Origin of the sequence: Kribbella sp. NBC_00889 (assembly GCF_045207705.1) — a bacterium.
In the GTDB taxonomy this organism is placed as follows: domain Bacteria; phylum Actinomycetota; class Actinomycetes; order Propionibacteriales; family Kribbellaceae; genus Kribbella.
Genome location: NZ_CP108783.1, coordinates 3745042 through 3801200, shown reverse-complemented (window position 1 = coordinate 3801200; position 56159 = coordinate 3745042). Strand labels below are relative to the sequence as shown.

The following is a 56159-nucleotide window of genomic DNA, read 5'->3' as shown; positions in this document are numbered from 1 at the left end:
GATCATCTCGGTCGCCAGCCACCCGAGTGGCACCTGCTCACCCAGCTTCGTCCAGGTCGCCGGCGCCTCGTCCTCGTCCGGGTCCACCCCGAACCGCCCGCCGGCCGCGGACGCGAAGTCGTTGTGCACGGTCACCGGCTGGTCGAGCGCCAGTTCACCCGCCTCGACCTTGCGCATCATCGCCATCGCCACCGGGAGCTTCATCGTGCTCGCGGAGTAGTGCGTCCGCTCCGCCAGATGCTCGAACACCGGTACGCCGACCAGCCGCCCCAGCCAAACCCCGAAGGCGCCGCTCCCGTCGACGTCCCGGAGCAGTTCCGCGATTCCCATGCCGATCACCCAACCACACACCTCCACCTGGCAGACTGCCAAGGGTGTCCAGGGCGATCGGTCTCCTCGTCGGCTTCGCGGCCGACCGTGTTCTCGGTGATCCCCGCCGCTTCCACCCGGTGGCCGGCTTCGGGCAGGCGGCGTCGCGCGTGGAGTCCCGCTCGTACGCCGATTCCCGCGCGGCCGGTACGGCGTACACGGTCGCCCTGGTCGGTACGACGGCAGCCGCCGGAGCCGTGCTCGAGCGGCTCAGCCGGAATCGTCCGATCGTCCACACGCTCGTCACCGCGGCCGCGACGTGGACGGTGCTCGGCGCCCGCAGTCTGGAGCGCGAGGCCGAGGTGATGGCCGGGCTGCTCGAGGAGAAGGACATCCCGGCGGCCCGCGACCGGCTCAGCCACCTGTGTGCGCGAGACGCGACCAGTCTGGAAGCCGACGAGCTCGCCCGCGCGACCGTGGAGTCGATCGCCGAGAACACCTCCGACGCGTGCGTCGCTCCGCTGCTCTGGGGCGGGGTGCTCGGCGTACCCGGGCTGCTCGGCTACCGCGCCGCCAACACTCTGGACGCGATGGTCGGCTACAAGTCCGCGAAGTACCTCAACTTCGGCTGGGCGTCCGCGCGGCTGGACGACGTACTCAACCTGCTGCCTGCTCGCGTGTGCGCCTTGCTCACCGGACTCGCCGCCGGCCGGCCCGGACAGACCATCCAGGTCTGGCGGCGGGATGCGCGGAAGCACCCGAGCCCGAACGCCGGGCCGGTCGAGGCCGCGTTCGCCGGTGCACTCGATCTGACCCTCGGCGGCACGAACAGTTACGGGTCGTACCGGGAGGACCGAGGCACACTGGGCGACGGACCCACACCGGCGGTTGCGGACGTACGCCGTACCGCGGCGCTGGCCAGGCGTGTCGGTGTGGCTGCCGCTGGGGTCGCCGCGATCCTGGCCGTCGCCGGCCGGAAGGGAACACGATGGGGTTGAGTCACCGCCCGATGCGGATCGCACTGATCCGGCACGGCGAGTCCGAGGCGAACCTGGACAAGTCGATCTTCGAGCGAGTACCCGACCACGCGATCCCGCTCACGCCGCACGGGCACGAGCAGTCGGCCAAGGCGGGCAAGTACCTGCGGGAGCTGTTCGAGAACGAGCCGGCCCGCGTGTACGTCTCGCCGTACGTGCGGGCCTTGCAGACGCTGGACTCACTCGGGCTGGACGACCTGATCGGTGAGCCCCGGGAGGAGCCGCGGCTGCGGGAGCAGGACTGGGCCAACTACCAGGACACCGCGGACATCGAGCGGCAGGAGGTGCTCCGGGACCGGTTCGGGCACTTCTTCTACCGGTTCACCCACGGTGAGTCGGGGTCGGACGTGTACGACCGGGTGTCGACGTTCCTGGAGACGATGCACCGCGACTTCGAGTCCCCGGACGCGCCGCGGAATGTGTTGCTGGTGTCGCACGGGCTGACCATGCGGCTGTTCTGCATGCGCTGGTTCCACTGGTCGGTCAAGTTCTTCGAGACGCTGCGGAACCCGGACAATGCCGAAACACGGGTCCTGCTGCGGCAGCCGGATTTCCAGTACAAGCTGGACCGGCCGTTCGAACAGTGGACGACGTACGAACCGACGGAACGGGAGCGATCGGCCTGGCTGTGAGGCGGCAGCCGACAGGTTCACCCCCGCACGGCGGCGAGGATGAACAACGCCGCGAGCAGCATCGCCGCCACCCCGGGCACCATCAGCAGGACCGCGAGGCCGATGCTGAACGCCCGACTCGCCGGCCCGGGATGCTCCGGATCGTCCCCTCGCCGACGAAGGATCCACCGCGGGTGGATGCGCTTGGTCCACGCCCACCGCACAACTGCGAAGCCCGGCGGGCCGATGACGGCTGCGAACGGAAGCGTGATCGCCTTGTAAGGGTCCGCAGTGACCAGGTACAGAACGAACAGGAAGACCAGGTAAACGGCCAGCATCACGCCAGGCCTGCTCAGGGACCCCACCACGACAGAGACCACGCCGCGAGCCCCTGACTGTTCAGACACCAGCGCAGCGTACGACGGCGTCGGGTTCTCACGTGTCGCGACCGGGGCGAGGTGGTGGTCGTAGGCTGGGCGAGGCATTCTGGTCGACGGAACGGGAGCATCGGCATGGTTGTGGAGCAGACCCGGGAAGCGGTTCTCGAACTCTTGGCGAGCCTGTCGCCGGCGCAGCTGGACAAGATCAAGGCGGCGTTCGACACCCCGGACCATAAGCAGTGGACCTACCTGCCGGGTGCGGTACCGGGCCTTCCGCTGACGGAGCTGACTCCGGCCCAGCAGCAGTTGGTGGAGCGGCTCGTCGCGATCGGGTGCAGTGAGCGCGGTGTGGCCGACGTCTGGGCGGTGTGGGACGCGGAGATCATCGTGCGCGGGATCCCGGCCCTGCCGCCGAGCGGCGAGTGGGAGGGATCCGTCGTCGGCGACCGGTACTTCCTGCGGGTGCTGGGCGATCCGGCTGGGACGGAGCCGTGGGCCTGGCGGCTGAACGGGCATCACCTCGCGTTGCACGTGACACTCGTGGACGGGGCGATCTCGTTCACCCCGCAGTTCCTCGGGTCGAATCCGGCCGAGGTCCGGTCCGGGCCGCAGGCCGGCCGGCGTTTCCTCGCCGCCGAGCAGGACCTGGGCTTCCAGCTCCTGCACGCGCTCGAGCCGGCCCAGCGTGAGGTGGCCGTCGTCTCGCCGGACGCACCCGACGACATCCTGACCCGGCACGACCCGGTCGCCGACGCCAAGCTTCTCCACCAGGGCCTCGCGTACGGCGACATGACCGCGGAACAACGGCAGTTGTTCAGCCTCCTCATCGGCCAGTACGTCGGGAGGGCCGCCGGACCGATCGGGTTGCAGACCTGGCAGGACATCACCGACCAGGGCATCGAGCGCCTCAGCTTCGCCTGGGCCGGCGCGACCGAACCCGGCATCGGCCACCGCCACTACTACTCGATCGCCGGCCCGACGTTCCTGGCCGAGTACGACAACACCCAGGACGACGCCAACCACATCCACTCGGTCTGGCGAGACCTCCGCAACGACTGGGGCACCGACCTCCTCGCCGCCCACTACGCCATGCACCGCTGAGCGATTCAGCGGAACTGGTGGGTCGCGACCCAGTTCGCGACTTGGCGGCCGAGCCGGTTCCCGCCGCGGCCTGCGTCGATGCGTGGGCCTAGGCTCGTGGCTGCTTCAGGGTCGTCCGTTCGGCGATCGCGTTCCAGGTCGTGACCACCGCCGGATCCGTGTCATCGGTGCCGTCGCCTTGGCGAATGCCGGTCGCCAGGCTGGTCGGGACCAGGACGGCCGAGGCGACGAGACCGGCAGCCAGAGCGATGACGAGTCCAGGGTGTTCGCGGCGCACCGGATTCTCCTTCAGCCGCCTTCTGGTCACCTCCAGCATAAGTGGGCGCGTCCGATAGAGTCTCGGCGTCAAGCGATGGCAACTGCAGGAACCCGGTGTGAGTCCGGGACGGTCCCGCCACTGTGACCCAGCGCCGTAGTCAGGCGTAGGGGAGTCAGGAACTGCCGCTGTCGCACCTCCGGACGGGGCGTGGACACCCCGAGGAAGGACCGGTCGCGCATGCCCGCGAACCTCCTGCTGCTCTCCACCGCCGACACCGATCTGCTCGCCGCCGCCGAGGCGGACGCCGGCTGGAAGGTCGCTAACCCCGCCCGGCTCGACCTCGCCGACCTGGCCCCGTTGCTGGACGCGGCCGAGATCGTCGTGGTCCGGTTGCTCGGCGGTCGCCGGGCCTGGGAGGAGGGCCTCGACGCGGTGCTCGCCTCCGGCAAGCCGGCGGTCGTGGTCAGTGGCGAGGCCGCGCCCGACGCCGAACTGATGTCGTTGTCGACCGTGCCGGCGGGCGCGGTGACCGAGGCGCTGGCCTACCTGCGTGAAGGCGGCTCCGAGAATCTGCGTAACCTGGCCGGCTTCCTGAGCGACACGCTGCTGCTGACGGGCGACGCGTTCGACCCGCCCCGCGCACTCCCGGCGTACGGCGTCCGCGGGACGTTCGTCGAGGATGAGCGGCCGGTGGTCGGCATCGTCTACTACCGAGCGCACGAGATCTCCGGGAACACGGCCTTCGTCGATGCGCTGGCGAGTGCGGTCGAGGCCGCCGGCGCGCAGTCGCTGCCCGTGTACTGCGGGACGCTCCGCGGACTCGACCCGACCAGCGATGAGAACGCCGGACTGTTCGACCTGCTGCGGAAGTGCGACGTCCTCGTCACGACCCTCCTGGCCGCCGGCGGATCCGTCGCGGCCAACGCGAGCGCGGGCGGCTCGGACGATGCCTGGGACGCCGGCGCGCTCGCGTCCCTCGACATCCCGCTGATCCAGGGCCTCGCGCTGACCTCGACCCGCGAGCAGTGGCTGGCCAGCGACGCCGCGATCAGTCCGATGGACGCCGCGACCCAGGTGGCGATCCCCGAGTTCGACGGACGACTGATCACGATCCCGTTCTCCTTCAAGGCGTACGACGCCGACGATCTGGCCCGGTACGCGCCGGACCCGGAGCGGTGTACCCGGCTGGCTGGGATCGCGGTGGCGCATGCACGGCTCCGCCACGTGCCGAACGGCGACAAGCGACTCGCGCTGGTGCTGTCGTCGTACCCGACCAAGCACGCCCGGATCGGGAACGCGGTCGGCCTTGACACTCCAGCCTCGGCGGTCGTCCTGCTCGGGCAGCTCGAGGACGCCGGGTACGACCTCGGCGGCCTCGACCTCAGTGAACTGCAGGGCGCGGACGGCGCAGACGGGCTCATTCACCGACTGATCGCGGCGGGCGGTCACGACGTTGATTGGCTCACCGACGAGCAGTTGGCCAGCGCCGTCGCGACGATCCCGCGGTCGGTCTACCAGCAATGGTTCGGTCGCGTCCCGGAGTCGTTGCGCGAGGCAATGACCAAGGCGTGGGGCGAGCCGCCCGGTGAGCTGTACGTCGACACGTCCGGGGACGAGCCCGCGATCGCGTTGGCGGCGCTGCGCTTCGGGAACGTCGTACTGATGATCCAGCCGCCGCGCGGCTTCGGGGAGAACCCGGTCGCGATCTACCACGACCCGGACATGGCGCCGTCGCACCACTACCTGGCGGCGTACCGCTGGCTGGAGGCCGCGCCGTCGGATGGCGGCTTCGGTGCGCACGCGGTCGTCCACCTGGGCAAGCACGGCACGCTCGAATGGCTGCCGGGCAAGGGGATCGGGCTGGCGGCAGGCTGCGCGCCGGACGCGGTCCTCGGGAATCTGCCGATGGTCTACCCGTTCATCGTCAACGACCCCGGTGAGGGGACGCAGGCGAAGCGGCGCGCGCACGCGACCGTCGTCGACCACCTGGTCCCGCCGATGGCGCGGGCCGAGACGTACGGCGACATGGCGAAGCTGGAGTACCTGCTCGACGAGTACGCGACCGTGTCGGCTCTGGACCCGGACAAGGTGCCGACGCTGCGTGCGCAGATCTGGACCCTGATCCAGGCGGCTCAACTGCATCACGACCTGCACACGTCCGAGCGGCCCGAGGACGACGACTTCGACGAGTTCGTCCTGCACCTGGACGGGTACCTGTGCGAGATCAAGGACGTTCAGATCCGCGACGGTCTGCACATCCTCGGTGGTGCACCGGCCGGCGAGGCACGGGTCAACCTGGTGCTCGCCGTACTGCGGGCGCGGCAGCTCTGGGGCGGGTCGTACTCGATTCCCGGCCTGCGCACGGCGCTGGGTGAGACCTTCGGAGTCGACGAGGCGGCTATGCTCGCCGATCCCGGCCGGGCCGTGCCGGAGCTTGCCGAGCTGGCGACGCTCGCGGATCTGCCGGCGGTGAGCGGCGCCGACGGTGTCGACCTGCTGGAAGCCGTCGCGCGCAAGCTCGTCGTCGGGATGGAGACGCTGAGCTGGGAGGCCGCGAAGGTCCCGGTCGTCGTGATCGAGGTGCTCGGGCGGTCGTCGGAACAGGTCGAGGCGTCGCTCACCTTCGCCGCCGAGGAGGTCGTGCCGCGGCTCGCACGCACCGGTGACGAACTGACGAACGTTCTGCGCGCCCTGGACGGCCGCTTCGTCGAGGCCGGTCCGTCCGGCTCGCCGACCCGCGGTCTGGTCAACGTGCTGCCGACCGGGCGCAACTTCTACGCCGTCGACCCGAAGGCGATCCCGAGCCGCAACGCCTGGGATGTCGGGGTCGCGCTGGCCGACTCGCTGCTGGCCCGCCACAAGGCGGAAACAGGGGAGTGGCCGCGATCGGTCGGCCTGACGGTCTGGGGTACGTCGGCGATGCGGACCCAGGGCGACGATCTCGCCGAGGTGTTGTGGCTGCTCGGCTGCCGCCCGGTCTGGGACGAGGCCTCGCGTCGGGTTACCGGCTTCGAGGTGGTCGGCCTGGAGGAACTCGGCCGGCCACGCGTCGACGTGACGATCCGGATCTCCGGTTTCTTCCGGGACGCGTTCCCGCACGTGGTCACGCTGCTGGACGAGGCGGTCCGTACCGTCGCCGCCCTGGAGGAAGGGGCTTCGGACAACTACCTGCGGGCGCACGTCGACGCTGACGTTGCTGCGGGCAACGACGTACGGTCGTCGACCGCCCGGGTGTTCGGCTCCAAGCCGGGCTCGTACGGCGCCGGCCTGCTGCCGCTCGTGGACGCGCGGAACTGGCGGACCGACGCCGAGCTCGCCGAGGTGTACGCGGTCTGGGGCGGGTACGCGTACGGCAAGGGCCTCGACGGCGCTGAGGCCCGCGGCTCGATGGAACGCGCCTACGCCCGGATCCAGGTGGCGGCGAAGAACGCGGACACTCGCGAGCACGACATCATGGACTCCGACGACTACTTCCAGTACCACGGCGGCATGATCGCCATGGTCCGTCACCTGACGGGGTCCAACCCCAAGGCGTACGTCGGGGATTCCGCCGTACCGGCGCAGGTGAAGACACGGACCCTGGAGGAGGAGACCAAGCGCGTCTTCCGGGCCCGGGTGGTGAACCCGCGGTGGATGACGGCGATGCGGCGGCACGGGTACAAGGGTGCCTTCGAGATGGCCGCGACGGTGGACTACCTCTTCGGGTACGACGCGACTGCCGGTGTGGTGGACGACTGGATGTACGAGACCCTCACCACCGAGTACGTCGCCAACCCCGAGATGGCCGAGTTCTTCCGCAAGTCCAACCCTTGGGCCCGCCACGGCATCGCCGAACGCCTACTCGAAGCAGCCCAGCGAGGACTGTGGGCAGAACCGTCACCGGAGGCACTGGAGACGCTCCGCAGCGCAGTACTTGAGACGGAAGGCGATATCGAGGACCGCGGCTGACGTCCTGTGATTGGGTGGGGGTATGGCGCCTCAACAGTTGAGAGTCCTGATCACCAACGACGACGGTTACCAGGCTCCGGGGATCCGGGCGCTCGCACCAGCGATCGCGGCGCTCGGGCATGAGGTGCTCGTGCTGGCTCCGCTGTACGACGAGAGCGGTGTCGGCTCGGCGCGCGCCGGGATGGTCGGGCGGCCGATCCGGACGGCGACGTTCGAGGAGAACGGCGTCACCTACGTCGGCGTCGACGGTACGCCGGCTCTCGCGGTGACGCTGGCGTCCGTCGGGGCGTTCGGGCGGGCCCCGGACGTGGTGTTGTCGGGGATCAACCGCGGCCACAACATCGGCGTACCGATCTTCCACTCCGGCACCGTCGCCGCGGCGCTGACCGCGGCGGGGCAGGGGTTGTCGGCGGTCGCGATCAGCATCGACTCCGAGGACCCGGACCACTGGCCGACAGCGGCCGCGGTGGCGGCCGAGGCGCTCACCTGGATCGTGCCGGAGCCGGCCGGTACCGTCCTGACCATCAACGTTCCGGACCGCCCGCTCGATCAGCTCAGCGGTGTCCGGCACGCCTCGCTGGCGCCGATCAAGCGTTCGCGCGTCGTCGGAACCACCGCTCCGAGTGGCGAGCCGATGATCGAGCTCGAACCACCCTCGCCCAACCCGGTATCCGACTCCGACGAGGCGCTGCTGAAGGCCGGATACGTCACCGTCACCCCGATCGTCGGCATCCGCGAGGTCAAGGACGACGCGGCCGCCACGGCCCTCGCGAAGCGCCTCTCCTAAAGGTAGGCCAGTAGGTCCGCGTTAGAGCTGACGGGCTGTCCGTCCGGGCCCGTTGGCATGTCCTCCAGCCCGACCCGTACGTCGTACCCCTGCGCCGAGGCCCAGCGCAGTACCGGCCAGGCCCACTCGCCCTCGCCATGCACCAGCACGTCCCGCGTCGGCAGCGCGTCGAGCACCGCCTGAGCCGCCTCCACACCATCCGATCCCGGCGACACCCCCGGGATCGCCTCGACCAGCACGCGCACCACCGTCCCACCCCAGGTGAGGTACTTGTCAGCGGCCGCCGGCGTGAACAACCCAGCCTCGACCCCGATCCCACGCGCGATCAGCAACTCCGCAACCCGCTCCGCGCCGTCCTCATGAAAGTTCACACTCGCGAAGTCCGGCCCGGCTTCCCACGCGCCGATCAGCCGCAACCTCGCCGCCAACTCAGGCACGATCTCCTCCCGAGTCGACACCCCGACCGGCACTCCCGGACAGCTCACCCGCACCGCCTCCACCGCGGCCCGGATGTCGTCCCACCGCAGGCTCTCGCGCTCATCACCTCCGCGCGGATGCACATGCAACGCCTGCGCTCCCGCCCGCACCGCAGCCGCACCCTCCGCCGCCAACTCCTCCGGAGTCACCGGTACGCCGCGGTGATCCGCTCGCGACCGATCACCGTTCAGGCACGCCTTGATCAGCACGGCCCCAAGCTACCTAAGGGGGTACGCCGCGGATCTGAGGTGGACTGCCCGATGTGGCGACTCCGGGCCCGGCCGCAGGGTGAATGCAGACGGCGATCCGCGCCGTGAGGAGGAACCGTGAAGCACATCCGTACCCTCGTGGCCGTACCTGTGTTGACCGTCGGCATCACCCTGGCGATCGCATCCCAGGCCTCGGCGCGCGAGATCTATCCCGAAGACGACTACCGGCAGCCTGTCGTGGTCGTCCACGATCCGAGCCCGACGATCGAGGTCGACGACAACCTCGCCGAAGCTCGGCAGGCCGGCGCAAGCGCCATCGGTGGGGCCGGTATCGCCCTGGCCGCACTTTGGGCCTACCGACGTCGCCATCCGGTCCACCTTCACTGACCAGGCAGCCGCCGCTCAGCCAGAGCGGCGGCTGCCACCCGGCTCGTAGTCCCGGTCTTCCGCAGAATGTTCGAGACATGAACACTGACCGTCTTGTCACTGATGAACAGATCCTTGGCGATCTCGGAGTTCGACCGCCCGGCCACGAGAAACGTCAGGACCTCCCGCTCCCGCCCGGTGAGCGCTGCCAGCCGTGAGTCGTCGACGGACGGCACGTCCTCGACCGGGCTCAAGTCAACCTTTGCCCGCCGCGCGAGCGACTCGACCTCTCGACGCAAGGGCTCGGCGCCCAACTCGACCGCGCATTCATGAGCGTGCCGCAGGAGGCCGCGTGCCTGCGCCGAAGTCGGTCCGCTGGTGAGCTCAGCCTCGGCGCACCGCCACTGCGCGACCGCTTGATCCCAGCGACTTCCGGCAACACCACACGCGTCTGCCGCGCGGCGCCACAGGTCAGCTTGATCCAGGGTGTTCCGGCAGCGGCCGATCTCGGCCGCAAGGAGTGCCTCATTCATCGCTTGGACATCCACGCCACCCATGGCGTCGGCGAAGGGCGCCCGCGGCCATCCGTCGATGACGCTGTCGAGCGCGTCCGCGGCCGCAGCGACGGCGGCGACCTCACCGCGGTCGCGGGCGGCGCAGGCTGCGTCGGCCGCCGCCTGGGCGAAGCCCGGAAGTACCTCGTCATCCCACCCCTCAGGCGCCTGATCCAGCACGGTCAGACGTGGGCGTGCCCAGGCCACGGAGTCTGCGACCTTGCCTTCCGCCGTCATCAGCTCGATGCCGACGCGGGTGATGTACGGGCGGAGCGGATTGAAGTCGTCGGAGATCAGCTCCAACGCCCGATCGAAATGCTGCCGGGCCTCCTCGGTCCGGCCCGACCTGACGGCGAGCAGGCTTGCGGCCAGCCTGACGCCTGCTCCAGGGATATCGGCCGCGCGGGCCGCCAACGCTGACCGCAACAAGTCACGGCACTCGTCCCACCGGCCGAGTTCGATCAGCTCACCGGCGGCCTGGAAGGCGAGGAAATACGCCCAGACACCGGCGCCGGCGGAGACCGCCTCGACATACGACGCGCGAGTGACCTCGGCTGCGTCGGATCGCGGGCCGATCGTGTGGAGGGCATTGAAACGGAAGATGGCGGCATTGGTGGCGGTGTCGATATCTCCACAGGACCTGGCCAGCTGCTCCGCAACCTCCGCACCGGCGAGCGACTCGAGCGGCGCGCGACTGTCGGACACAGCCGCCAATGCACCCAAGGCTCGCCCGATGGCTTGCGCCGAGCCTGACCTATGCGCGATCCGGACCGCTTCCTCTGCGTGCAGTACGTCGTCCGGCAGGCCGTGCAGCGTCTCGCTCTCGGACAGCTCGGCGAACGCGACGGCGCGCTCCGCGCTCGCGGGGAAGTCGGTCGTCAACTCGATCGCTTCCCGAACGTCGGCCAGGTCCGGCATGCCGGGTGCGGTCGAGCTCCAGCGGGCGTCGGACCGCGCGACCAGGAGATCGCAGGCCAGCAACGGCTCGCGCGTTTTGTCCACCAGGCTCAATGCCTCGGTCAGGAGCGGGACGGCCGCGTCGGCCAGGCTTGCCCGGAGACAGATCGTGCTTGTCCGTCGCAACAAGCGGATCCTGTCGTCACGCCCGCCTCGGATCGCCGGTGATGCCGACTCCCAGACAGCGCACGCGCGGCGGAGTTGGATCGCCTCTTCGGACGGGGCCCGTAGCTGTGCTGCCTGGTCGGCCGCCACCAGCGACCAGCGGAAGGTCGCATCGATGTTGCCGGCTCGTTCGTTGTGGACCGCCAGGTCGGCGGCCGTCAACTCGGCGGGGCGCGACTCGAGTATTCGGACGTAGTCGGAATGCAGCTCGATCGCTTGGTCGGGGGACAGGCCGTCGTACAGGACCTCGGCCAGCAGCGGATGGCGGAACCACCAGCTGCCGCCGTCGTTGCGCACGACCCCGCGGTCCTGCGCCTCGGACAGGCTGGGGGTGATCTGATTCGCGTCGATCCCATGGCCGGATGCGACCTGGCTCAGTACCGCGGACGACGTCGGGCGACCGCCAACGGCGAGAACTCTGGTGAGCAGCCGGGCCTGTTCGCTGAGGCCGTGCCAGGTGGCGAGCAGAGCTTCCCCGAGTGCGGCCGGGACTGTTGGAGGCAGACTGCGCTCGGAGCCGGACAGACCGCGGACCATGAGTTCGACGAGATAGGGGTTGCCGTCCGACCTGGCCAGGACCTCGGTCGCGAGCTCGATGTCGGGCGTGTGGCCGAGCAGTCCTTCGATCTGGTTGCTGACGGCCCCCAGGTCGAGCGGTTGCAAGGAAATCTCGCCGAAGTACGGCATCCGGCGCATGTCGGCCAGCCAGGAGTGGAGTGGATGCCCCTCGCCGCGTTCCTCGGTCCTGCAGGTGGCGATCAGGACCAGCCGCTGGACCCGGAATCCGGCGATCAGGTAGGACAGCACGTCCAGCGAGGCCACGTCGGCCCACTGCAGGTCGTCGATGACGACCACCGTCGGGCGCTGGTCCGCGATCCGGTTCAGCACGAGATCGACCAGCATCGGCAGCCGCGTCGAGTCGATGCCGTCGGCCGCGCTGCCGCTGCCGTTCGTGCCGATCGAGGGAAGCAAGGCGGTCAGCCCATCGGTCGCGGCGAGGATCCGCTCCCGCTCGTCCGCGTCGGCCTGGCTGAGCCAGTCCTGCAGTGCGCCGCTGATCGGGGCGAACGGAACCGACGCGCCACCGAAGTGCACGCACGATCCCCACAGGACGGTCAGCCGCGGATCCCGGCACATCTCCCGCGCCAAGCGGCTCTTTCCGATGCCGGCTTCACCGTGGATCACGATCGCGCGCGGGATCCCGCCGACGGCGTCGCGCAGCACGTCGCCGAGCAGTTCCTGTTCGACGGCCCGTCCCGCAAACCGATGATCGGCCCGAAGACCCCCCATGCCACCTCAGTGAACACCCATCCGCGCCCAACCGACAGGCCCACCACCGCCGGGTGCGGGTGTGAACCTGGTCGCTGAGGGATGGGTGGCGTGTGTCATGATCGGGCGGACGGTTGTGGAGGAACACCGGTGACCGGCTTCGGCCGGGAGTCCGGGGCGGTCCCGCCACTGTGACCGGGGTGAATCCCGGAAGCCAGGACATCCACCTCCGTCCGTCGGACTGCGGTCTCCGTGGTACGGCGTACCAGCTGCCGGCGGGCGTGGATACCCGCTCGACGAAGGGATCCACCGCTCATGCGGCCTGCCTCACCGTCCAGTGGTTTCCCGTTCACCGCCGTGGTCGGGATGGACGATCTTCAGCTCGCCCTGATTCTGGCCGCGATCTCGCCGGCGATCGGTGGGGTGCTGATCCGGGGCGAGAAGGGTACGGCGAAGTCGACCGCGGTCCGCGCACTGACCGAGATCCTGCCGACGGTGGACGTCGTACCGGGCTGCCGCTTCTCCTGCGACCCCGACCACCCGGACCCGGCCTGTCCCGACGGGCCGCATTCGTCGGTCAGCGACTCCCGGCCGGCCGGGCTGGTCGAGCTTCCAGTGGGTGCGACCGAGGACCGTGTGCTCGGGTCGTTGCATCTCGAGAAGGCGCTGGCCGAGGGCATCACCGCATACGAGCCTGGACTGCTGGCCGCGGCGCACCGCGGGATCCTGTACGTCGACGAGGTCAATCTCCTGCACGACCATCTGGTCGACGTACTGCTCGATGCGGCGGCGATGGGACGTGCGACGGTCGAGCGGGACGGGGTGTCGGTCACGCACCCGGCGCGGTTCGTCCTGGTCGGCACGATGAACCCGGAGGAGGGTGAGCTGCGGCCGCAGCTGCTCGACCGGTTCGGGCTGACTGTTGATGTCGTCGCCAGCCGGGATCCTGCCGTCCGGGTCGAGGTGATGCGGGCTCGGCTCGGATACGAGGCTGATCCGGATGCCTTCATTGCTCGGTACGACGGTCCGCAGCGCGAGCTCGCCGAGCGCATTGTCAAGGCTCGTGCCCTGCTGACCGAGGTGATTCTCACCGACTCCGCTTTGCGTCAGATCGCGGAGATCTGCGCGTCGTTCGACGTCGACGGGATGCGGGCCGACCTGGTCACCGCGCGTACGGCGGTTGCCCACGCTGCCTGGTCCGGGCGCACTGTGGTCGAGGTGGATGATGTACGCGCGGCCGCCAAGCTGGCGTTGCCGCACCGGCGTCGTCGAAATCCGTTCGACGCTCCAGGTCTTGACGAGGACCAACTGGAAGAGGCGATCAACAACAGCACTCCGCCCCCGGAGGACCCGGACGACGATCCGGACGGTCCAGGCGGTCCGGGCGGGGGAGCGGATCCCGCGGACGACGGCAGTCCGGCCGACGCGGACGCGGACCCTGCCGACTCCACCGCAGACTCGGCGGGAGCCGACCGGGATGGGTCAGAAGGCGGCGAGGCGAGTGGCCGGCCTGGGCCGGCGCCGGCTGGTGAGGTAGTCGGCAGCTCGGAGCCCTACAAGGCGCGGTTACTCAGTGTGCAGGCCGCCGGGACAGGCGTCGCTGGTCGGCGGTCCCGGGCGATCACCGAGGTCGGGCGCGTAGTGGGCGACCGTTCACGGGCAGGACGTGAGGCAGGCCGCCCGCATCTCCTGGCAACGATCCGATCCGCGGCGCCGCATCAGCATGCGCGCGGGCGGACCGGGCCGGGGCTCGCGGTGCGGGCGGCGGATGTGCGGCTCGCCGTACGAGAAGGGCGCGAGGGCAACCTCGTGCTGTTCTGCGTGGACGCGTCCGGCTCGATGGGGACGAAGAAGCGGATGGGTGAGGTGAAGACCGCGATCGTCTCGCTCCTCCTGGACGCGTACCAGCGCCGTGACACCGTCGGCCTCGTCACGTTCGCCGGTGCCGCCGCGACGGTCGCCCTGCCGCCCACCGGCAGCGTCGAGACCGCCGTACGCCGGCTTGAATCGCTGCCGACGGGCGGACGTACGCCGCTCGCCGAGGGACTGCTGCAAGCCGCCGAGGTACTGCGGATCGCCGCGATCCGCGACCCACGTCGACGCCCACTGCTCGTGCTCGTCACCGACGGCCGAGCCACCCACGGAGACAACGCGTTCGCCCGCGCCCGCCAGGCGGCCGGCTGGCTTGCCCAGCACGGAATCGCCACGGTGGTCGTCGATTGCGAGCCGCGCCGCGGCGTCCGGCTCGGGCTGGCCGGGGAGCTCGCGGCCGACCTCGGCGCCGAGTACCTCGATCTCGGTGAAGTTGCCGCTGGCAACCTCATCCGCACGGTGACGGACCGGAGGGCGGCCTGATGCCGAAGGGGCAGCCCAGTGTGGTGCCGCAGGACGGCCTGACGACCCGCCAGCGCCGGAACCGGCCGCTGCTGATGGTGCACACCGGTGAGATGAAGGGAAAGTCGACGGCCGCCTTCGGGATGGCTCTGCGCGGCTGGAACCAGGGCTGGAACATCGGTGTGTTCCAGTTCGTCAAGAGCGCGAAGTGGAAGGTCGGCGAGGAGAGCGCGTTCAAGGCGCTCGGTGAGTTGCACACGGCGACCGGTCAGGGCGGGCCGGTCGAGTGGCACAAGATGGGCGAGGGGTGGAGCTGGTCGCGGAAGGCCGGCACCGAGGAGGACCACGCCGCCGACGCGCTGGAGGGCTGGCGCGAGATCCAGCGCCGGATCGCCGCGCAGACACACGACCTGTACGTCCTGGACGAGTTCACGTACCCGATGAAGTGGGGCTGGGTCGACGTCGACGAGGTGATCGAGACGCTGACGAACCGGCCCGGTCACCAGTACGTCGTGATCACCGGACGCAACGCGGACCAGCGCCTGCTGGACGCCGCCGACCTGGTCACCGAGATGACCAAGGTCAAGCACCCGATGGACACAGGCCAGAAGGGTCAGAAGGGCATCGAGTGGTAACGCCCGGCGGGGTCAGGGAACGCGCCGCAGTGGGGGAGACCCGGTGATCCCGCGGGTTGTGGTGGCGGCGCCGGCTTCGGGGGCTGGGAAGACCACGGTCGCCGTTGGGTTGATGGCGGCGCTGCGGCGGGCCGGGCGCACGGTCGCCGGGTTCAAAGTGGGGCCGGACTACATCGATCCTGGGTTCCACGCGGTCGCCACGGGTCGTCCCGGGCGGAACCTCGATCCGATGCTGTCCGGCGAGGAGCGCGTCGGCCCGCTGTTCGCTCACGGTGCCGCTGGCGCAGACCTCGCCGTTGTCGAAGGCGTGATGGGGCTGTACGACGGCGCCCTCGGGACCGAAGGGTTCTCGTCCACCGCCCACGTCGCGAAGTTGCTCAAGGCACCTGTGGTGCTGGTGGTCGAGGCGTCGGCTGCGGGTCGAAGCGTCGGCGCCGTCGTCCAGGGTTTCGTTGCCTTCGACACCGAGATCCGCATCGTCGGCGTCATCCTGAACAAGGTCGGTTCGGACCGTCACGAGGCCGAGGTCCGGGCCGGAGTGGCGCCGACCGGCGTACCGGTGCTCGGTGTGCTTCGGCGCGACACCCGCCTGACCGTGCCCAGCCGTCACCTCGGTCTGGTCCCGGCAGATGAGCAGCGGGAGCAAGCCTCGGCGGCGGTTGAGGCTGCCGCCGAACTGGTCCGCCAAGGCGTCGACCTGGAAGCGTTCGTCGCCGCTGCCCATGCCGCCACAGATCTCGACGTCGAGGCGTGGGACCCGACCGCGGAGGTGGCTCAGGCGGGTGAAGGTCGGCCGGTGGTGGCGGTTGCCGGTGGACCCGTGTTCTCGTTCCGCTACACCGAGACTGCCGAGCTGCTGGTTGCCGCGGGCGCCGATGTTGTTTCCTTCGACCCGCTGTCGGACCCATTGCCTGAAGCAACCTCGGCGCTGTATCTGGGTGGTGGCTTCCCGGAGCTGCACGCTGAAGCGCTGTCGGCCAATGACGTACTCCGTCGGCAGGTGGCGTCCGAGATCGCGGCCGGGCTGCCGGTCATCGCCGAGTGCGCCGGACTGCTCTATCTGTGTCGCGAGCTGGACGGCCATCCGATGACGGGTGTGCTCCCTGCGACCGCTCGGATGACCGACCGCCTGACCCTCGGCTACCGGACGGCGATCGCCGCCACCACGACTGCGTTCTTCGACGAGGGTCGTCGGGTCCGCGGTCACGAGTTCCACCGGACGGCGATCGAGCTGGACGCCCAGGTCGATCCCGCGTGGCACCTGCCCGCTGGTGTCGAGGGCATCGCTTTGCCTCGGGTGCACGCGTCGTACCTGCATCTGCATTGGACGGCGTGCCCGGACGTCCCGGCCCGCTTCGTCGCGGAAGCACGTGTGCATGCGGGGCTCGAGAAGTGAACCTCGTCGTCGGCATCGGCCTCCGCTCCGGTACGCCGTACCGCGAACTCCGTGACCTCGTGCACGACGCGCTACAGGAGGCCGGCGGAGGCACGGTCCGACTCGTCGTCACGGTCGCCGGCCGCGAAACCGAGCCAGGCGTCCAACGCCTGGCCGCCTCCCTGAGCGCCGACCTACAAACCGCGCCCGCCGAAGAGCTGGCCCGCCAGTCCGTCCCCACCCCAAGCGAGAAGGTCGACCAACTAACCGGCACGCCAGGCGTTGCAGAAGCTGCAGTGCTCCTCACCGGCGCCGAACTGCTGGTCACGAAGCGTCGTTCAACTCGTGCGACAACAGCCATCGGCCGCTTGCCTGCTGCTCCTGGCTATGCACCTGCAGAACGGCACATCGTCCATCGGGTGATTGCGGAGCGGCGGGATGTGCGGAGGGGGTTTCTGCAGCGAGAGATTCCTGATGATGTGTTGGGGCGGGTGTTGGAGGCTGCGCATCGGGCTCCGAGTGTGGGGTTGAGTCAGCCGTGGGACTTTCTGTTGATTCGGGACGTGGCCACGCGGCGGAAGGTGCATGACCTGGCGTCGGCTCAGCGGGACGCGTTCGCGGCGAGTCTGCCGTCCGACCGCCGGCAGTCATTCGACGGCCTGAAGATCGAAGCCATCCTGGACACCCCGCTGAACATCGCGGTCACCTGCGACGCGGGCCGCGGCGGGCGGCATGTGCTCGGTCGGCACGCGGACCCACGGACCACCTGGTTCTCCGTGGCGATCGCGATCCAGAACCTCTGGCTCGCCGCGCGAGCCGAAGGACTGGGCGTCGGCTGGGTTTCCTTCTTCGAGCCCGCCGAGGTCGCCGCGGTACTCGACCTCCCCACCCACATCGAGCTCGTCGGCTACCTCTGTGTCGGGTACGTCGAGGAGTTCGCCACCGCACCCGAGTTGGTACGCACCGGCTGGGCTGCACGCCGCCCACTCGCCTGGGCAGTCCACCAAGAGGAATGGGGCCGGCGCGGCCTTCCCGGCGTCGCACCCACGTCGATCGTCGACGACGCGGTGCAGGCACAGCAGAACGCCGTACGGACAAACAGCCGACAGCTCGTCCGACTCATCGTGGGCGGCGATCCGGCGCAGTACTTGGAGCAGCCCGAGGCGCTCGTCGTACAGCTGAGTCCACAGAAACCCACAGCCGACTTCGGTGTGCTGTGGCGGCCTGCTCGTACGCCGGTCGAGGCGGTGGAGCTCGGTGTCGAGCTCGCACGGGACCTTGCGTTGCAGGGCGTAGGCGAGTTCGTTGTCCAGATCGTCGAGCAATCCGAACTGGCCGATGCGATGGCGCGGGGACTGCGCGTCGGTGCATCGGCCTGCGGGGTGACGACTGCTGGATGAGCGGGAATGCTGTCACACTCCTCGCATGACCGTTCCTCCTGAGGGCCCAGCCGCCATGTACGTGCCCGCGTTCTCGATGAAGCAGCGGGTCACGATGATGGCGAACAAGTACGAGCTGATCACGACCAACCCGGACGGCTCGGACGGGCCGCTGCTGGCGTTCGCGCAGCAGAAGCGGATGGCGTTCAAGGAGCAGGTCACGTTCTACACCGACGACACCAAGACCCGGCCGGTGTTCTCGTTCAAGGCGCGCAAGTCGATCGACCTGGGTTCGGGCTACGACGTGATGGACGCCGACGGCCAGCCGATCGGCTGGTTCAAGAAAGAGTTCGGCAAGAGCCTGCTGCGGTCCAGCTGGCAGCTGAGCGCCGGCCATGTGCACTCGAGCGGGACGGAGCGTAACCCCACGATCGCGATCGTCCGCCGGATCTGGGAGTTCGTGCCGTTCGTCGGCGAGATCCCGCTGCCGTTCATCTTCCACTTCGACTTCACCGACGTGAACAGCGGTCAGCCGGTACTGTCGGTGGAGCGCAGGCTCACGGTCCGGGACCGGTACCGGGTCACCGTCCAGGACCAGCGCCTCGACTTCCGCGTGGCCGCCGCGATGACCGTGGCCCTGGACGCGCTGCAGAGCCGTTGAGCCGCCGTACCAGGCCCCGCGTACGACCCTGGTAGTACGCGCGGCTCACTCTTTTGGGTGAACCCACCCTGAGACCTCTTGGTTCCGCCGCGACGCGGTGCGAGTCTTGACTACATGGGCGTAACGCAGCGCAGTCGACGGTGGTTGGTTCCGGTTACGGCAATCGCGGTAGTGGCAGGTGTGGGGGCACTCGGGCCAGTGGTCGCGGACGCCTCCCCGAAGCTGCCCGGCATCACGGCGCAGGATCTGCTCGCCAGGGTGCAGACGGCCAAGGTCGACGGGCTGAGCGGCACGGTCCGCTCTTCCGCGGATCTCGGCCTGCCCGCGATCCCTGGTGTCGAGGGCGGCAACCCGGTCTCCGAGCTGCTCAGCGGTCAGCACACCGCCCGCGTCGCCTTCGCGACCCCGGACAAGGCCCGGGTGTCCGTCCTGGACAACCAGGCCGAGCGGGTCTGGACGACCGACGGCAAGTCCGCCTGGGCGTACGACTCGTCCCGGCGTGAGGCCGTCAAGCTGACGCTGCCGGCGCGCTCCGCGAAGCCGGACAAGCCCAAGGTCGCGCCGCAGAACTACGACCCGCAGGCGGTCGCGAAGCAGTTCCTGGACGCGATCGACCCGACCACCAAGGTCGAGGTGAGCGGTACGGAGAAGGTCGCCGGCCGGGACGCCTACAAGCTGCGCCTGGTGCCGAAGACGGACCGTACGACGGTCGGCTCGGTGACGCTGGCGATCGACTCGAAGACGTGGGTCCCGCTCGACGTGACCGTGATGCCGCGGACCGGCAACGACCCGGCCGTGGAACTCGGCTTCTCCTCGGTGTCGTTCGACGTACCGGCGGCGAGTACGTTCAGCTTCACCCCGCCGAAGGGTGTGAAAGTGACGGACAAGAAGGTGCCCGCGACGCGCGAGGCCCCGCACCCGGTGAAGCCGCCGAAGGCGGTCGGGCCGAAGGGTGAGAAGGCGCCGGCCCAGCGCGGCGACAAGCCGACCGTGATCGGCACGGGCTGGGAGAGCGTGGTGATGGTCCGCGGCGTGAAGACCACCGGCAACGGCCCGGTCGACCAGCTGCTCGCCAACGCTCGTACGGTCGAGGGTTCCTGGGGCAAGGGCAAGATCCTGACCAGCAAGATGGTCAGCGCCCTGATCACCGACGACGGCCGCGTCTTCGCCGGTCTGGTCACCCCCGACACCCTGCAGGCCGCCGCAGCCAAGGCTCCCCGCTGACGTGACGACCCCGCAGGAGCCGCCGCCACCCGCGGCATCGGCCGCCCCACCCATCGTCACGCGGGGACTGACGAAGCGTTTCCACGGTGGCCAGGTGGCGGTGGACACCGTGGACCTGGAGGTCCCCGCGGGGAGCGTGTTCGGGTTCCTCGGGCCGAACGGGTCCGGGAAGACGACGACCATCCGGATGCTGCTGGGGCTGATCGCGCCGACCTCGGGGTCGGTCGAGCTGCTCGGCGAATCGATGCCGAAGGCCCAGCTGAAGGTCTTGCCACGGGTCGGCGCGCTGGTCGAAGGGCCGGCGTTCTACCCGTTCTGGACCGGACAGGCGAACCTGCTGCGCTTCGACGCGGCCGACCGGACCGCTGACCCACGCACGCGCAAGGCCCGCGCGGCCGAAGCCCTCGAGCGGGTCGGTCTGTCCAATGCCGCAGGCAAGAAAGTCCGGGCCTACTCGCTCGGTATGCGGCAGCGGCTCGCCATCGCGGTCGCGTTGATGCAGCGTCGCGACCTGCTGGTGCTCGACGAGCCGACCAACGGCCTCGACCCGCAAGGCACCCGCGAGGTCCGGAACCTGATTCGCGAGCTGGCCAGCGACGGCACGACGGTGTTCACCTCGACCCACCTGCTGGCCGAGGTGGAGCAGGTCTGCACCCACGCGGCCGTGATGAGCCGCGGCAAACTCGTCCGCCAGTCGACCGTGGCCGACCTGCGCGCCGAGCTCCGCCCCCGTCTGGTCGTCCGTACGCCGGACCTCGCGCAGGCGGCCGAGACCCTCAAGAGCCTCGGCGCCACCGATCTGAAGACCACCGAGGAGACCGTCGAAGGCGACTCCGGCGACCTCCCGGTCGACAAGTTCGCGGCGGCCCTGGTCGCCGCCGATGTTCGCATCCATGGCTTCGGGCTGGAACGCCCCAGCCTGGAGGAGGCCTTCGTCGCGCTCACGGGGGAGGGTTTCGATGTCGCTGAGTAGCACTGTCGAGAGCGGCCGGCGGGTGACCGCGGGCCAGCACACGCTCGGCCTGTTCCGTTCGGAGCTGCGGCTCGTTTTCGGGCGCGCCCGCACCCAGGCCGGACTCGGCGTCCTCGCCGCCGTCCCGCTGCTGATCGGGATCGCGATCAAGCTCTCCGGCTCCGACGGCGACGCCCAGGGGTTCCTCGGTCAGGTCGCCGGCAACGGCCTGTTCCTGATCGTCGCGAGCCTCGGCCTCTCCCTGCCGTTCTTCCTTCCGACCGCGGTCACCGTCATCTCGGGCGAGTCTCTCGCCGGCGAGGCCAGCCTCGGCACCTTGCGCAACATGCTCACCGCACCGGCCGGGCGCAGTCGGCTGCTCGCGGCCAAGATGGTCGCGCTCGCGGTGTTCTGCCTGGCCGCGACGATGACGATCTGGATCTCCGGGCTGATCGTCGGCATCATTCTCTTCCCGGTCGGCGACGTACTCCTGCTGTCCGGGACGACGGTCTCGCTGGGGGAGGGCCTGTTCCGCGCTCTCCTGATCGCAGTGGTGATCTCGCTGTCGCTGCTTGGGCTGGCCGGGATCGGCCTCTTCGTCTCGTCGCTGACGTCGACCCCGCTGGCCGCGATGGCGGCGACCTTCGGCGCGTTCATCGTGCTCGGCATCATGACCGCGATCCCGCAGCTGCACGCGATCCATCCGTGGCTGCTGATGTACCGGTGGCAGTCGTTCGCCGACCTGCTCCGAGATCCGCCGTACTGGCATGAGATCGTCCGCAACCTGCTCGTGCAGGCCGCCTACCTGGTCGTCTTCTACACGGCCGCCTGGGCGCGCCTCACCAGCCGGGACATCACCTGACCCACCCGGGGGACTGAGACACTGGGTCGATGGATGCCGACCTGGTCGCCGTACTGCGCTGTCCCGTCTGCGCGGACGCACTCGCCCTGACCGACCGTACGGCGCGCTGCCCGCAAGGGCACACGTACGACCTGGCCAAGCAGGGCTACCTCAATCTGTTGCCCTCGGCATCCACCGGGATCGACGGCGACTCGGCCGCGATGGTCGGTGCCCGGACGGTCTTCCTCGGCGGCGGCCACTACACCCCGATCCGGGACGCGCTGATCCTCAACGCCGCCGCGAGCCTGCGGCCGGACGGCGAGGAACTGGTCGTCGAGATCGGCGCCGGCACCGGCTACTACCTCGCCGGTGTCGTGGGTGCCTCAGCCGCCCGTCGCGGCCTCGCCCTGGACGTCTCCAGGTACGCCGCCCGCCGCGCGGCCAAGGTGGATCGGCGGATCGGATCCGTGGTGTGCGACGCGTGGCAGCAGCTGCCACTGCTGGACAACTCCGCGCACCTCATGCTGAACGTGTTCGCGCCGCGCAACGCCGCCGAGATGGCCCGGGTCCTCGCGCCCGGCGGTTCGCTCCTGGTGGTGACACCGAATCAGGAGCACCTCGCCGAACTGGTCGGCGTACTGGGGCTCGTCACGGTCGACGAGGAGAAGGAGCGCCGGCTGCGGGAATCACTCGCCGGTGCATTCGTGAACACCGGCCGGGAAGTCGTCGAGGAGACGATGCGGCTCGACCGGGGTGCGGTGGAGCAGTTGGTGCTGATGACGCCGAGTGCGCGTCATCTGAACTATCGCGAGCTGGCGCAACGGATCGCCGTACTGCCCGAACCCTCGATCGTCACGCTGTCGGTCACGCTGTCGACCTGGCAGGTCGCCTGATCCGGTGCCGGCTAGCACGGCACCGCACCAGGCTCGCAGTCAGGCGAGCACGACGCGTGGAGGTCAGGCCGCGTTGCCGATGAGCTCGCGGGCTACCACGGTGCCGTGTTGCTCAGCGGTGACCCGGGCCTCCGACTCGGAGACCTTGGACGCGTCGACGAGCTCCTCCATGCCCGGGGTGACCGGGGCCAGGGTGAGTTCGGCGGCGGCGGTGCGGACGTTCATGCCGAAGATGTCCGCGAAGACCCGCTCCAGGTACGGCGTGGCGTGGTCCCAGCCGTGCTTCGGGGTACCGGGGCTGTAGCCGCCGCCGCGGGCGAGGGTGAAGATGACCGGCCGGCCCGCCGTCCCAGCGGTGCCGCGGACCAGCTCCGGGTCGATCAGCAGCAGGTCGATCCAGGTCTTCACGTTGTTGGCGATGCCGTAGTTGTACAGCGGGACGGCGAGCAGGATGGCGTCCGCGGTCTTGACCTCGTTCGCGAGCTGCTCGGCGAGGGCTTTCGCCTCGGCGAGCGGGGTGCGGTCGGCGCCGTCGGCGGGCTCGGCGCCCACCTGCGCGGCGGCCAGCGTCGGCCAGATGGTCGACGGCAGCGGGTGCAACCCGAGATCGCGGCGGACCACGATGCCGTCCGGGTGCTCCGCCTTCCAGGCCGCCTCGGCGCTGTCCGCCAGAGCGCGGCTCACCGATCCTTCGACCCGGATGCTGGCGTCGACGCGTAACAGGGTGGTCATTCGTTCATCTCCATCAGATTGGGGGCGGCTCATACGAGCTGTCCTGAAGATAATCTGTGAGGCAGAACATATTGAAGTCAGATCGTATTCCGAGTGGCGTACACCACGTACGATGGGGGCGTGACCAGTACTTCGCCCGACGTCGGGAGCCGGGCAGCCAGAGGAGCGCCCCACCGGACCGCCAGCGGTGCGCCGGTCGAGACGGACCTCGGCTGGGCGCTGGGCGTCGTCTTCCGGCGGTACGCCAAGACGGCCGCCGCGGTGCTCGACGACGTACCGGGCGGACCGCGCGGCTACCAGGTGCTGGCGGCCGCACATGGGGAGGGCCCGAAGCGGCAGCTCGACCTCGCGGCGCAGCTCGGCGTGGACCGGACCGTGATGACCTACCTGCTGGACGACCTGGAGAAGGCCGGCCTGGTCCAGCGACAGCCGGACCCGGCCGATCGCCGGGCGCGGCTGATCGTGGCGACCGAGCAGGGCCGGGAGACCTTGTGTGAGCTGGAGCAGCGACTTGCGACGGCCGAGGAGGAGGTCCTCGGCAGTCTGGAGGACTCCGAGCGCGCCAGCTTCCGGATGCTCCTGCAGCGTGTGGCGGTCAAGGCCGACACCGTCGACCCGCTGCACAACGCCTGTGTCCTCGCCGACGAGAACGTGGACCCGGCCGACACCTGACCGGTCAGGTCAGTGCAGCGGGACGAAGCCCGACTCGTAGGCCCGGATGACGGCCTGGGTGCGGTCCCGGGCGTTCAGCTTGGCGAGGACGTTCGCCACGTGGGTCTTGACCGTCTGCAGGCCGAGGATGAGTTCTGTGGCGATCTCCGCGTTCGACAGTCCGCGCGCCATCAGACGTAGTACCTCTTGCTCCCGTTCGGTCAGCTGGTATTCGTCCAAGCCGGTCGGCCGCGGCGACTGCCCTCCTGCGTGGGCCCGGGCCAGCGCGCGGATCGCCTCGGGGAACAGCAGTGACTCGCTCCCGGCGACTGTGCGGATCGCCGCGATGATGTCGTCCGGCGGCGTCCGCTTGAGCAGGAACCCGGAGGCTCCCGCGCGCAGGGCGTCGTACACGTAGTCGTCGTTCTCGAACGTCGTCACCACCAGCACACGCGGCGCGGGGTCGAGGTTCTCCAGGAGCAGCCGGGTCGCCTGGATCCCATCGACAGCGGGCATCCGGACATCCATCAGCACCACGTCGGCGCCGGTACGGCGGACGACCGGCAGCACCTCCGCGCCGTCGCCGGCCTCGCCCACCACCGTGAGGTCGGGCTCGGCGTTGATGATGGCGCGCAGCCCGCTGCGGATCAGCGGCTCGTCGTCGACCACGACCACCGACAGATTCATCTCATCCCTTCGTCGTCACGGCGACCGGCAAGGTCACGGCCAGCCGCCAGAGCGGTCCGTCCAGACCTGCTGCCACGGTGCCCTGCAGTACGGCGACCCTTTCACGGATACCGGCCAGACCACGGCCACCGCCCGCGTGGTCCGACGTACCGCTGACCGGGTTGGTCAGCTCGAGGCGAAGACCGGAACCGTCCAGCCGGATGGAGAGGTCGATCGTGAGCTCACCCGCACGGTGGCCGGCGTGGCGGATCGCATTGGTGAGGCCCTCCTGGACGATCCGGTAGGCCTCCCGGGAGACGGCCGCCGGCAGCCGTTCCAGGTCGCCGTCTCGCCGTACGTCGACCGTGATGCCGCCGGCCCGGGTGGCGTCGACCAGCCGGTCGAGGTCGCCGAGGGTCGACTGCGGCGTCGTCTGCGACCCGGGGCGGCGGTCGTCGCGCAGGAGTCCGAGCACGTGGTCGAGTTCGGCCAGCGCGGAGCGGGCGGACGTCTCCATCGCGGCCAGCGCCGTCTCGGCGAACTCCGGATCGGTCGCCAGCACCCGGCGCGCCGCGGCCGCCTGGATGGTGACCAGGCTGAGCGCGTGCCCGACGCTGTCGTGCAACTCCCGGGCCAGACGGTTGCGCTCGGCAAGTGTCGCCGTACGGCGCTCGAGCAGCTCGATGCGCTCCGCGGCGGTCGGCCCGAGGACGCGCGGGGCCAGGTGGGCGAGCAGTGCACCCACGGCGGCGGAGAGCAGGAACAGGCCGACGATCCCGCCCACGGCCGCGGCCGGCAGCCACAGATCGCCCCAGCCGCCAGTGATCTCGTACGTCCAGCCCGGCACGATGTCCCGGGTACCGGGGGAGCGGAACGGCACCGCGAGCCAGATCGCTCCGACGCCGAACACGATCGTGCTGAGAACGCCCACCGCGCCGCCCGCGATCAGGTGCAGGCAGAACCAGCTCGCCGTCCGACGGCGCTGCGGCCAGGTCCGCGCCGGACCGAGCGGTCGCTCCTCGAACCGGACGCCGAGCAGCGACTCGACCGCGATCCCCTCGACCTCACGGACCGCGGGCAGCACGCCGAGGGCGATCGGCGGACCGGCCGCGATCACGGCGATGACGATGCCGATGGCAACTTTCGGCAACTGGAGATCCTGGGCCACCGCGACCAGCGCGCTGTCCACCAGGATGAACGCGAGCACCAGGGCCGCGCCCAGCAGGAGGTAGACCCAGCGCAGGTACGTCGACGCCCGGCCGAGGCTGGTCACCGCACGCAGCAGGGCCGGCGCCCCACGCACGGGACGCGCCGATCCGCGCACCAGCCCGTTCGCCACCCCTCCATGGTGCCAAACGTCCGGCCCGGAGACCTCCCTCCGGGGAGCCGGAGACCTCCCTCCGGGGAGTGAGGACCGCGACGTGCCGCTCGACGCCGGGTCATGGCCGGGTCATGGCCGGGTCACGGTTCCGGTTACGTGCCGTGCGTCACTCGAAACTGACGGTTTACACAAATTTGACACCGAACGGACGGTTTCGGAGCCTGCGGCCGTCGCGATCTGCTGTCCGGGCAGGTACGGTCTGTGGTCGGGGCGGGATGCCGGTCCTAGACAGGACGGGTAGGGGAAACGGCTCCAGAACGGGTGGCCGAAGGGCTCTGCGGGGACCTGGCACGGGGACGTAAAGTCCCGGTGAAGTCCCCAAAGGCCGATTGACCACCTTTCTGAATTTGATGTTTGATCAAATATCGGACGAGAGAGGTCGATATGAGGTTGAGGCGTTCCGTCATCGCGTTGGTGGCGGTCCTGGGGCTCGCCCTGGTCAGCGCGTGCAACAACGACGATGAGGGAAAGCAGGCCGACACCGGCCTGACGAAGGTCAGCTATCTGACCTCCTTCAACACCTTCGGCCGGGAGGCTTACGCCTACGTGGCCCTGGAGAAGGGCTATTTCAAGGACGCCGGCTTCGACGTCACGATCAACCCGGGCTCCGGCACGGTCGACGTGATGAAGCTGGTGGCCGGCGGCCAGGCCGACTACGGCATCGGTGACTTCACCGGCGCCGTCATCACCCTGGGCAAGCAGAAGCTGCCGGTGACCACGGTCGGGATGATCCACCAGCGCTCGCTGGCCGCGATCGTCTCGCTGGAGGGCTACGGCATCACCAAGCCGCAGGACCTGGTCGGCAAGTCCGTCGGCGACCAGCCGGGCTCGACCAACACGGTGATGTTCCCGGTCTACGCCAAGGCGGCCAAGATTCCCGCCGACAAGACCGACTTCATCCCGTCCCCGCCGCCGGCGTTGCCGCAGCTGCTCGCGTCCGGGAAGGTGCCGGCGATCGGCCAGTTCGTGGTCGGCGTACCGCTGGTCGAGAAGGCGGACCCGAAGCACCGCAAGGCCGTCGTACTGCCCTACGGCGAGGTGCTGCCGGACCTGTACGGCAACGCGATCATCACCCGGACCGATCTGGCCAAGGACCACCCGGACCAGGTGAAGAAGTTCACCGCCGCGCTGCTCAAGGGCCTGCAGGACACCATCGACGACCCGGCCGCGGCCGCCGCGATCCTGAAGAAGTACGTGCCGCAGACCGACCTCGGCGTCGCCACCGAAGAGCTCAAGCTGATGAAGCCGTACGTCAAGCCGGACGGCTTCAACGACCCGCTCGGCTCGGTCGACCCGCAGCGGGTGCAGACCATCCTGAAGCTGCTGGACGAGGCCGGCGCGATCACGCCCGCGGGCTCGGTCAAGTCCGAGGACGTCGTCAGCATCGACCTCGCGCCGAAGAGCTGAATCTCGTCGATGATCCGGCTGGACGGTGTGGGGCAGGTCTTCGACGGACGCGAGGGCCAGGTCACGGCCCTCGAGGAGATCGACCTGCACGTCCAGCAGAACGAGTTCGTCACGCTGATCGGCCGGTCCGGATGTGGCAAGTCCACTCTGCTCCGGCTGATCGCGGGACTGATCTCACCGACGTCCGGCGCGGTCCGGGTGGCGGGTGACCCCGTCACCGGTCCGCGCCGGGACGTCTCGTTCATGTTCCAGCGGCCGGCGCTGCTGCCGTGGCGGTCGGTGCTGTCGAACGTCATGCTGCCGATCGAGATCGACGGCGGCGAGGGCGATCGGGGCCGGGCGGCGTACCGCGACCGGGCCCACGAGTTGCTGGAGCTGACCGGGCTGACCGGATTCGAGCGGCGGCTGCCGCACGAGCTGTCCGGCGGCATGCAGCAGCGCGTCTCACTGTGCCGGTCGCTGATCCGCGACCCGCAGGTGATGCTGATGGACGAGCCGTTCTCCGCGCTCGACGCGCTCACCCGGACCGAGCTGTCCGACGAACTGCAGCGGATCAAGATGGAGCTGGACACGACGATCGTCTTCGTCACCCACTCGATCGAGGAGGCCGTGCTGCTGGCCGACCGGGTGGTCGTGCTGACCCCGCGGCCGGGCCGGCTGCGCGAGGTCGTCGACATCGACATCCCGCGCCCGCGCACCCTGGGCCAGAACGCACACCTGACCGAGGTCGCCCGGATCAGCGGACTGCTGCACGGTCTGCTCGCGGAGAAGGTGGCGCCGATTGAAGAGCCGGCGCCGCGGCAGGTGGACGAGGTGCGGCCGCGATGACCAAACGGTCCTGGCTGAAGGACTCGCCGGTCGCGGCGGTGCTGCTGCCGATCATCGGCCTGGCCGGTGCGATCGCGCTGTGGTGGCTGGCCACGATCGTGTTCGGGATCGAGTCCTACCTGCTGCCGAGTCCGAAGGACGTCGTCATCAGCTTCATGGACCAGCCGTCGTACCTGCTGACCGAGACCGGGACGTCGATCCTGGAGACGGTCGAGGGCTTCCTGCTGGCGATCGTGGTCGGCGTACCGATCGCGCTGTTGATCGTCCGGTCGGTGCTGCTGGAGCGGCTGGTGTACCCGCTGCTGCTGATGGTGAACGCGATTCCGAAGGTCGCGATCGCTCCGCTGCTGGTGGTGTGGATGGGCTTCGGTCAGTGGCCGAAGGTGGTCATGGTGCTGCTGGTCTGTTTCTTCCCGATCGTCATCTCGACCGCACAGGGGATGAAATCGACGCCGATCGAGCTGGTCGAGTTGCTCCGGTCGCTGAATGCGAGCCGGGCGCAGGAGTTCTTCAAGCTGCGGCTGCGCTACGCGATGCCGCAGATGTTCACCGGCATGAAGGTGGCGATCTCGCTGGCGGTGATCGGTTCGGTGATCGCCGAGTTCGTTGGCACGACCCACGGCCTTGGCTACGTGATCTACCAGTCGGGCGCGAGTGCGGACACGCCGCTGGCGTTCGCCGCGATCACCCTGCTCAGCATCCTGAGCATCGTCTTGTTCTACATCCTGGTCCTGCTGGAGCACCTGTTCCTGCCCTGGGCGCAGGAATCGCGGTGAGCGCCCGGTGACCGCACAAGCCTCCGACGCCGACCGCCGGGTCCTGGTCCGGCCTGCCTGGCTGGAAGCCACCGTCTCGGCCGTCTTCACCGCGCTCGGCTTCGACCCGGCCGACTCCACCAAGATCGCCGCCGCCCTCGTCGAGGCGGACTTACGCGGGGTGAGTTCGCACGGCATCATGCTCGTCCCGATGTACGTCGAGCGCCTCAACGCCGGCGGCGTCACCCGGGAACGCGAGCTCGACATGCTGTACGACGCGGGTGCGGCGATGGTCGTGGACGCGCGCGGCGGGATGGGGCAACTGTCGAGCCCACAGGCGATGGGCCATGCGATCGAGCGAGCCGGCCGCTACGGCCTCGGCCTGGTGTCGGTCCGCAACGCGCACCACTTCGGTGCGGCCAGCCGCTGGGCCATGCAGGCCGGGCAGGCGGGATGCATCGGCGTGGCGATGTCCAACACCACGCCGCTGATGCCCGCGCCCGGTGGCGCCGAGCGGATCGTCGGCAACAATCCGCTGGCGATCGCGGTGCCCACCTCGGCCGGGGTGGAGATCGTGCTCGACATGGCCCTGTCGGCCGTTGCCCTGGGCAAGATCCGGCTGGCCGCGTCGGCCGGGCGGCCGATCCCGGAAAGCTGGGCCACCGACCCGTCGGGCACGCCGACCACGGATGCGGAAGAGGCCGTCCTGGGCATGCTGCTGCCGGCCGCCGGGCACAAGGGTTTCGGTCTGGCGCTGATGATCGACGTCCTGACCGGCGTACTGAGCGGTGGCGGCTGGGGTGACCAGGTCCGCCCGCTGTACCGGGAGCCGGACCGGCCGAACGACTGCGCGCATCTGTTCCTGGCCATCGACCCGGAGTTGATGGGCGGGGTGGAGAGTTTCCGTCGGCGCTCGTCCGGGCTGGCCGCGCGGGTGCGCGGCAGTGCGACCGCGCCAGGGGTGAACCGGCTGTACCTGCCGGGGGAGATCGAGGCGGAACGGGCAGCACACCAGCGGCGGCACGGCGTACTGATCGAGAGGTCGGGGCTGGACGCGCTGCTGGCGGCCGCACGGGCGGTCGGTGCTGTCGTTCCGGCGGGAGGGGTACTGAGCTGATGCCGAAGAAGCAGATCTCGACGGACACGCTGCACAGCCCGAACGGCGTGTTCTCACAGGCCACCACGATCGAGGCGACGGGCCGGCTGGTGTTCGTCTCGGGGATGACCGCCCGCCGTCCGGATGGCAGCATCGCCGGCGCCGGCGACATCCGGGAGCAGACGCGGCAGGTGCTGGAGAACGTGCAGGCGGCGGTCCAGGCGGCCGGCGGCACGCTCGCCGACGTGTGCCGGGTGGATGTGTACGTGCGCAACATGGAGGACTTCGCGAAGATCCACGAGATCCGGGCGCAGTACTTCGCCGAACCGCTGCCGGCCTCGACGATGGTCGAGGTCAGCAAGCTCGCGCACCCTGACTACCTGATCGAGATCAACGCGATCGCGGTGATCTCATGACCTGGGGGGAAATGATGCGCGGCGTCGAGTGGACCTGAGATGCGGTACGTGATGGTGGAGCACGCCGGCCAGGAGCGGCCGGGCGACCTTCTGCTGACCGGCACACCGGCAGGCATCGGCAACGCGCGGGAGCCGCAGGTGTTCCTGCAGGAAGGCGACGTCGTGGTGACGCGGGCAGACAAGATCGGCGAGTTGCGCAACACCGTCGTCCGGCAGGTGCTGTGATGACCGGCCCACTCGAGCTGTTGCCCGGCGGCGGACGCGGCGGCCGTCGTACCCTCGCAGAACATGCCGCCGCCGAACTGCACCAGCTGATCCTGTCCGGAGAGCTCCCCAGCGGTACGCCGTTGCGCCTGGTGGAGCTGGCGAACCGGCTCGAGATGAGTCAGATGCCGGTCCGGGAAGGACTCCGGCGGCTGGAGGCGCTCGGACTGGTCGAGATCATCCCGCACCGCGGTGCGTGGGTCCGCGACCTGTCGCTGGAGGATCTGCGGGACACACACGAGACCCGGCTGGCGCTGGAGAGCCTGGCGGTGCGGGCGGCGGCGGAACGGTTCGCCGACGGAGACTTCCAGCGGGCCGCGGCCGCGTTGGCCGAGCACCTGCGGTTGTCGCGGGCAGAGGACTCGATCGGCGCTCGGCAGGCGCACGCGGACTTCCACTTCACGCTCTACCGGGCCAGCGGCTCGCAGTGGCTGGCCAGGGCGATCGAGCCGGTCTGGCAGAACAGCGAGCGATACCGGTTCGGCAGCCGGCCGACCGATTTCCTGATCGAGCGCAACCGGCAGGAGCACCAGGCCATCCTGGACGCGTGTGTCGCCCGCGACTCGGATGCGGCGGAGCGGGCCCTGCGCAACCATCTGGCCGGTGCGTTCCAGCGGATCACCGAGACCATGACAAGGCGGGCCGAGGGGAATCAGCACGGCCCGTCGAAGCAGAAGGAGTCGTCATGAAGGTGCGCTTCGACGCGACCGGCGAGGTCGTGGTGATCACCGGCGGCGCGCAGGGCATCGGTGCGGCGCTGGCCGCGGCTGTCAACGCCTGTGGTGGGACGGCGGTCGTCTTCGATGTCGTGAAGCCGGCCGACGCCGCCGTCGAGTACGTCGAGGTGGACGTGGCCGACCGGTCGGCGGTGGAGTCGGCCGTCGCGTCGGTGCTGACCCGGCACGGGCGGATCGACGGTCTGGTCGCCGGAGCGGCAGTGCAGCCGCGGTCGCAGGTGCTGGACATGGATCCGGCCGAGTGGGCCCGCGCCCTTCAGGTCAACCTCGACGGCGTGGTCTGGGTGTGTCAGGCCGTGGTACCGCATCTGGTGGCGCGGCGGTCCGGATCGGTGGTCGTGTTCACGTCCGGCATGGCCGCCGGCGGTTATCCAGGTGCGTCGGCGTACGCCTCGAGCAAGGCGGCGCTGGTCGCCTTCGCCAAGTCGCTGGCCGCGGAGGTGGCCGAGCACTGGGTCCGGGTGAACGTGGTCTCGCCGGGGGTGATCGACACCGAGCAGTTCCGCGGTGCGAACGCCGGTGCGGACCGCGACCACTGGCGCGACACCATAGGTATCGGCGACCCCGAGGACGTGGTCGGCCCGTTGCTGTTCCTGCTGTCCGACGCTGCGGCGATGACCGGGTCGATGCTGACCCGGGAACGCGCCTTTGCCAAGCTCACGAGCTTTGTGGAGTGATGTGTGACTGATCAGTTGCCTGTTGCGGTGGTGGGGGCCGGGCCGATCGGCCTGACGACGGCCCTCGGGCTGGCCCACTACGGTGTCCCGTTCGTGCTGCTCGAGGAGGACGCCGTACTGTCCTCCGACACCAAGGCCGGGACGACGCTCAGCCGGACTCTCGAGATCTGGAACCGCTACGGCGCCGTCGACGGCATCCTGGCGGCCGCGCTGCGGATCGACGAGATCGGCGACATCGACCGGGCCACCAACACGGCGCGGGCCTCGGTGCAGCTGGCCGAGCTGGTCAACGACACCCAGTTCCCGTTCGTGATCAACCTGCCGCAGCAGAAGATGGAGCCGATCCTCGCGGCCGCGCTGCCGCAGCCGGTCCTGACCCGGCACCGGATGACGTCGTTCGAGGTGCGCGACGACCGCGTCGTACTGCAACTGGAGACGCCGGACGGGCCGCGTGAGCTGGAGGCGTCGCACCTGCTCGCGTGTGACGGTGGCCGCAGCAAGATCCGGGATGCGCTCGGTGTGAAGGTGGTGGGGGAGACCCTGCCCGAGCGGTACATGCTGATCGACGTCATCGTCGACTTGGATGTGGACAACGCTCGCGACTACCCGTACCTGGCGTACTTCGCGGACAAGTCCGAGTGGATGGTGCTGATCCGGCAGCCGGACAACTGGCGGTTCCTGTTCCCGCTCGGCCCGGGGACGGAGCCGCCGGGCGACGAGGACATGCTGGTCAAGGTCAAGCAGTTCATCGGCGAGGTGGACCGGATCGAGCTGATGGGCTCGGTCGTCTACAACGTGCACCACCGGGTCGCTGAGCAGTGGACTGCGGACCGCAGGGTGTTCCTGATGGGCGATGCGGCACACCTGATCACGCCGATGTGGGCGCTGGGCCTGAACACGGGTGCTCTGGACGCGTCCAACCTGCCGTGGCGGCTTGCCTGGGTACTGCGCGGCTGGGCCGATCCGTCGTTGCTGGACGGCTACGAGCAGGAGCAGCGCCCGGTGGCGATCAACGGCTCGGGTGAGATGGCCGAGGCGGCCCGCATGTACATGTCGCATCAGCGTGGTGCCGTCACCGAGACCGCGGGCGACTGGGCGACGGCGTACAACCGCACGCTGCTCAGCGTCCGGCTGGACGTGGAGGGCACAGGGGACTGGTCGATGGTGGCCACCGCTGCAGCTCCTCCAGCCGTACGAGCCGGTGACCGAGCGCCTGACCTCGTGCTGCAGAGCCCGACTGGTCGCGTGACGATCCACGACCTGTGCCGCGACTCGTTCGTCGCGCTGTACTTGACCGACGTACGGCGTCGTCCGGACATCCCGGTCAACGACTCGCCGGCGTTGAAGCACTACGCCGTCTCCCGCTGGGACGCGCCCCACGACTCCGGTCTCCGGGACCGGTCCCTGTTCGACCCGGGCAGCATTGCCACGAACAGGTACGGCGTACCCGCGGAGAGCGTCGTACTGGTCCGGCCGGATGGTCACATCGCCGCGGTGGCTCCGATGGCCGCCGGTGTGGCCGAGGAGCTGTACACACATGTGACCGGCCGGGAGGTCCCGTGAGCTTCGACGAGTCGCTGCGGGAGGTGTTGCTGCAGACGGACGACCTGGAGTGGGTGGAGAAGTCGCTCGCCGGGCTGTCGCACAAGATGCTGTGGCGCGACCCGGAGACCGAGGCGTCGATCGCGCTGGTGCGGTTCGAGAAGGGGTCCGGGATCCCGTCGGAGCACAAGCACGCGTCGAACCAGTTCATGTTCTGCCTGTCCGGGCGGTACGTGTACCTGCCGACCGGGACCACGCTGACCAAGGGCAGCTTCTACTGGAATCCCAAGGGTGTGGTGCACGGTCCGACCCGGGCCGAGGAGACCTCGATCCTGCTGGAGGTGTACGACGGGCCGCACTATCCGGAGCGCCCGTCGTTCTACGACAACGACGAGGACGCCCGCTGACATGGGTGGCTGGGACATCCACACCCACCTGATACCGCCGACCGTCCTGTCGGCGGCGTACAAGGGTGAGTTCGAGCTGGCCGTCGACAGCGGCTCGCTGGTGGTCGACGGGGAGCGGTTGCCGCTCAAGCGTTTGGCAGACCCGGCCGCACTGCTGCACTGGATCGACGAGCAGGACCTGGACGGCGCGGTCGTGTCCGTGCCGCCCGCCCTGTTCCGGTACGACGCCGGCGTCGAGTGGGCCGAGTTGGTCAACCAGGGCCTTCGGGAGCTCGCCACACCGCAGTTGCGCGTGCTGGGCCACCTGCCGCTGCTGGATGCCGAGGCTCCGTCTGTTGCCGCGTCGCTGGCCGGTGAGGGCGTCTTCAGCGGCTTCGCCCTGGGTACGCCGAGCTACGCCGGACTGGACCCGGTGTGGCGGGTGCTGCACGAAATCGAGGCTTTCACTCTTGTTCACCCGGGCCACAGTGACGACGAGCGCCTCCAGTCGTTCTACTTGACGAACCTGTTGGGGAATCCGTACGAGACCGGCCTGGCCGCGGCGTCGCTGGTCTTCGCGGATGTGGTGGGCCGGTTTCCGGGGATCCGGTTCTGTTTGTGCCATGGGGGTGGGGTGACGGCAGCGGTGGCGGGGCGGTGGCAGCGAGGGATCGACCAGGCGCGGCCGGGCATCGTCGCGCCCTCCTTGCCGGTGGCCGACGCGTTGCGCCGGTTCTACGTGGACGACCTGGTGCACGACGAGGGGGTGCTGGAGCTGCTCGGGAAGACCTTCGGGGCGGAGCGGGTGCTGGCCGGGAGCGACTGGCCGTTCCCGATGGGCAGTGACTCGATCGTGGCCGCGCGGGCGACCGCGGCCGACGAGCTGACCCGGCCGCTGGCTCAGGAGGTTGTCGCTCAGTGAGACGCGCTCTTCGTCAGAGCGTGGGTGTGATCAGATATCAAATCGTGAACGGGGTAGAGGCATGAACGTACGGGGGCCGGTCCTGCGAAGTCATGGGCCGGGACTGCAGTTCAAGACCGAGGACATCGAACTGGCCGCGGGGCCGGGGGAGACGCTGGTCGAGATGCGGCTTGCCGCCGTGACCCAACAGGACCGGTCGGTGGTGGCCGGCAAGCAGCCGACCCAGCCGTTCGTTCCGGGCTCAGAGGGTGCCGGTGTCGTGGTTGGCTCTGCCCTCCACGAGGCAGGGACTCCGGTGGTGATCCGCGGCGAGGGCGTCGGCGTCACCAGGCAGGGCCTCTGGGGCCGGTACGCCGTCGTACCGGACGCCGCCGTACATCGTCTGCCTGCTGGGCTGGAGCCTGCGGCCGCAGTGACCCTGCTGACTCCCGCGCTGACCGCCCACACCGCAGTACGGCGGGTAGCGGGCGTACTCGAGGGTGAGTCGGTAGTGATCACCGGGATCGGCGGACTGGTCGGGCGACTCTGTGCTGCGGTGGCGCGGTCGGCTGGTGCGTCGCGGGTGATCGGACTGGCCTGGGCCGGGGAGCCTGTCGATGCGGTGTCCGGGCTGGTCGACCAGATCGTCCGGGTGGACGAGCTGGGGCAGGTCGGCCGCGAGCTGCAGTGGTGCGACGCCGCGATCGACACCGTCGGCGGTCCGGTGACCAGTGGAGTGCTCGGACACATCACTCCGGGTGGACGGATCGCCGTACTCGGTTACAAGGCCGGCGAGTTCACCACCATCGACCTGCACCAGCTGATCGGCCGGGACCTGCGGGTGCTGCCGGTGAACGTCCAGCGGACCACCCTCGAGCCCGGTGCGGTCGGCCAGGCGCTGGCGGACATCGCGCTCGCGCGCCCCAGAGCGGACGCCGTACTGGTGGCGGCGGACCGCGTGGGCGAGGTTCTGGACGGGTCGACGATCGGCGGACGCGTTCTGCTGGACTTGACGACGCTGAACTGACTGCCTGATCTAGGCTGCCTGGCCTGGATCGGTGATGCCCCGGGCTGGGCAATCTGTTGTCGGAATGCCCGAGATCACCCGGTGGCGGATACGGTTACCTCCCAGAGCTTGTCTGCGATGAAGGAGAGAGGCAGCCCGTACCCGATGACCCGACGACTCGAGCTCACACCTGGGGGACCGACCGGCCGTCGTACTCTCGCCGAAGAAGCCGCCGCCGAGTTGCACGAACTGATCCTTTCCGGTGAGCTCCCGAGTGGTACGGCGCTCCGCCTGGAGGAGCTCGCCAAGCGGCTGGACATGAGCCAGATGCCGATCCGCGAAGGACTGCGGCGGATGGCGGCGCTCGGACTGGTCGAGATCGTGCCGCACAAGGGCGCGTGGGTGCGTGAGCTCTCGATGGAGGACCTGCGCGACACGCACCAGACCCGGCTCTCCCTGGAGACGCTGGCGGTCCGGGCGGCTGCGACCCGGTTCGCCGACTCGGACGCGACCCAGGCTCGCGACGCGCTGGCCGAGCACGTGCGGCTGTCGAAGCTCGGCGACAACATCGCATCCCGGCAGGCGCACACCGAGTTCCACTTCGCCATCTACCGGGCCGGCGGATCCCGGTGGCTGCCGCGAGCGATCGAGCCGGTCTGGCAGAACAGCGAGCGCTACCGGTTCGGCTCCCGGCAGACGAAGGCGCGGATCGAGCAGACCCGGCGCGAGCACCAGGCCATCCTGGACGCGTGCGTCGCGCACGACGAGGAGGGCGCGGAGGCGGCGCTGCGTGACCACCTGGAAGGCGCCATGCAGCGCATCAGCGAGACGATGGCCCGCCGCTCCGCCAAGCCCTAGGCGAGTACTTCGAACCGGTCCTGCTGCCAGCCCGAGGCGTCGAAGACCGCTCTGAGGAGCAGCCCGTCGCCGCGGCCGCCGTACGTCGTGACGAGCTCGGGGAGAGCCTTGGTCCCGAGACCGTCGTAGTACTGGTCCATCGCTCGGCGTCGGGACAGCTCGGGTGCGCCGGAGATCTCCTCCAGGGCTCTGCTGTCGGGGCAGCCGACCACCTGTCCGGAGCCGACCTGCTCGTCCGGCAGCAGTTGGCGCACGAGCTCCTCGCCGGCGCGGACGTCCTCGGCGCGCAGCCGGGCTCCCAGAGTGCGGCATGGATGTCCCTGGACGGCGAGCTGCACGGCCCGGGAGACGGCGATGTGGTCCGGGTGACCGGTGAGGCCGTCGCTGCCGACGGTGAGCACCAGCTCCGGCGAGATGTCGCGGACGGTCCTCTCGACCGCTTCCGCGACCTCGCCCTGGTCAGCACGCGCCAGTGTCCGCGGTCCGTTCCTGCCGCCGTCGTCGATCCACTGACCGGACTCTCCGAGCCAGTCCCATTCGTCGATCCCGAGCAGCTCGCACGAGCCGGTCAGCCGCTCGGCCGCCGTACCCATGCCCGGTGTGGCGACGCGGAGGACGACGCGCCAGCCGGTGGAGTTCAGCACCCAGGTCGCGGCGCCGCTGGCGAACACCTCGTCGTCCGGGTGGGCGTGGACTACGAGCGCCGTACGCATCCCGTGGTCAGTCGGCCAGCCGGGCCGGGAACCCACCCGTCGCGATGGGACTCCAGCGCTCCGGGGTGATGCGGATCAGGCACTTGCCCTGCGTCCGCATGGCCTCGCGGTACTCGTCCCAGTCGGGGTGCTCACCGGAGATCGACCGGTAGTAGTCGACCAGGGGCTCCACCGCGTCCGGCAGCTGGATGACCTCGCCCCGGCCGTCCACCTGTACCCACGCGCCGCTCCACTCGTCGGACAGCACGACCACACTGGTCCGCGGGTCGCGCTCCACGTTGGTGCTCTTGGCCCGCTCCGGGTACGACGAGATGACGATGCGGCCCTCGCCGTCGACACCACCGGACACCGGCGACGCCTGCGGCGTACCGTCCGCGCGGGTGGTGATCAGCAGCATGTGGTGACGGGGCCGGACGAATTCCAGCAGTCCGTCCAGATCGGTCTTGGTGTTGGTGGCAATGGTCCTCGGCATGCCTCCCACCCTATGTTCGATCAGCGCGCGGGGAGGTCCGCTGGGGTGATCAGTTGCTCCAGTTCGTCGTCGGTGAGCTGGTTGATCAGGTGCTTCGCGGGCGGCGAACCGGTAGCCGTTGGCCCGGTCGCAACTCGTGCAACCGGTCGGGCCTGCGCCCAGGCCGGAGCCGCATTCCGGACAGGTCAGCTGCTTGAGCGCACCGTCCACCACGCGCCACTCGAACTCTGATGTGTTCTGCAGTACGGCCTCGGCCAGTTCGCGCTCGTCCGGCGTACCTTGGTGGACGCCGGAATCGGCGCAGAACCGCTGCCAGGCGGCGTCGATACTGTCGTCGATCCGCTGCATAGCGGTGATGAACCGCGGGTGATCGACCCGTCGCATGCCCGGGACTCTAGCTGTCGCAGGGCGGTGGACGGCCGCATTGACATGATCGAACAGGTGTTCGAACATAGGTCTATGACGGGGGTCAGCGCGATCGACCAGAAGCCGGACCAGAAGGTCACGGCGCTCGACCACGCCCGCCAGCTCCTCACCCGGGCCAAAGCCCAGAAAGCCGCCCAAACCCAGTCCCCAGACCCCGAACTCGCCCCCACCACCCGTCTCACCCCCTCCGCCCCTCCCTCCGGCGGCGAACTCGCTCACCTCGCCCCTCCCACCGACCCTGCTCGCCCCGCCCCGCCCGGCGACTTGTCCGACCCCACCTCCTCCCGCTTCCCCTTGTCCCACTCCAGTTCGTCCGCCGAGCCTGCTCGGTTCGTGCCTTCTGCGGAGCGGATGCGGCGGGTGCAGCAGGCGCTGGACGCCGGCGAGGTGGATCGGCAGCTGCCTACGCTGCCTGCTGTCGCCGAGCTTCTGCCCGGGGCCGGTCTGCGCAGCGGGGCGGTTTACTCCGTGCGTACTTCGACCGCCCTGGTGATGGCGATGATGGCCGGTCCGTCCGCCGAGGGCGCCTGGTGCGGAGTGGTCGGGATGCCGTCGTTCGGCGCGGAGGCGGCGCGGGGGCTCGGGGTCGACCTGGAGCGCCTGGTGCTGGTGCCGGACCCCGGGCAGGACTGGCTCAACGTCGTCGCAGCGCTGGTCGACGCCCTGACCGTGGTCGTCGTCAGGCCGCCCGGCGAGGTGACCCCGGGGGAGGCGTCCCGGCTCGCCGCCCGCCTGCGGACCCGGAAGGCGACGCTGATCTCGGTCGGTTCCTGGCCGGGGAGCGAGGCACGGCTGGAGGTGGAGAGCAACGCCTGGACCGGCCTGGGTGACGGCGAAGGGCTGCTCTCGGCGCGGCAGGCGACCGTCGTGGTGAGCGGTCGCAGAGTCGTCGGTGGCCCCCGGCGGCACCAGCTCTGGCTCCCCGCCCCGGACGGCACCATCCGCTCGGTCGACCCCGCCCCTGAGGAAGCCCCAGGCTGGCCGGCAGAGACCACCTGGCCCGAAGAGACCGCCTGGGCCGAAGGAACGGCCTGGGCCGAAGGAACGGCCTGGCCGGAGGAGGCGGTGGGCTGATGGGCGACCACGGGCTGTCCTGCACAGGGGTGGTGGGCTGATGGGTGGTGGGCTGACGCGCACGTTGGTGATCTGGGTGCCGGACTGGCCGGTGACCGCGGCCGCTGTGGCCGCCGGCCGTTCCCCGGACGAACCGATCGCCATCCTCGAGAAGGGCAAGGTGCTCGCCACCTCCGCCGCCGCGCGGGCCGGTGGGGTTCGCCGCGGTCTGCGCGCCCGGGACGCGCAGTCACGCTGCCCCGAGCTCGTCGTCCTGAAGTACGACCCGGTGATCGACGCCCGGGCGTTCGACCCGGTGATCAGTTGCCTGGAGGCGATCACCCCCGGCATCCAGGTGATCCGTCCGGGCATGTGTGCGTTGAAGGCGCGCGGCCCGACCCGGTTCTACGGCGGTGAGTCCGAGGCCGCGGAGAAGCTGCTCGACCGGCTCGAGACCTTCGAGGTCCTCGGCGGCCGGGTCGGGATCGCCGACGGCCCGTTCGCGGCCGAGCAGGCGGCCCGGGCGAGCTCGGCGCGGACGCGGATCCTGGTGGTCCCGCCCGGCGGGTCGCCGGAGTTCCTCGCGCCGCTCACCGTCGACGTACTCGAGCAACCGCAGCTCGCGGATCTGCTCCGCCGGCTCGGACTGCGGTCGCTGGGTGCGTTCGCGCAACTGTCCGGCACCGAGGTGCTGACCCGGTTCGGTCCCGACGGTGCCTTCGCCCACCGGCTGGCCCGTGGGTCCGACGACCGTCCGGTGGTGGCCCGGGAGATCCCGCCCGAGCTCACCCGGACCCTCGACTTCGAGCCGGCCGTGGACCGGGTCGACCAGGTCGCCTTCGCGGTTCGTTCGGTCGCCGACGAGTTGATCGCCCGGCTGACCGAGCTCGGCCTGGTGTGTACGACGCTCCGGGTCGAGGTCGGCACCGAGTCCGGCCGGATCCATGAGCGGGAGTGGCTTCATCCGCGCTGGTTCTCCGCGGCCGACGTGGTGGACCGGGTCCGCTGGCAGCTGCAAGGGAGCGGTACGGCGACCAGCGAGCTGACCTCACCGGTCGTGCGGCTGCGGCTGGTCCCCGATCAGGCGGATCCGGTCGGTGCCCATGTCGACGGGCTGTGGGGTGGCGGGCCGGACGAGCGGATCCACCGGGCGCTGTCCCGCGTGCAGAGCATGCTCGGTCACGGTGCCGTCGCGTCGGTGGTGATCGGCGGCGGCCGGGGGTTCGCGGAGCGGCAGACCCTGATCCCGTGGGGCGACCGCCCGGTGCCGGCTCATCCGCCGGACCAGCCGTGGCCGGGCGCGATCAGCTCCGTCGACCCGGCTCGCTGGCCGACGCTCGCACCCACCACGATCTTCCCCGCGCCGCTGCGGGCGAAGGTGTACGCCGAGGACGGCAGCGAGGTCTCGGTCAGTGCCCGCGGCGCCCTCACCGGCGCCCCCACCGCCTTCCGCCTGGACCCGGCCCCACAAGTTGCCGACAGCAACAAGCTGCATCCGATCACCGCCTGGGCCGGCCCCTGGCTGACCCACGAACGCTGGTGGGACCCCAGCACCGAGTCCCGCCAGGCTCGCTTCCAGTTCCAGACCGCCGACACCCGCGCCTGGCTCTTCACCCTGCACCGAACCACCTGGCAAGCCCAAGCCACCTACGACTGAGACGACCGAGCCGGGGCCGAGCCGACCGAGCCGGCCCCAGCCGGCCGACCGGAAATGCCGCGATCGGAGGACCGCGGCCCGTCTAGGTTGGCTGCATGCACAGGAGCAGGGTGTCGACGTTCTTGATCGATGTGCACCAGGACGAGGTGCCCGGGGCGGTCGGTTTCTGGTCGCAGGCGCTCGGGGTGCGGACCTCGTCGCCGCCCGGGGAGCCGCAGTTCACGTCGTTGCACGACGGAGTGCCCGGGTATGTGCTGGCGATCCAGTCGATCGACGACGCGCCGCGGTACCACCTGGATATCGAGACCGACGACGTCGCCGCGGAGGTCGCGCGGCTGACCGGGTTGGGTGCCGTCGAGGTATCAAGCTGGCAGGGCTGTCACACGCTGCGGGCGCCCGGTGGGCATCTGCTCTGCGTGATCCCGATGCACAGCGAGCCGGAGTACTTCGCCGAACACTCGACCTCGTGGGGGAGCGAATGACAGTCGACGTCCGGGACCTCGTGCCCGCCTTCCTGGAGTTCTGGACCGACCCGAACAGACAGTGGGATGGGTACGCCGGGCAGCACCCGGAAGTGCTCAACGACTTCACCCGCACGGGACGCACCCTCGAGCCCGATCGCCTGGAGAAGGCCCTTGCGACCTACCCCGAACTAGAAGCACGCATCCGCGCCAACGCACCACACGCCACCCGTTGGATCGAGGAGGCGGCGGCACGCGTCGTACCCGTGCTGGAGGCGGAGCACGTCGACATCCACGGCGTCGCGATGGTCGGACTGGGTACGTCGAACGGCTGGGTCGACGGCGGCACGCTGTACCTGGCGGTCGAGATGATCCCGGACGAGCGATCGGCCGAGATCCTCGCGGCCCACGAGATCGCCCATGCGCTGCAGCTCCCACTGCCGGAGCATCCCTGGCCCGACGACGGACCGCTCGGCCAATCGATCTACAGCGAGGGCTTCGCCACCGCACTGACCGCGGAGCTTTTCCCGCAGTACGACCTCGCCGAGCATCTCTGGTTCGGACCCGGGTACGACGACTGGCTCGCCGACTGTGAGAGCCGGCGGCAGGAGGCTGAGGCGGCCATCCTGGCGGACCTCGACTCCGAGGACGACGCCATCAGCGGTCGCTACCTCACGATGAGCGGACAGGCCGGCTTCCCGAAGCGCATCGGGTACTTCGTCGGCACCCGCCTGATCCAGGCGTTGCGCCGCGACCACACCTGGCCGGAGCTGGCCCGCTGGTCGACCGACCGGGCGATGGACGAGGTTCGTGCGAGGCTGTCGGCATGAGCGACCTGGCGGGAACGTTCCAGTACGAGGCCGTGGCAGAGGCGTATCAGCATCGTCCGCCGTACCCGGACGAGGTGTTCGACCGGCTCGCAGCGCTGATCACCGACGAGCCGAGGACGGTGCTCGACATCGGCGCCGGCGAGGGAGCGATCGCGCGGCCGCTGGCGCCGAGGGTCGAGCGGGTCGACGCGATCGACATCTCTCCGGCGATGGTCGACGCGGGCCGCGACCGGCCGGGCGGTGATCACCCCAACCTGCGCTGGCAGGTGAGCGGCATCGAGACGGCCGAGCTGCACGGTCCGTACGCCCTGGTCACCGCGGGCGCCAGCATCCACTGGATGCCCTGGGAGGAGACGTTCGCCCGGATCGTCCCGCACCTGGCACCGAACGCGCAGCTCGTGATCATCGAGCACGGCCCGGTGGACATGCCGTGGTGGGACGACGTCGCGGTCACGACCAAGCGTCATTCGCGCAACCAGAACTACAACCCGGCGTACAGCGTGGTCGATGCCATCCAGGAGCGGGGACTGCTGGAGCCGACGGGCACGGTGCGGACCACGCCGATCACCTTCGAGCAGCGCGTTGCCGACTACATCGAGCAGTTCCACTCGACCTCGTCACTCGCTCGGGACCTGATGTCCGACGAGGAGGCTGTCGAGTTCGACACCGCGGTCGAGCATGCGGTCACGCCGTACGCGAAGGACGGCCTGCTGGAGTTGCAGGTGGTCGCCCAGCTGAGCTGGGGCCGTCCGCTCGCACCTTAGAGCGCGTCCGCCCGACCCTGGAGGTAGAGCTGCTCGGGGACGCTCTGCGTCAGCCGCGCCGCCTCCTGGTATGCATCCCGAGCGGCGTCGCGGTCGCCGGACAGCTCGAGCAGGTGCGCGCGTACGGCGGCCAGCCGGTGATGGTCCCGCAACGCCGGGTCGGCGTCGTCGAGCAGCGCGAGCCCGGCCGTGGGACCGTGCACCATGGCGACGGCGACGATCCGGTTCAGCGTGATCATCGGGCCGGGTGCCATCGTCTCGAGGAGTTCGAACAGCATCAGGATCTCGCGCCAGTCGGTGTCCTCGGCGCGCTTCGCCTCGTCGTGCACCGCTGCGATCGCCGCCTGCAGCTGATACGGCCCGACCGGTGCGGCGCGCAGGGTCGAGGCGATCAGCTCGGTACCTTCTGCGATCGCGCCGGCGTCCCACACCGAGCGGTCCTGCTCAGGCAACGGCACCAGCGCACCGTCGGCCGTCGTACGGGCCGGCCGGCGGGCATCCGTGAGCAGCATCAGCGCCAGCAGCCCGGCGACCTCGCCCTCGTCGGGCAACTGCTCGCGCAACTGCCGGGCCAGCCGGATCGCCTCCGTGCTGAGCTCGACCCGGTGCAGCGACGAGCCGGACGACGCGGTGTACCCCTCGTTGAAGATCAGATACAGCACCTGCAGTACGGCGGCCAGTCGCTCGGGCTGCTCGGCCGCCGGCGGCAGCGCGAACCGGGCACCCTGCAGCTTCGCCTTCGCCCGGCTGATCCGCTGCCCGATCGTTGCCTCCGGCACCAGAAAGGCCCGGGCGATCTCGCCGGTGGTGAGGCCGCCGACCGCCCGCAGAGTGAGCGCGATCTGCGACTGCGGCGTGAGCGCCGGGTGGCAGCACAGCATCAGCAGCGTCAGCGAGTCGTCGACCGACGGCGCCGGATCCGGCGGGGGAGCCTCCAACGCGACCGTCTCTTCGCGCCGCTGCCGAGCCGCCTCGCTACGCAATACCTCGATCCGCCGCCGCGACGCGACCGTGATCAGCCAGCTGCGCGGGTTGTCCGGTACGCCGTCGCCCGGCCACTGCTGCGACGCGGCCAGCAGGGCCTCCTGGACCGCGTCCTCGCACGCGTCGAAGTCGCCGTACCGGCGGACCAGCGCGCTCAGGACCTGAGGTGCTTGCTCGCGCAGCAGCTCCTCGATCGGCATCAGGTGTACGCCGACAGATCGCGGACCGGTCGTACCTCGACGATGCTGAACGGCGCCTCCGGGATCTGCCCGACGATCTCCACGGCACGGTCCATGGAGTCGCAGTCGAGCAGGTAGAACCCGGCCAACTGCTCCTTGACCTCGGCGAACGGGCCGTCGGTGGTCATCGGGAGACCGTCGCGGATGAGCACCTGCTTGGTGGCGGCGGGGTCGTCCAGCGACTCCGACGCGACCAGCTCTCCGCGGGCCGCGAGCGCCTCGTGCAGGGCGGCGTACCCGGCCATCCCTTCCTTCTTCTGCTCGTCGCTCAGCGCGTCCCAGACCTTGCGCGACTCCGGATTGCCGTAGATCAGCACCAGGAACTTCATCGCCACCCCTCCCGTTCACCAAGCTAAGCCCCCATCCGTGGGTCCTGGCGCGCTGCGCGGATCCACGGATCGAGGCTAAGCATCACCCTTGCGTATCGATCGGGTCACTGGTTTGCAGCGGGCATAGCGGGATCCGTGGCGACGCGTTCTGGTATTCGGGGGGAATGCCCGGGCCTGCCCCGGGATGGCCGGGCGTAAACCTGTCCGGCCGCCCAAGTACAGTTACGACCGGTATCCAGGGTGAGAGGGAGGGGTCGCGTGCCGGATGTGGAAGTGTCCGATCGGGTACTCACGATCCCGAACGCGCTCAGCTTCCTCCGGTTGCTGGGAGTGCCGCTGTTCCTGTGGCTGATCCTCGGGCCGCAGGAGGACGGCTGGGCGCTGCTGGTGCTGGCCGTGTCCGGGTTCACCGACTGGGCCGACGGCCAGATCGCCCGGCGGATGAACCAGACGACCCGGCTCGGGCAGATGCTCGACCCGGTCGCGGACCGGCTCTACATCTTCGCCACCGTGATCGGCCTGGCGCTGCGCGACATCATCCCGTGGTGGCTGGCGATCGCGCTGCCGCTGCGGGACCTGCTGCTCACCTTCACCCTGCCGGCGCTGCACCGCCGCGGCTTCAACGCGCTGCCGGTGCACTTCCTCGGCAAGTCGGCCACGTTCTGCCTGCTGTACGCGTTCCCGCTGCTCCTGCTCGGTGACGGCGACAGCACCCTCAACCTGCTCGCCAGGGTGTTCGGCTGGGCGTTCGCGATCTGGGGGACCGGGCTGTACTACTGGGCCGGTGTCCTGTACTTCGCCCAGCTCCGCCACCTCGTCCAGACGGTGAAACCGATCAACGACCCGGCCGGGTAGAGCCGTGACCCAGTCAGCGCCACCGAAAGAGGGCCCACCCAAGCCGCGGCGCGTCGACGCGTCGATGTCGCTGCTGAACAACCTCATGGCCCACCCGCTCGACGAGGGGTACGCCGTGGCGGCCCGGACCCGCCCGAAACAGGACGGCCGCCCGGCGAAGACCCGGCACCGCGTGATGCTGGTGGTGGCTCTGCTCGTCCTCGGGTTCCTCCTCGCGGTCGCGGCCTCGCAGAACTACCGCAGCGCGCCCGAGGCGGAGAAGCAGCGCAGAGAGCTGATCACCCGGATCAACCAGGCCGACACCCAGCTGAACGGCCTGCGCACCCGGCAGTCGCAGCTGGCCGACGAGGTACGCCGGTTGCAGGCGAGTGGACTGAGCAACACGAGCTCGGGCGCGGTGCTGCAGCAGCAGCTGGACGCCGTCGAGCTGCAGACCGGCGCGATCGCGGCCACCGGGCCGGGGATCAAGGCGGTCATCGACGACGCGAAGGACGCCGACAAAGAGGGCCGGCTGCTCGACGTCGACCTGCAGCAGCTGGTCAACGGGCTGTGGACCGCGGGCGCGGAGGCGATCTCGGTGAATGGTCACCGGCTGACCTCGATGACCGCGATCCGCGGCGCCGGGAGTGCGATCACGGTCGACTACAGCTCGCTCACCCCGCCGTACACGGTGCTCGCGATCGGTGACACCACGACCATGCCGGCCCGGTTCTCGCAGAGCTCGGGCGGCCAGTGGGTGCAGTACCTGGTCAGCAACTTCGATGTCCGGATGACGATCACGACGGAGGACTCCTTGCTGGTGCCGGCCGATGCGACCATCGCGCTGCGATACGCGAAGGTGGGTGGACCGAGATGATCGCCGTACTCGGACTGGTGATCGGTGTCGTGATCGGCCTGCTGGTCGCGCCCGATGTCCCGGAGTGGGCCCAGCCCTACCTGCCGATCGCGGTGGTGGCCGCGCTCGACGCCGTGTTCGGGGCGCTGCGCGCGTTCCTGGACGGGATCTTCGACGACAAGGTGTTCGTCGTGTCGTTCGTGTCCAACGTGCTGATCGCGGCGCTGATCGTCTACCTCGGCGACCAGCTCGGCGTCGGCTCCCAGCTGTCCACCGGCGTGGTCGTCGTCCTGGGCATCCGCATCTTCACCAACATGGCCGCGATCCGGCGGCACATCTTCCGGGCCTGACATGAGCGACGACACCCCCGAGACCAACAAGCCGGACCCGGTCGAGCAGCCGCATCCGGACGAGCCGACCCCGATGCCGCAGGCCAAGCCCAAGCCCCGGACGCCGAACCTGGCACTGCGCCGGCTGCGGACCGGGTTCAAGCCGTCCCGCGGCCAGGCGATCGTCGCCGTCGTACTGGCGCTGGTCGCCTGCGTGGCCGTCGTCCAGGTCCGGGTCAACCGCGCCGACGACGGGTACCAGAACGCGCGCCGTGAGGACCTGATCGCGATCCTGGACGGCCTGGGGCAGAACACCCGCCGGCTGGAGAGCGAGATCGCCGAGCTGGAAGAGCGGAAGAATTCGCTGTCCTCGAGTGCGGACAAGGCCCAGACCGCCCGCGAGCAGGCCGAGGCCCAGGTCCGCACGCTCGGCATCCTGGCCGGCACACTGCCCGCCCAGGGCCCGGGAGTCCGCATCACGCTGAACGACCCCGAGGCCAAGATGACGTCGAGCAACCTGCTGGACGCGATCGAGGAACTGCGCGACGCCGGCGCCGAGGCGATCCAGATCAACGGCGCCGCCCGGGTGGTCGCGAGTACGGACTTCGTCGACGACGCCCCGGGGATCCGGATCGACGGCCAGAAGCTGAACTCGCCGTACGTGATCGAGGCGATCGGGGAGTCGCACAATCTGGCCGAGGCGGCCAACTTCCCCGGCGGCCTGGTCAGTGAGGTGACCGGTCCGCAGGTCGGCGGAACAGCCGAGGTGACCGAGGTTCCGCAGGTCCAGATCACCGCCTTGCACGCCGCGGAGGAGCATCGCTACGCTCGCCCGGCGCCCAGCCCGACCAAGTAGCTGTTCGAGCGAAAGAGGAACGAAGGTGTATCCCGAAGACCTGAAGTACACGGCCGAGCACGAATGGGTGAAGGCCGGCGGCGACGCCCCGGTGCGGGTCGGCATCACCGACTTCGCGCAGGACGCGCTTGGTGACATCGTCTACGTCCAGCTGCCCGAGGTGGGCAGCGCCGTACGGGCCGGTGACGCCTGTGGCGAGCTGGAGTCGACCAAGAGCGTGAGCGACTTGTTCGCCCCGGTGAACGGCACGGTGACCGCGGTCAACGAGTCGCTCGCCGACCAGCCGGACCTCGTCAACAGCGACCCGTACGGCGAGGGCTGGCTCCTCGACATCGACGTCGAGGACACCGCCGAGGTCGAGGCGCTGATGGACGCCGAGACCTACCTGGGTCAGCTCGACCGGAGTTGACAGGAGCCGGCTTGCCGGCTCCTGATAGGTTGGCCGGACCTCAACCGCTGGTCGAGGGTTGAGGTCCGCGAATCTGCGTCCACACTTGTTCACACGGGGTCTACGAAAACGTCGCCGGACCGTCGGCGATCGGGAGGATCACAGCATGCCGTTCTGCAACCAGTGCGGGCACGAGAACTCCGAGGGCAGCCGGTTCTGTTCGCAGTGCGGAGCGATGCTTCCTGGCGCGGATCGCCCGGCGGCAGCCCCGGCGACGCCGCCGACCCCCGGTGTCACCGACACAGCGATGCTGACCCCGATCGGCGCCGAGCCGGAGCCCGAGCGGGCCGGCGAGCCGCTGTCGCTGGAGGACGAGGCGGCGGTCGGCGCACTGCCGGCCGGCTCTGCCCTGCTGATCGTCCAGCGCGGTCCGAACGCCGGCAGCCGGTTCCTGCTCGACGTCGACGTGGTCACCGCCGGCCGGCACCCGGACAGCGACATCTTCCTCGACGACGTGACCGTGTCCCGCCGGCACGCGGAGTTCCGCCGGGACCCGTACGGCGTCAAGGTGCGCGACGTGGGCAGCCTGAACGGGACCTACGTGAACCGTGACCGGATCGACGAGGTCCTGCTGACCAACGGCGACGAGGTCCAGATCGGCAAGTACCGCTTGGTGTACTACGCCAGTGGCCAAGCCTGAATCGTCCGCCGAAGGCCGCGGCATCGGGGAGGTGCTGCAGCTCCTGCGGGCCGAGTTCACCGACGTCACCATCTCGAAGATCCGGTTCCTCGAGGCCGAGGGCCTGGTGACGCCGGCCCGGACCGCCTCGGGCTACCGGAAGTTCAGCTCGGCCGATGTCGAGCGGCTGCGCTATGTGCTGACCGCGCAACGCGACCAGTACCTGCCACTGAAGGTGATCAAGGAACATCTCGGCGCGATCGACCGCGGCCTGCGCCCGGCGGCCGGTGGTCCTCCGGTCGCGCCGGGTTCGTTGCCGGAGACGCCCGGTCTGCCGGTCGCGGAAGATTTCGGTGCCGCGGGCATCGAGCTCAAGCTGACCCGGGACGAGTTGCGAGCCGCCGCGGGCATTTCCGCCGAGTTGCTCGACCAGGTCGAGAGCCACGGGCTGGTGGTGGCCCGCGGCAACCACTACGACGGCGACGCGATCCTGGTCGCCAAGCTGGCCGGTGAACTGGCCGGCTACGGGATCGAGCCACGGCACCTGCGCCTGTTCCGTACGGCGGCCGACCGCGAGGCCGGCCTGATCGAGCAGGTCACCGGGCCACGCCGTACCGAACAGACCGGCGAGCTCGCGGCGCTGGCGGTCCGGTTGCATGCTGCCCTGGTCCGCTCCCGCCTACCACACTGAGCCCACCGGCCACGGCACCCGCCGGGGACTGCCCGGGGCTGCCCCGCGGAGTAGGCTGAAGGTGTGCGCGAAGTCGACGTGGTCGGAGTCCGGGTTGAGATGCCCTCGAGTCAGCCGATTGTGCTGCTCCGGGAGGTCGGCGGAGAGCGGTACCTGCCGATCTGGATCGGCGCGGCCGAGGCCAGCGCGATCGCCTTCGCCCAGCAGGGCATGGAGCCGCCGCGGCCGTTGACGCACGATCTGTTCGCCGAGACCCTGCGAGTGCTCGGGCACACGCTCAGTCAGGTCCGGATCGTGAATCTGACCGACGGCGTGTTCGAGGCGATCCTGGTGTTCGACGACAAGACCGAGATCTCGGCCCGGCCGTCGGACTCGATCGCGCTGGCGCTGCGCACCGGGACACCGGTGTTCTGCACCGAGGAGATTCTGGCCGAGGCGGGTATCCCGGTTCCGGACAGTGAGACGAACAACACCGACGAGGTGGAGGAAGAAGAGGAGGTCGAGCGGTTCCGTGAGTTCCTCGACCAGGTGACTCCGGAGGACTTCGACAAGAGCTGAGGACCGGGCTGGTTTTGACCCGCGTGGTACAAGACCAGGTAGGTAACGATTCGAGCGGCAACCGCGACACGCTCACGGCTCGGTGCGGTTGTCGTTGACCCTCCCTGGTCGGCGGCTTACCTTGAAGGAGTTGTGGGGTGTTGTCACTCCACGGAAGTGACCCGTTCCAGTCGGTACCCAGGGAGGCTCAGGCGTGACACGCACCGGCGACACGGATCTGACGGCGCAGTCGACGTCCGAAGCACGCGCCGAGGCGGTCGCTGCCGCCGGCGTCCAGGGCCTGCTCTTCGACGACGACCTGCGGCCGATGCCGGAGGATGTCGGGTTCCGCGGACCGACGGCGTGCCATGCGGCCGGGATCACCTACCGTCAGCTCGACTACTGGGCCCGCACCGGCCTGGTCTCCCCGTCCGTGCGCCCGGCGACCGGTTCCGGGACTCAGCGGTTGTACGGTTTCCGTGATGTCCTGTTGCTGAAGGTGATCAAGCGGCTGCTGGACGCCGGGATCTCGCTGCAGCAGATCCGGACCGCGATCGCCCACCTGAGCAAGCGCGGCATCGACGACCTGACCCAGATCACGCTGATGAGCGACGGCGCCTCGGTCTACATGTGCACCTCGCCGGACGAGGTGATCGATCTGCTGGCCGGCGGCCAGGGGGTGTTCGGCATCGCCCTCGGCGGTGTCTGGCGCGAGGTCGAGGGCTCGCTGTCCGAGCTGCCCACCGAGCGGGCCGACGGTCATGAGGACGGCGATCAGCACGCGAATGATGAACTCGCGGCTCGCCGCCGCGCCCGCATGACCGGCTGAGACCTTCCTTCATCCTGTGCGCCCACTCACCGCCGATTCGCTGCGCGGTGTGTGGGCCACTTTGTTGTTGCCCCTCAACGCCGACGACTCCATCGACTTCGCGCGTCTGCAGGCTCAAGTAGATGTGCTGGGCGCCAGTCAGTTGGACGGCTTGTATGCGCACGGCACGGCGGGCGAGTTCCAAACGCTGACCGAGGACGAGTTCGACCGGATCAACGAGGTGCTCGCGGGAGCGGGCAAGCCGTTCCAGCTCGGCGCGAGCCACCCGTCCGCCCAGCTGCAGTTGGATCGCGTACGTCGAGCCGCGGCGCTGGCACCTGGTGCGATCCAGGTGATCCTGCCCGACTGGCTGCCCTTGAACGACCGGGAGGCGCTCGACTTCCTCCGGCGCGTCGCGGACACCGCCGGTGACGTGCCGCTCGTCCTCTACAACCCACCGCATGCGAAGACCCCGGTGCGTCCAGAACTGCTGACGTCGCTGGCCGCCGCCGTGCCGAGTCTGATCGGTCTGAAGACCGCCGGTGGGGACAAGGCATGGTTCGAGCAGGCGCTGAAGTCCGGCCTGTCCATCTTCGTGCCAGGGCACTTCCTCGCGAGCATGTCGTTACTCGGTGCGCATGGCAGCTACTCGAACGTCGCGGCGCTCTCGCCCAACGGCTCGGTGGAGCACGCCCGCGATGTGGACGTCGAACGCCGGATCGGCGAGTTCTTCGGGCAGCACGTCGTACCGCTGCAGAAGGCGGGGTTGTCGAACCCGGCACTGGACAAGTTCCTGGCCGCGGTGGGGGACTGGGCGGACGTCGGTACGCGGGTTCGGTGGCCGATGGTGTCGGCGACCCGGGGGCAGGTCGAGGCCGCTCGTCCGGACGCACGGCGGCTGCTGCCCGAACTCTTCGCGGATTCCTGGTAGCCTCGGGGCAGCCGTTCACAGCACTCGGGAGAGACCCGTGCGATCGGGCGCCGAAGGGGCAATTCCTCCCCGGAACCTCTCAGGCCCATGGACCGAGTGTCACAGGCGACTCTGGAGCGTGCATTGCTCGGCGTGACAGAGGGGGAGGCGACCGGAAGCACTGTCAGCAACGGAGCCTCTTGATGAACAACTCACCCCAGATCTCTGCGGCGTTCGCCGACCGGCACATCGGACCACGGCCGGACGAGGTCGCCCGGATGGTGCAGCTGCTCGGGTACGACGACGTCGACGCGCTCGTGGACGCCGCCGTACCGGAGTCGATCCGGTCCACCGAGGCGCTCCGGCTGCCCGAACCGGCCTCCGAGGTCGACGCGCTGACCGAGCTCCGCCAGCTCGCCGCCCGCAACACCGTGGCCACCTCGATGATCGGCCAGGGGTACTACGGCACCTTCACCCCGTCGGTGATCGTCCGCCGACTGGTCGAGAACCCGGCCTGGTACACCGCGTACACGCCGTACCAGCCGGAGATCTCCCAGGGCCGGCTCGAGGCGCTGCTGAACTTCCAGACCGTCGTGTCCGACCTGACCGGCCTGCCGACCGCGAACGCGTCGCTGCTGGACGAGGGGACCGCGGCCGCCGAGGCGATGACGCTGGCACACCGGTCGAACAAGAAGAGCAAGTCCGACCGCTTCCTGGTCGACGCCGACTGCTTCGACCAGACCATCGCCGTCGTGCGGACCCGCGCCGAGGCGCTCGGTATCGAGGTGGTCGTCGCGGACACCACCGACGGTCTGCCGGACGGCGAATTCTTCGGTTTCCTGGTGCAGTATCCGGGTGCCGGCGGTGTGGTCCGCGACCTGAAGCCGCTGATCTCCGCCGCGCACGAGCGCGAGACCCTGGTCGCGGTCGCCTCGGACCTGCTCGCGCTGACGTTGCTGGAGGCACCGGGTGAAGCCGGCGCCGACATCGTGATCGGCTCGTCCCAGCGCTTCGGCGTACCGCTGTTCTACGGCGGCCCGCACGCTGGCTTCATGTCCGTCCGGGCCGGTCTCGAGCGGTCGTTGCCCGGTCGCTTGGTCGGTGTCTCCGTGGACGCTGACGGCGCACCGGCGTACCGGCTGGCGCTGCAGACCCGCGAACAGCACATCCGCCGCGAGAAGGCGACCTCCAACATCTGTACGGCGCAGGTCCTGCTCGCCGTGGTCGCGTCGATGTACGCCGTCTACCACGGGCCGGACGGCCTGAAGGCGATCGCCGACCGTGTCCACGAGTACGCGGGCAGGCTGGCCGCGTCGCTGCGCGCCGGTGGTGTGGAGGTTGTCCACGGCGCCTTCTTCGACACCGTGCTCGCGCGCGTCCCCGGTCGGGCCGCCGATGTCGTCGACGCCGCCCGGCAGAACGGGATCTGGCTACGCCTCGTCGACGCGGACCACGTCGGCATCTCCTGCGACGAGAAGACCGATGTCGCCGCGCTGACCCGGGTCTGCGTGTCCTTCGGCGTCCGGTACGACGGTTCCGTCGAGGCGGCGGGTCTGCCCGAGGCGGTTCGCCGTACGACGGAGTACCTGACGCACCCGGTGTTCAACACGCACCGGTCCGAGACGGCGATGCTGCGGTACATGCGCAAGCTGTCCGACTACGACTACGCGCTCGACCGCGGCATGATCCCGCTCGGCTCGTGCACGATGAAGCTGAACGCGACCACCGAGATGGAGCCGGTCACCTGGCCGGAGTTCGCCGATCTGCACCCGTTCGCGCCGATCGAGGACGCGGCCGGGTACGTGAAGCTGATCGGCCAGTTGGAGCGCTGGCTGGCCGAGGTCACCGGCTACGCGAAGGTCTCGATCCAGCCGAACGCGGGCTCCCAGGGTGAGCTGGCCGGTCTGCTCGCGATCCGCGGGTACCACCGGGCGCAGGGCGATCAGGACCGCAACGTCTGCCTGATCCCGGCCAGTGCGCACGGCACCAACGCCGCCTCCGCGGTGATGGCCGGCATGAAGGTGGTCGTTGTCAAGGGCAACGCCGACGGCACGATCGACTTGTCCGACCTGCGGGCGAAGGCGTCGGAGCATGCGTCGAAGCTTGCGGCCATCATGATCACGTACCCCTCGACACACGGGGTCTACGAGGAGAGCGTTCGCGAGGTCTGCCAGATCGTCCACGACCACGGCGGCCAGGTGTACGTCGACGGCGCGAACCTGAACGCGCTCCTCGGCCTGGCGAAGCCCGGTGAGTTCGGCGGCGACGTCAGCCACCTGAACCTGCACAAGACGTTCTGCATCCCGCACGGCGGTGGTGGTCCGGGCGTCGGCCCGGTGGCCGTGGCCGCGCACCTGGCGCCGTACCTGCCGAACCACCCGCTGCTGCACGAGGCCGGGCCGGAGTCCGGTGTCGGCCCGATCAGCGCGGCGCCGTTCGGTTCGGCCGGCGTACTGGCGATTTCGTGGGCCTACATCCGGATGATGGGTGCCGAGGGTCTGACCGCCGCGACCAAGGCCGCCGTACTGACGGCGAACTACGTGGCGAAGCGGCTCGAGGGTGCCTTCCCGGTGCTGTACACCGGCGAGAACGGCCTGGTCGCGCACGAGTGCATCCTGGATCTGCGGCCGATGACCAAGGAGACCGGGATCAGCGTCGACGACGTCGCGAAGCGGCTGATCGACTACGGCTTCCACGCACCGACCATGTCGTTCCCGGTCGCGGGCACGTTGATGGTGGAGCCCACCGAGTCCGAGGACCTCGGCGAACTCGACCGGTTCTGCGACGCGATGATCGCGATCCGGCACGAGATCGACCGCGTCGCGGCGGGGGAGTGGCCGGCCGGTGACAACCCGCTGGTGAACTCGCCGCACACCGCCGAGTCGGTGATCAACGACAAGTGGGACCACGCCTACACCCGCGAGGAGGCGGCGTTCCCGCGCTCGGTCGACCGCACCTCGAAGTACTGGCCGCCGGTCCGACGCATCGACGGCGCCTACGGCGACCGCAACCTCATCTGCTCCTGCCCCGCCCCGGAGGCCTTTGAGTAAATGACGGCCGGGGCTAGACCTGAATCCGTGGACACCAGTTGGTTGCCGAGGGCATCGATAGCGCGATCTCTGCCTGCTGGCGGGCTGTAGTGCGCTATCGGCGACATTACCTGCCAGTGAGAGCGCATCACTGCCCGTTTGCTCGGCACGTCGGCTACTTGATCCGCCACCCGGCGGATTCGACCGCTCGGTGCAGGTGTCCAACGGCGCAGAAGGGGTTGCCGACCAGCTCCCATACTGCGATGCCATGAACCTCGGCGGGAGCCGTGAGGATGCCTATCGACTCTCCGGTCGAACTGACCAGCTCGGGCCAGGGCCGGTTCAGCTCGCCCATCGCGTCGTCTTGTAGTTGGAATGCGGCGAAGGCGCATGCCTGCTCCACGCCGCCCCTCCCGACGTCGAGTGGGAACTCATGTCCGCCGGCGGTCACGATGAGGTTGTCATCAGGCGTTCCGGTCCAGGCGCGGTCAGCCCGGATCTCAACCTTCTGCAGTCCGGTCCCGGCAAAGTCGGCATTCAGCCGATCAGCGACGAAGGCGCACGCGGCCCCTGTCTCGCTCTCGGTCCAGATGTCCATGACAGCTCCCAGGTCGTCTAGTCACACCAGTTTGCACTTGATGAAGAACGTCTGCACGACCGCACCCTTGGTGTTGTACGACGTACCAGTGATCTTGAAGATCTGGCCCGGGTTGTACGTCCGGATGTACCGATTCTTCGACTTGTCCCACGTCCTGGCGGGCAGCGAGCCGTGCGGCGGGTAGCTCTGCCTCTTGCCGTCGACCTTCTTCGAGCCCACGTGGATGCTCACCACGTATCGATCAGCGGGCAGCTTCGGGTACGTTCCCCATTGAATAGACGTTCCCGGGCCCTTCTGCTGGATCGACAACCGTCCCAGCTTGTTCTCGTCGGTGTAGTTCGGCGAACAGGAATGGATCGTTGTCGAGCCTGAGCCGGGCCGAGGAGTGTCGGCTGCGCAGGCTTTGACTGTAGGTACAACCATCGCTACGAGCGCCAGCGCGTGTGCCGGCGCGCCAGCCTGCACAAACTGTCTCGCGACCTGGTTGTTCTGGCGGCCAGCGGAGGTCCCTGGGATGAGGTTGGCGGCGACGTGGACCTGGTGCAGCTTCTGTTTGAGCTGCTGAATGGCGGACATCGTCGCGTTCTCCGATCTGGTATGGGTGGAGCTTCGGAAGGGAATCGGCTCACCAGTTGGTGAGGTCGTCGGCGAGCTGCTCCCAATGGAACGGCGGAACGGAGGCGGAGCGCA

General features: G+C 69.6%; 59 protein-coding genes and 3 riboswitches (1 of these 62 running past the window's edge). Of the genes, 45 read left to right on the top strand and 14 right to left on the bottom strand.

Annotated elements, in window-relative coordinates; all coding sequences use genetic code 11:
* Positions 1-330, bottom strand: the 5' portion of a protein-coding gene (locus OG817_RS18535) for a serine hydrolase (RefSeq protein ID WP_406056262.1). 483 nt of this gene lie to the left of the window's left edge; only the first 330 of its 813 coding nucleotides appear in the window; it begins with the start codon at positions 328-330; the stop codon falls past the left edge of the window.
* Positions 331-374: 44 nt separating this feature from the next.
* Here OG817_RS18535 and OG817_RS18530 point away from each other — a divergent pair, with 44 nt between their 5' ends.
* Positions 375-1307, top strand: a complete 933-nt coding sequence (locus OG817_RS18530; protein ID WP_406056260.1) for a cobalamin biosynthesis protein — start codon at positions 375-377, stop codon at positions 1305-1307.
* An 11-nt stretch (positions 1308-1318) separates the two neighbouring features.
* Complete coding sequence (locus tag OG817_RS18525; protein WP_406056258.1) at positions 1319-1978, top strand: histidine phosphatase family protein; 660 nt, start codon at positions 1319-1321, stop codon at positions 1976-1978.
* Positions 1979-1995: 17 nt separating this feature from the next.
* On the opposite strand, the gene OG817_RS18520 is transcribed toward OG817_RS18525, so the two are convergent.
* Positions 1996-2364 (bottom strand): hypothetical protein, encoded by a 369-nt coding sequence (locus OG817_RS18520; protein WP_406056256.1) that lies wholly within the window; start codon positions 2362-2364, stop codon positions 1996-1998.
* Positions 2365-2469: 105 nt separating this feature from the next.
* Between OG817_RS18520 and OG817_RS18515 the strand changes: the two genes are divergently transcribed.
* Complete coding sequence (locus OG817_RS18515) at positions 2470-3438, top strand: DUF3500 domain-containing protein (protein ID WP_406056254.1); 969 nt, start codon at positions 2470-2472, stop codon at positions 3436-3438.
* Positions 3439-3526: 88 nt separating this feature from the next.
* Here OG817_RS18515 and OG817_RS18510 read toward each other — a convergent pair whose 3' ends face one another.
* Complete coding sequence (locus OG817_RS18510; RefSeq protein WP_406056252.1) at positions 3527-3745, bottom strand: hypothetical protein; 219 nt, start codon at positions 3743-3745, stop codon at positions 3527-3529.
* Between the two features lie 26 nt (positions 3746-3771).
* Positions 3772-3899: riboswitch (cobalamin riboswitch) on the top strand.
* Between the two features lie 35 nt (positions 3900-3934).
* Between OG817_RS18510 and cobN the strand changes: the two genes are divergently transcribed.
* The gene (gene cobN / locus OG817_RS18505) at positions 3935-7645 is read left to right on the top strand and encodes a cobaltochelatase subunit CobN (RefSeq protein ID WP_406056250.1); all 3711 of its coding nucleotides are present in this window, start codon (positions 3935-3937) and stop codon (positions 7643-7645) included.
* A gap of 22 nt (positions 7646-7667) precedes the next feature.
* Positions 7668-8432: a 5'/3'-nucleotidase SurE gene (surE, locus tag OG817_RS18500; protein WP_406056248.1), complete on the top strand. Its 765-nt coding sequence runs from the start codon at positions 7668-7670 to the stop codon at positions 8430-8432.
* Here the strand turns inward: surE and OG817_RS18495 are convergent.
* Entirely contained in the window at positions 8429-9118 is a 690-nt protein-coding gene (locus tag OG817_RS18495) for a 3-keto-5-aminohexanoate cleavage protein (protein ID WP_406056246.1), read from the bottom strand. The two genes, surE and OG817_RS18495, sit on opposite strands and share 4 nt — an antisense overlap.
* 117 nt (positions 9119-9235) lie before the next feature.
* On the opposite strand from OG817_RS18495, the gene OG817_RS18490 reads away from it, so the two are divergent.
* Positions 9236-9505 carry a hypothetical protein gene (locus OG817_RS18490; protein ID WP_406056244.1) on the top strand — a complete coding sequence of 90 codons (270 nt, stop codon included), beginning with the start codon at positions 9236-9238 and terminating at the stop codon, positions 9503-9505.
* Here the strand turns inward: OG817_RS18490 and OG817_RS18485 are convergent.
* The gene (locus OG817_RS18485; protein WP_406056242.1) at positions 9499-12450 is read right to left on the bottom strand and encodes an AAA family ATPase; all 2952 of its coding nucleotides are present in this window, start codon (positions 12448-12450) and stop codon (positions 9499-9501) included. The two genes, OG817_RS18490 and OG817_RS18485, sit on opposite strands and share 7 nt — an antisense overlap.
* An 89-nt stretch (positions 12451-12539) precedes the next feature.
* Positions 12540-12672, top strand: a riboswitch (cobalamin riboswitch).
* Positions 12673-12744: 72 nt separating this feature from the next.
* Here OG817_RS18485 and OG817_RS18480 point away from each other — a divergent pair.
* The 9 genes from OG817_RS18480 (at position 12745) to OG817_RS18440 (ending at position 22723) form a co-directional block, all read left to right on the top strand.
* On the top strand, positions 12745-14784 hold the full coding sequence (locus OG817_RS18480; RefSeq protein WP_406056240.1) for a putative cobaltochelatase: 2040 nt from the start codon (positions 12745-12747) through the stop codon (positions 14782-14784).
* Positions 14784-15398 (top strand): cob(I)yrinic acid a,c-diamide adenosyltransferase, encoded by a 615-nt coding sequence (gene cobO / locus OG817_RS18475; RefSeq protein ID WP_406056238.1) that lies wholly within the window; start codon positions 14784-14786, stop codon positions 15396-15398. The genes OG817_RS18480 and cobO overlap by 1 nt, the downstream gene beginning before the upstream one ends.
* A gap of 43 nt (positions 15399-15441) precedes the next feature.
* Positions 15442-16794 carry a cobyrinate a,c-diamide synthase gene (locus OG817_RS18470; protein ID WP_406056236.1) on the top strand — a complete coding sequence of 451 codons (1353 nt, stop codon included), beginning with the start codon at positions 15442-15444 and terminating at the stop codon, positions 16792-16794.
* Positions 16731-18173: a 5,6-dimethylbenzimidazole synthase gene (gene bluB / locus OG817_RS18465; protein ID WP_406056234.1), complete on the top strand. Its 1443-nt coding sequence runs from the start codon at positions 16731-16733 to the stop codon at positions 18171-18173. The genes OG817_RS18470 and bluB overlap by 64 nt, the downstream gene beginning before the upstream one ends.
* Before the next feature lie 25 nt (positions 18174-18198).
* Positions 18199-18813 carry a hypothetical protein gene (locus OG817_RS18460; protein ID WP_406056232.1) on the top strand — a complete coding sequence of 205 codons (615 nt, stop codon included), beginning with the start codon at positions 18199-18201 and terminating at the stop codon, positions 18811-18813.
* Positions 18814-18993: 180 nt separating this feature from the next.
* Positions 18994-20037 (top strand): LolA family protein, encoded by a 1044-nt coding sequence (locus tag OG817_RS18455; protein WP_406056230.1) that lies wholly within the window; start codon positions 18994-18996, stop codon positions 20035-20037.
* 1 nt (position 20038) lies between these two features.
* Positions 20039-21010 (top strand): ATP-binding cassette domain-containing protein, encoded by a 972-nt coding sequence (locus OG817_RS18450; RefSeq protein WP_396389791.1) that lies wholly within the window; start codon positions 20039-20041, stop codon positions 21008-21010.
* Positions 20997-21851: an ABC transporter permease gene (locus OG817_RS18445; RefSeq protein ID WP_406056228.1), complete on the top strand. Its 855-nt coding sequence runs from the start codon at positions 20997-20999 to the stop codon at positions 21849-21851. The genes OG817_RS18450 and OG817_RS18445 overlap by 14 nt, the downstream gene beginning before the upstream one ends.
* Positions 21852-21880: 29 nt before the next feature.
* Positions 21881-22723, top strand: coding sequence for a putative RNA methyltransferase (locus tag OG817_RS18440; RefSeq protein ID WP_406056226.1), 843 nt, complete (start codon positions 21881-21883; stop codon positions 22721-22723).
* A 63-nt stretch (positions 22724-22786) separates the two neighbouring features.
* Here the strand turns inward: OG817_RS18440 and OG817_RS18435 are convergent, their stop codons facing one another.
* Complete coding sequence (locus OG817_RS18435; protein WP_406056224.1) at positions 22787-23455, bottom strand: FMN-dependent NADH-azoreductase; 669 nt, start codon at positions 23453-23455, stop codon at positions 22787-22789.
* 120 nt (positions 23456-23575) lie between these two features.
* Between OG817_RS18435 and OG817_RS18430 the strand changes: the two genes are divergently transcribed.
* Positions 23576-24127, top strand: a complete 552-nt coding sequence (locus OG817_RS18430) for a MarR family winged helix-turn-helix transcriptional regulator (RefSeq protein WP_406056221.1) — start codon at positions 23576-23578, stop codon at positions 24125-24127.
* A 9-nt stretch (positions 24128-24136) separates the two neighbouring features.
* Here the strand turns inward: OG817_RS18430 and OG817_RS18425 are convergent, their stop codons facing one another.
* Positions 24137-24793, bottom strand: coding sequence for a response regulator transcription factor (locus tag OG817_RS18425; protein WP_360439931.1), 657 nt, complete (start codon positions 24791-24793; stop codon positions 24137-24139).
* A 1-nt stretch (position 24794) separates the two neighbouring features.
* On the bottom strand, positions 24795-26111 hold the full coding sequence (locus tag OG817_RS18420; protein WP_406056219.1) for a sensor histidine kinase: 1317 nt from the start codon (positions 26109-26111) through the stop codon (positions 24795-24797).
* 426 nt (positions 26112-26537) lie between these two features.
* Here OG817_RS18420 and OG817_RS18415 point away from each other — a divergent pair, with 426 nt between their 5' ends.
* From OG817_RS18415 to OG817_RS18355, 13 genes are all read left to right on the top strand, one after another.
* A complete protein-coding gene (locus OG817_RS18415; RefSeq protein WP_396389797.1) occupies positions 26538-27560 on the top strand; it encodes an ABC transporter substrate-binding protein in 1023 nt (340 codons plus the stop codon).
* A 9-nt stretch (positions 27561-27569) separates the two neighbouring features.
* The gene (locus OG817_RS18410) at positions 27570-28388 is read left to right on the top strand and encodes an ABC transporter ATP-binding protein (protein ID WP_406056216.1); all 819 of its coding nucleotides are present in this window, start codon (positions 27570-27572) and stop codon (positions 28386-28388) included.
* Positions 28385-29164: an ABC transporter permease gene (locus OG817_RS18405; RefSeq protein ID WP_396389799.1), complete on the top strand. Its 780-nt coding sequence runs from the start codon at positions 28385-28387 to the stop codon at positions 29162-29164. The genes OG817_RS18410 and OG817_RS18405 overlap by 4 nt, the downstream gene beginning before the upstream one ends.
* A 7-nt stretch (positions 29165-29171) precedes the next feature.
* Positions 29172-30260 carry an Ldh family oxidoreductase gene (locus OG817_RS18400; RefSeq protein WP_406056214.1) on the top strand — a complete coding sequence of 363 codons (1089 nt, stop codon included), beginning with the start codon at positions 29172-29174 and terminating at the stop codon, positions 30258-30260.
* Complete coding sequence (locus OG817_RS18395) at positions 30260-30655, top strand: RidA family protein (protein WP_396389800.1); 396 nt, start codon at positions 30260-30262, stop codon at positions 30653-30655. The genes OG817_RS18400 and OG817_RS18395 overlap by 1 nt, the downstream gene beginning before the upstream one ends.
* 39 nt (positions 30656-30694) lie before the next feature.
* On the top strand, positions 30695-30880 hold the full coding sequence (locus OG817_RS18390; protein WP_406056212.1) for a fumarylacetoacetate hydrolase family protein: 186 nt from the start codon (positions 30695-30697) through the stop codon (positions 30878-30880).
* The gene (locus OG817_RS18385; protein ID WP_406056210.1) at positions 30880-31608 is read left to right on the top strand and encodes a GntR family transcriptional regulator; all 729 of its coding nucleotides are present in this window, start codon (positions 30880-30882) and stop codon (positions 31606-31608) included. The genes OG817_RS18390 and OG817_RS18385 overlap by 1 nt, the downstream gene beginning before the upstream one ends.
* Positions 31605-32333: an SDR family NAD(P)-dependent oxidoreductase gene (locus OG817_RS18380; RefSeq protein WP_406056208.1), complete on the top strand. Its 729-nt coding sequence runs from the start codon at positions 31605-31607 to the stop codon at positions 32331-32333. Before OG817_RS18385 ends, OG817_RS18380 begins: the two co-directional genes overlap by 4 nt.
* A 3-nt stretch (positions 32334-32336) precedes the next feature.
* Entirely contained in the window at positions 32337-33896 is a 1560-nt protein-coding gene (locus OG817_RS18375; RefSeq protein WP_406056206.1) for an FAD-dependent monooxygenase, read from the top strand.
* Positions 33893-34282 carry a cupin domain-containing protein gene (locus OG817_RS18370; RefSeq protein WP_406056204.1) on the top strand — a complete coding sequence of 130 codons (390 nt, stop codon included), beginning with the start codon at positions 33893-33895 and terminating at the stop codon, positions 34280-34282. The genes OG817_RS18375 and OG817_RS18370 overlap by 4 nt, the downstream gene beginning before the upstream one ends.
* Before the next feature lies 1 nt (position 34283).
* Positions 34284-35183: an amidohydrolase family protein gene (locus OG817_RS18365; protein WP_406056202.1), complete on the top strand. Its 900-nt coding sequence runs from the start codon at positions 34284-34286 to the stop codon at positions 35181-35183.
* A gap of 61 nt (positions 35184-35244) precedes the next feature.
* The gene (locus OG817_RS18360) at positions 35245-36189 is read left to right on the top strand and encodes a zinc-binding alcohol dehydrogenase family protein (RefSeq protein ID WP_406056200.1); all 945 of its coding nucleotides are present in this window, start codon (positions 35245-35247) and stop codon (positions 36187-36189) included.
* A gap of 117 nt (positions 36190-36306) precedes the next feature.
* The gene (locus tag OG817_RS18355) at positions 36307-37026 is read left to right on the top strand and encodes a GntR family transcriptional regulator (protein ID WP_396389807.1); all 720 of its coding nucleotides are present in this window, start codon (positions 36307-36309) and stop codon (positions 37024-37026) included.
* Here the strand turns inward: OG817_RS18355 and OG817_RS18350 are convergent.
* Positions 37023-37739 carry a PIG-L family deacetylase gene (locus tag OG817_RS18350; protein ID WP_406056197.1) on the bottom strand — a complete coding sequence of 239 codons (717 nt, stop codon included), beginning with the start codon at positions 37737-37739 and terminating at the stop codon, positions 37023-37025. The two genes, OG817_RS18355 and OG817_RS18350, sit on opposite strands and share 4 nt — an antisense overlap.
* A 7-nt stretch (positions 37740-37746) precedes the next feature.
* The gene (locus OG817_RS18345; RefSeq protein ID WP_396390758.1) at positions 37747-38211 is read right to left on the bottom strand and encodes a PPOX class F420-dependent oxidoreductase; all 465 of its coding nucleotides are present in this window, start codon (positions 38209-38211) and stop codon (positions 37747-37749) included.
* A gap of 459 nt (positions 38212-38670) precedes the next feature.
* On the opposite strand from OG817_RS18345, the gene OG817_RS18340 reads away from it, so the two are divergent.
* From OG817_RS18340 to OG817_RS18320, 5 genes are all read left to right on the top strand, one after another.
* Positions 38671-39711, top strand: coding sequence for a hypothetical protein (locus tag OG817_RS18340; RefSeq protein ID WP_406056195.1), 1041 nt, complete (start codon positions 38671-38673; stop codon positions 39709-39711).
* A 40-nt stretch (positions 39712-39751) separates the two neighbouring features.
* A complete protein-coding gene (locus tag OG817_RS18335) occupies positions 39752-41347 on the top strand; it encodes a DNA polymerase Y family protein (RefSeq protein WP_406056193.1) in 1596 nt (531 codons plus the stop codon).
* 95 nt (positions 41348-41442) lie between these two features.
* The gene (locus OG817_RS18330; protein ID WP_406056191.1) at positions 41443-41829 is read left to right on the top strand and encodes a VOC family protein; all 387 of its coding nucleotides are present in this window, start codon (positions 41443-41445) and stop codon (positions 41827-41829) included.
* A complete protein-coding gene (locus OG817_RS18325) occupies positions 41826-42638 on the top strand; it encodes a hypothetical protein (RefSeq protein WP_406056189.1) in 813 nt (270 codons plus the stop codon). The genes OG817_RS18330 and OG817_RS18325 overlap by 4 nt, the downstream gene beginning before the upstream one ends.
* The gene (locus tag OG817_RS18320; RefSeq protein WP_406056187.1) at positions 42635-43402 is read left to right on the top strand and encodes a class I SAM-dependent methyltransferase; all 768 of its coding nucleotides are present in this window, start codon (positions 42635-42637) and stop codon (positions 43400-43402) included. Before OG817_RS18325 ends, OG817_RS18320 begins: the two co-directional genes overlap by 4 nt.
* On the opposite strand, the gene OG817_RS18315 is transcribed toward OG817_RS18320, so the two are convergent.
* Positions 43399-44586: an RNA polymerase sigma factor gene (locus OG817_RS18315; protein WP_406056185.1), complete on the bottom strand. Its 1188-nt coding sequence runs from the start codon at positions 44584-44586 to the stop codon at positions 43399-43401. The two genes, OG817_RS18320 and OG817_RS18315, sit on opposite strands and share 4 nt — an antisense overlap.
* On the bottom strand, positions 44586-44954 hold the full coding sequence (locus OG817_RS18310; protein ID WP_360439857.1) for a YciI family protein: 369 nt from the start codon (positions 44952-44954) through the stop codon (positions 44586-44588). The genes OG817_RS18315 and OG817_RS18310 overlap by 1 nt, the downstream gene beginning before the upstream one ends.
* A 258-nt stretch (positions 44955-45212) precedes the next feature.
* Between OG817_RS18310 and OG817_RS18305 the strand changes: the two genes are divergently transcribed.
* From OG817_RS18305 to gcvP, 11 genes are all read left to right on the top strand, one after another.
* Entirely contained in the window at positions 45213-45809 is a 597-nt protein-coding gene (locus OG817_RS18305) for a CDP-alcohol phosphatidyltransferase family protein (RefSeq protein WP_396389815.1), read from the top strand.
* 4 nt (positions 45810-45813) lie between these two features.
* Positions 45814-46665, top strand: coding sequence for a DUF881 domain-containing protein (locus tag OG817_RS18300; RefSeq protein ID WP_406056182.1), 852 nt, complete (start codon positions 45814-45816; stop codon positions 46663-46665).
* Positions 46662-46994, top strand: a complete 333-nt coding sequence (locus tag OG817_RS18295) for a small basic family protein (protein ID WP_131352136.1) — start codon at positions 46662-46664, stop codon at positions 46992-46994. Before OG817_RS18300 ends, OG817_RS18295 begins: the two co-directional genes overlap by 4 nt.
* Position 46995: 1 nt before the next feature.
* Positions 46996-47829 carry a DUF881 domain-containing protein gene (locus OG817_RS18290; protein WP_396389817.1) on the top strand — a complete coding sequence of 278 codons (834 nt, stop codon included), beginning with the start codon at positions 46996-46998 and terminating at the stop codon, positions 47827-47829.
* Positions 47830-47854: 25 nt separating this feature from the next.
* The gene (gcvH, locus tag OG817_RS18285; RefSeq protein WP_396389819.1) at positions 47855-48238 is read left to right on the top strand and encodes a glycine cleavage system protein GcvH; all 384 of its coding nucleotides are present in this window, start codon (positions 47855-47857) and stop codon (positions 48236-48238) included.
* Positions 48239-48383: 145 nt separating this feature from the next.
* Positions 48384-48917, top strand: a complete 534-nt coding sequence (locus OG817_RS18280) for an FHA domain-containing protein (protein ID WP_396389820.1) — start codon at positions 48384-48386, stop codon at positions 48915-48917.
* Positions 48904-49587 (top strand): MerR family transcriptional regulator, encoded by a 684-nt coding sequence (locus tag OG817_RS18275; protein ID WP_406056179.1) that lies wholly within the window; start codon positions 48904-48906, stop codon positions 49585-49587. The genes OG817_RS18280 and OG817_RS18275 overlap by 14 nt, the downstream gene beginning before the upstream one ends.
* Positions 49588-49650: 63 nt before the next feature.
* Complete coding sequence (locus OG817_RS18270; protein WP_396389822.1) at positions 49651-50145, top strand: bifunctional nuclease family protein; 495 nt, start codon at positions 49651-49653, stop codon at positions 50143-50145.
* 193 nt (positions 50146-50338) lie between these two features.
* Positions 50339-50953: a MerR family transcriptional regulator gene (locus OG817_RS18265; protein ID WP_396389823.1), complete on the top strand. Its 615-nt coding sequence runs from the start codon at positions 50339-50341 to the stop codon at positions 50951-50953.
* 16 nt (positions 50954-50969) lie between these two features.
* Complete coding sequence (locus OG817_RS18260) at positions 50970-51863, top strand: dihydrodipicolinate synthase family protein (RefSeq protein ID WP_406056177.1); 894 nt, start codon at positions 50970-50972, stop codon at positions 51861-51863.
* Positions 51864-51878: 15 nt separating this feature from the next.
* A riboswitch (glycine riboswitch) is annotated at positions 51879-51968 on the top strand.
* A 77-nt stretch (positions 51969-52045) separates the two neighbouring features.
* Positions 52046-54892, top strand: a complete 2847-nt coding sequence (gcvP, locus tag OG817_RS18255; RefSeq protein ID WP_406056175.1) for an aminomethyl-transferring glycine dehydrogenase — start codon at positions 52046-52048, stop codon at positions 54890-54892.
* Between the two features lie 154 nt (positions 54893-55046).
* On the opposite strand, the gene OG817_RS18250 is transcribed toward gcvP, so the two are convergent.
* Positions 55047-55469: a hypothetical protein gene (locus OG817_RS18250; protein ID WP_396389826.1), complete on the bottom strand. Its 423-nt coding sequence runs from the start codon at positions 55467-55469 to the stop codon at positions 55047-55049.
* A gap of 21 nt (positions 55470-55490) precedes the next feature.
* Positions 55491-55700, bottom strand: coding sequence for a hypothetical protein (locus tag OG817_RS18245; RefSeq protein WP_360439827.1), 210 nt, complete (start codon positions 55698-55700; stop codon positions 55491-55493).
* Positions 55701-56159: the final 459 nt, after the last annotated feature.

Bases quoted from the DNA above. Each gene is read 5' to 3' on its own strand.
- OG817_RS18525 (WP_406056258.1), top strand. From the start codon at position 1,319: ATGCGGATCGCACTGATCCGGCACGGCGAGTCCGAGGCGAACCTGGAC.
- OG817_RS18515 (WP_406056254.1), top strand. From the start codon at position 2,470: ATGGTTGTGGAGCAGACCCGGGAAGCGGTTCTCGAACTCTTGGCGAGC.
- cobN (WP_406056250.1), top strand. From the start codon at position 3,935: ATGCCCGCGAACCTCCTGCTGCTCTCCACCGCCGACACCGATCTGCTC.
- surE (WP_406056248.1), top strand. From the start codon at position 7,668: ATGGCGCCTCAACAGTTGAGAGTCCTGATCACCAACGACGACGGTTAC.
- OG817_RS18485 (WP_406056242.1), bottom strand. From the start codon at position 12,450: ATGGGGGGTCTTCGGGCCGATCATCGGTTTGCGGGACGGGCCGTCGAA.
- OG817_RS18480 (WP_406056240.1), top strand. From the start codon at position 12,745: ATGCGGCCTGCCTCACCGTCCAGTGGTTTCCCGTTCACCGCCGTGGTC.
- cobO (WP_406056238.1), top strand. From the start codon at position 14,784: ATGCCGAAGGGGCAGCCCAGTGTGGTGCCGCAGGACGGCCTGACGACC.
- OG817_RS18460 (WP_406056232.1), top strand. From the start codon at position 18,199: ATGACCGTTCCTCCTGAGGGCCCAGCCGCCATGTACGTGCCCGCGTTC.
- OG817_RS18445 (WP_406056228.1), top strand. From the start codon at position 20,997: ATGTCGCTGAGTAGCACTGTCGAGAGCGGCCGGCGGGTGACCGCGGGC.
- OG817_RS18440 (WP_406056226.1), top strand. From the start codon at position 21,881: ATGGATGCCGACCTGGTCGCCGTACTGCGCTGTCCCGTCTGCGCGGAC.
- OG817_RS18435 (WP_406056224.1), bottom strand. From the start codon at position 23,455: ATGACCACCCTGTTACGCGTCGACGCCAGCATCCGGGTCGAAGGATCG.
- OG817_RS18425 (WP_360439931.1), bottom strand. From the start codon at position 24,793: ATGAATCTGTCGGTGGTCGTGGTCGACGACGAGCCGCTGATCCGCAGC.
- OG817_RS18415 (WP_396389797.1), top strand. From the start codon at position 26,538: ATGAGGTTGAGGCGTTCCGTCATCGCGTTGGTGGCGGTCCTGGGGCTC.
- OG817_RS18410 (WP_406056216.1), top strand. From the start codon at position 27,570: ATGATCCGGCTGGACGGTGTGGGGCAGGTCTTCGACGGACGCGAGGGC.
- OG817_RS18405 (WP_396389799.1), top strand. From the start codon at position 28,385: ATGACCAAACGGTCCTGGCTGAAGGACTCGCCGGTCGCGGCGGTGCTG.
- OG817_RS18395 (WP_396389800.1), top strand. From the start codon at position 30,260: ATGCCGAAGAAGCAGATCTCGACGGACACGCTGCACAGCCCGAACGGC.
- OG817_RS18390 (WP_406056212.1), top strand. From the start codon at position 30,695: ATGCGGTACGTGATGGTGGAGCACGCCGGCCAGGAGCGGCCGGGCGAC.
- OG817_RS18385 (WP_406056210.1), top strand. From the start codon at position 30,880: ATGACCGGCCCACTCGAGCTGTTGCCCGGCGGCGGACGCGGCGGCCGT.
- OG817_RS18380 (WP_406056208.1), top strand. From the start codon at position 31,605: ATGAAGGTGCGCTTCGACGCGACCGGCGAGGTCGTGGTGATCACCGGC.
- OG817_RS18365 (WP_406056202.1), top strand. From the start codon at position 34,284: ATGGGTGGCTGGGACATCCACACCCACCTGATACCGCCGACCGTCCTG.
- OG817_RS18360 (WP_406056200.1), top strand. From the start codon at position 35,245: ATGAACGTACGGGGGCCGGTCCTGCGAAGTCATGGGCCGGGACTGCAG.
- OG817_RS18355 (WP_396389807.1), top strand. From the start codon at position 36,307: ATGAAGGAGAGAGGCAGCCCGTACCCGATGACCCGACGACTCGAGCTC.
- OG817_RS18350 (WP_406056197.1), bottom strand. From the start codon at position 37,739: ATGCGTACGGCGCTCGTAGTCCACGCCCACCCGGACGACGAGGTGTTC.
- OG817_RS18345 (WP_396390758.1), bottom strand. From the start codon at position 38,211: ATGCCGAGGACCATTGCCACCAACACCAAGACCGATCTGGACGGACTG.
- OG817_RS18340 (WP_406056195.1), top strand. From the start codon at position 38,671: ATGACGGGGGTCAGCGCGATCGACCAGAAGCCGGACCAGAAGGTCACG.
- OG817_RS18335 (WP_406056193.1), top strand. From the start codon at position 39,752: ATGGGTGGTGGGCTGACGCGCACGTTGGTGATCTGGGTGCCGGACTGG.
- OG817_RS18330 (WP_406056191.1), top strand. From the start codon at position 41,443: ATGCACAGGAGCAGGGTGTCGACGTTCTTGATCGATGTGCACCAGGAC.
- OG817_RS18325 (WP_406056189.1), top strand. From the start codon at position 41,826: ATGACAGTCGACGTCCGGGACCTCGTGCCCGCCTTCCTGGAGTTCTGG.
- OG817_RS18320 (WP_406056187.1), top strand. From the start codon at position 42,635: ATGAGCGACCTGGCGGGAACGTTCCAGTACGAGGCCGTGGCAGAGGCG.
- OG817_RS18315 (WP_406056185.1), bottom strand. From the start codon at position 44,586: ATGCCGATCGAGGAGCTGCTGCGCGAGCAAGCACCTCAGGTCCTGAGC.
- OG817_RS18310 (WP_360439857.1), bottom strand. From the start codon at position 44,954: ATGAAGTTCCTGGTGCTGATCTACGGCAATCCGGAGTCGCGCAAGGTC.
- OG817_RS18295 (WP_131352136.1), top strand. From the start codon at position 46,662: ATGATCGCCGTACTCGGACTGGTGATCGGTGTCGTGATCGGCCTGCTG.
- OG817_RS18290 (WP_396389817.1), top strand. From the start codon at position 46,996: ATGAGCGACGACACCCCCGAGACCAACAAGCCGGACCCGGTCGAGCAG.
- OG817_RS18280 (WP_396389820.1), top strand. From the start codon at position 48,384: ATGCCGTTCTGCAACCAGTGCGGGCACGAGAACTCCGAGGGCAGCCGG.
- gcvP (WP_406056175.1), top strand. From the start codon at position 52,046: ATGAACAACTCACCCCAGATCTCTGCGGCGTTCGCCGACCGGCACATC.
- OG817_RS18250 (WP_396389826.1), bottom strand. From the start codon at position 55,469: ATGGACATCTGGACCGAGAGCGAGACAGGGGCCGCGTGCGCCTTCGTC.